Consider the following 51982-nt stretch of genomic DNA (forward strand, 5'->3'; position numbering starts at 1 on the left):
CTCCCCGCCCGCCACCGCCTCCGCCGCCTTCGGCACCGGCTTCGTCGAGGGCACCCCCGGCGCCACGGCACCCGGCCCCGCGGAGGAGTCGGCCACCGCGCGCAGCACTCGCACCTCCTCCGCCCGCCTCGCCACCGCCGCTCTCGGCTCCGCCCGCACGGCGCAGACCGGCTCGAAGGTCACCCGCCGCGTCGGCACCACCTCGACCCGACTGCGCGGCCCGAGGCTCGGCGCCGGGCTCACCACCGTCCCGTCCCGCCCGGCCGCCGACCCGATGGCCGCCCTGATGACCGAGGCGGTCCTCCCCGAGCGCAAGCGCTTCTGCTCGCACTGCGGCACCGCCGTCGGCCGCGGGCGCGACGGTCGGCCCGGCCGCACCGAGGGGTTCTGCCCCAACTGCCGCACGCCGTTCTCGTTCACCCCGCAGCTGGTGAAGGGCGATGTCGTCGGCGGCCAGTACGAGGTCGTCGGCTGCCTGGCCTACGGCGGCCTCGGCTGGATCTACCTCGCGCGCGACCGGAACGTCTCGGGGCGCTGGGTGGTGCTCAAGGGCCTGCTCAACTCCGGCGACCCCGACGCGTACGCCGCGGCCGTCACCGAGCGCCGGTTCCTGGCCGAGGTCGAGCACCCGCTGATCGTCGAGATCTACAACTTCGTCCTGCACGACGGCGCCGGCTACATCGTGATGGAGTACGTCGGCGGGCCGAGCCTCAAGCAGATCCTGAAGGAGCGGCTGGACGCCAACGGCGGCGCCGCGGATCCGCTGCCGGTGGACCAGGCGCTCGCCTTCGTGCTCGAGGTCATGCCCGCCTTCGCCTACCTGCACGACCACGGCCTGCTCTACTGCGACTTCAAGCCGGACAACATGATCCAGGTGGGCGACCAGGTCAAGCTGATCGACCTCGGCGGAGTGCGCCGGATCGACGACGAGGACTCCGCCATCTACGGCACCGTCGGGTACCAGGCTCCGGAGGTCGCCGACCTCGGTCCCTCGGTCGCCTCCGACGTCTACACGATCGGCCGAACGCTGGCCTCGCTGGTGCTCGACTTCCGCGGCAACCAGACGACCTTCGTCGCCTCGCTGCCGCCGGTGTCCGAGACACCGCTGTTCCAGCGGTACGACTCCTTCTACCGCCTGATCGCGAAGGCATGCGCTCCCGACCCGCAGGACCGCTTCGCCACGGTGGACGAGATGCGCGGCCAGCTGCTCGGAGTGCTGCGCGAGGTCGTCGCGACCGACCGCGGTCCCGGACACCCCGCGCTGCACTCGACGGAGTCGGCCCTGTTCGAGGCGCCCGTGGCCGACGTGGTCGACCGCGTCCCGCCGTGGGACGCGCTGCCGGCGCTCCGCCGCGACGAGTCCGATCCCGCCCGGTCGTGGCTCGCGGGCGTGAACGTCGCCGACCCGATCGTGCGCCTGCGCGCTCTCGCGCTCGCGCCCACCGTGACGGTCGAGGTGCGGCTCGCCCGCGCCCGGGCGGCGATCGAGGCGCAGCGCTGGGAGGAGGCGGCCCGCGCGACGGGCGAGATACTCACGGAGGACCCGTGGGAGTGGCGGGCGGTCTGGATGAGCGGCCTCGCCCAGCTCGCGCGCGGCGACGACATCGGGGCCCGCGCCTCCTTCAACACCGTCTACGGTCAGGTCCCCGGCGAGCTCGCCCCGAAGCTCGCGCTCGCCGCGGCGTGCGAGGCGAGCGGTGAGCCCGAGGTCGCCGAGTCCCTCTACGTGATCTGCGCCCGCGCCGACGCGAACTACACGGCACCCGCCGCCTTCGGTCTCGCCCGGGTGCGGCAGCTGCGCTCCGACCTCGACGGGGCGCTCGACGCGCTCGACATCGTCGCGCCCACGCGCTCCTCCTACTCCGACGCGCGCCGCCGCCGGGCGGAGCTGCTGGCGGAGTCGGGCCGCGGGCTGCCCGCGCTCTCGGCCGCCCTCGCGAGCGTCGACTCCGTGTCGATCGACCAGCGGACCCGCCTCGAGCTCACGACCCAGGTCCTCGCCTCCGCCCTCGAGCTGGTGCGGCGCGACGGCCCGGCCGAGGGAGCGACCCTCGGCGGAGTCGAGGCGAACGAGGCCGCCATCCGCGACGGCCTCGAGGCCTCCTACCGCGCGCTCGCCGCCTCCACTCGCGAGCGCGACGAGCGCCTGCGCCTCGTCGACCGGGCCAACGAGGTCCGACGCTGGACGCTGACATGAGCGGCGCGCTGTCGACTCCCTGCCCGAACTGCGGCGAGCCGGTCACGACGGGCGACGCGTTCTGCGAGGCCTGCGGGACGCCGCTGATCGTCGCGGCCACCTCCTCCGCTCCGCCCGTCGCCGTCGGAGGATCCGCCGCCTGCGTCTACTGCGGGGGAGCGGTCGCCGAGGACGGCTACTGCGAGCAGTGCGGACGCCCCGCTCCGACCGAGCGCGAGCACTGGGCCGAAGCGCCGCACCCGCTGGTCGGCGGCGTCTGCGACCGCGGGCTCCGGCACCCGGCCAACGAGGACGCGATGGCGCTCGGGGCGACCACCGGCGCCGACGGCTCTCTGAGGGCGGCGCTGCTCGTGGTCTGCGACGGGGTCTCCTCGACCCCCGACTCCGACAAGGCGTCGCTCGCCGCGGCCCGTGCAGCACTCAGCGCACTGCAGGCCGAGGTCGGCGGGGAGAGCGCGGGAGCGGACCGCTGGCGCGCGCTGCTGCAGATGGCCACCGCGCGCGCCTCCGGAGCGATCGACGCGGCCGTGCCCGAGAAGCGGTCGAATCCGCCCTCGTGCACCTTCACCGCGGCGGTGCTGGACGGCGCGCTGCTCGTCACGGGCAACGTGGGCGACAGCCGCAGCTACTGGATGCCGGACGCGGGCGAGCCGCGGCAGCTCACGGTCGACGATTCGTGGGCGCAGGAGCAGATCGCCTCGGGAGTGCCGCGGGAGCAGGCCGAGACGGCGCCCGACGCTCACGCCATCACCCGCTGGCTCGGCGCCGACGCGCACGACGAGGAGCCGCGGGTCGCCTCCGAGGAGCTGACCGAGCCGGGCTGGGTTCTGGTCTGCTCCGACGGGCTGTGGAACTACGCGTCCGCCGCCGAGGACCTGGCGCGCGTGCTGCGCGAGTCGCAGGAGCGGGTGGGCGCGGATCCGGTCACGCTCGCGGAGGCGCTGGTCGCCTGGGCGAACGAGCGCGGCGGGCACGACAACATCACGGCGGCGCTGGCGCGGTTCGACCCGGCGGGTGCGGCGGAGGCAGCGGCTGAAGCGTCCGCTGCCGAGGTGCACGGTGAGGAGATCGGCACAGCCGAGCAGGATGCTGCCGACTCCGGTGCCGATCCCGATGGTGCGGAGCCGGACGCTGCCGAGCCGGACGCTGCCGGCGCCGCCGACCTCGGCGCTGCGGGCCCGAGCGCGGCCGACCCCGATGCTGCGGACCCGCGCGCGGCCGACCCCGCCGCCTCGAGCCCCGATTCGGCGACGCCCTCGCCCGACGCCTCCCGTCCCACCGACTGAGCGCGCCGATCCGTCCAGACCACCCCTCCACCGCTGGACGGATCGGCACCCCCGCGGCCGTGGTCACGCCCCTACAGTCGTCGCCATGAGCATCGCCGAGCCCGCCACCGCCCTGTCCGTCGTCGGCCACTGGATCGACGGGGCTCCCTCGGCCTCCTCGTCCGGCCGCACCGCTCCCGTCTACGACCCGGCGCTGGGAGTCGCGACCAAGGAGGTCGCGCTCGCCGACTCCGCCGAGGTGGACGCCGCCGTCGCCTCCGCGAAGGCCGCCTTCCCCGCCTGGCGCGACACGTCGCTCGCGAAGCGGCAGCAGATCGTCTTCCGCTTCCGCGAGCTCCTCGAGGCGAAGAAGCAGGAGCTCGCCGAGCTGATCACGTCGGAGCACGGCAAGGTCGTCTCGGACGCGCTCGGCGAGATCACTCGCGGCCAGGAGGTCGTGGAGTTCGCGACCGGGCTCGCGCACCACCTCAAGGGCGAGTACTCGGAGCAGGTCTCCACGGGCGTCGACGTCTACTCGACCAAGCAGCCGCTGGGCGTGGTCGGGATCATCTCCCCCTTCAACTTCCCGGCGATGGTGCCGATGTGGTTCTTCCCCATCGCCATCGCCGCCGGCAACACCGTCGTGGTGAAGCCCTCCGAGAAGGACCCGTCCCCGGCGATCTGGCTCGGCGCCCTCTGGAAAGAGGCCGGCCTCCCCGACGGCGTCTACACGGTGCTCAACGGCGACAAGCAGGCCGTCGATGGGCTGCTCGAGCACCCCGACGTCCGCTCGATCTCGTTCGTCGGGTCGACCCCGATCGCGCAGTACGTCTACGAGACGGGCACGAAGCACGGCAAGCGCGTCCAGGCCCTCGGTGGGGCGAAGAACCACATGCTGGTGCTCCCCGACGCGGACCTCGACCTCGTCGCCGATTCCGCGATCAACGCCGGCTTCGGCTCGGCGGGGGAGCGGTGCATGGCGATCTCGGTCGTCGTCGCGGTCGAGCCCGTCGCCGACGAGCTCATCACCAAGATCCAGGACAGGGCCGCGACCCTGCGCACCGGCGACGGACGTCGTGGCTGCGACATGGGCCCGCTGATCACCGAGGCGCACCGCGACAAGGTCGCCTCCTACATCGCGATCGCGGAGGAGGACGGCGCCGAGGTCGTCATCGACGGGCGCGAGATCGAGGTGGACGGCGACGCGAACGGCTTCTGGCTCGGCCCGACCCTGCTCGACAAGGTCCCCACCACCTCCCGCGCCTACACGGAGGAGATCTTCGGCCCGGTGCTCTCCATCGTCCGCGTCGCCTCCTACGAGGAGGGCGTCGCACTCATCAACAACGGCGCCTTCGGCAACGGCACCGCGATCTTCACCAACGACGGAGGAGCGGCACGCCGCTTCCAGAACGAGGTCGAGGTCGGCATGATCGGCATCAACGTCCCCATCCCCGTCCCCGTCGCCACGTTCTCCTTCGGCGGCTGGAAGGCGTCCCTCTTCGGCGACACCAAGGCTCACGGAGCAGAAGGCGTCCGCTTCTTCACCCAGCAGAAGGCCATCACCAGCCGCTGGCTCGACCCCTCCCACGGCGGCATCAACCTCGGGTTCCCGCAGCATTCCTAGGCTCTCTCCTCCTTCGTCGTCGATCGCCCGCAGTCGGCCTGGGAGGGTGGTCGCGTCTCGCAGAGCGTCCTGCGTTCCGCGCACGTCGATCCGCTGAGACGCGGATCACCGGTTGCGCTCCGCGGTGCTCGTGAGGCTCTCTCCTCCTGGCGTCGTCGATCGCCCGCAGTCGCGGTACGCGACCCGCTCTTCCCCGCGCGACCACCCTCCCCAGCCGACCGCGGCCGATCGACGACGCAGGAGGAGAGAGGCTCTTGAGCACCGCGCAACCGGCGATCCGCGTGGGAGCGGATCGTCGTGCGCGGTACGCGACCCGCTCTTCCCATCGTTCCCGCGTTCTGAGGCCGACCGCGGCCGATCGACGACGAAGGAGGAGAGAGGCTTTCCAGCACCGCGCAACCGGCGATCCGCGTGGGAGCGGATCGTCGTGCGCGGTACGCGACCCGCTCTTCCCAGCGGGACCACCCTCCCCGGCCGACCGCGGCCGATCGACGACGCAGGAGGAGAGAGGCTTTCCAGCACCGCGCAACCGGCGATCCGCGTGGGAGCGGATCGTCGTGCGCGGTACGCGACCCGCTCTTCCCAGCGGGACCACCCTCCCCGGCCGACCGCGGCCGATCGACGACGAAGGAGGAGAGAAGCTCTTGAGCACCGCGCAACCGGCGATCCGCGTGGGAGCGGATCGTCGTGCGCGGTACGCGACCCGCTCTTCCCAGCGCGACCACCCTCCCCGGCCGACCGCGGCCGATCGACGACGCAGGAGGAGATCGGCTATGAGTGCAGCCGCAGCGCCGTCCAGAGCTCGGTGCGGGCGGAGACGTCGTCGAGGTCGAGGCCGAGGGCGCGCTCGACGGCGGTGATGCGGTTGCGGAGGGTGTGACGGTGCACGCCGAGGTCGCGGGCGGCGGGCTCCCAGGCGCCGTTGCGGCGGAGCCAGACGCGGGCGCTCTCGAGCAGCACGGCTCCCTCGGGGGTCAGCAGCGGTGCGAGCATCCGGCGGGCGAGCGGTGCTGCTCCGGCGGCGGCGAGGAGCCCGATCATCCCCTCGGCGGTGACGTCCTCGAACCGGACCACCGGCCCGTCTCCTGTCCGCTCGGCGGCGCGCCGCGCCTCCTCGAGGCCCCGGTCCAGGTCCGACCAGCCGATCGGGGCGGAGGCGCCGGCGCTCGCGCCGTGCCGCTCCAGCACGGCGGTCAGCGGCTCGAGTCCGTCGGCGGCGGCCACGGCGACGAGCGAGCCGTCCCTCTCGGCGAAGAACAGGCATGCGCCGTCCTCCTCCGCCACGACCTCCAGCTCGTCGAGGAGCGAGTCGCCGTGCACGGGCGCGCTCAGCACGACCACCCGCACGGGCTCGGCGGGCAGCGGGCTCCCCAGGCGCCGTGCGGTGCTCTCGGCGACGTCGAAGGCTCCCGCCGCCAGCAGCTCGAGCAGTCCGGAGCGCAGCTGCCGGCGGGAGGAGTCCAGCGCGCGCCGCTGCTCCAGCGCGATGCTCGCCAGGGCTATGACGCTCGCGACGAGGTCGCTGCCCGCCGGGTCCAGGGGCGTGCCCGTGCCCACGGCGAGCACCCCGCGCAGGTGGTCGCGGCGCCCGATCGTCTGCAGCGTCACACCGCCGCCGTCGTCGAGCCTGAGTCCTGCTCGGCTACCGCGGGTCAGCGCGTGCCTCGCGGCCGCGGCGACCGCCTCCTCCGCCGGCACGTCGAGCCGGGTGGGCAGGTGCACCCTCTGCCCGGCCGCGTCGTAGAGGGCGACCCAGCAGTCCAGCTGCCGCTCCAGCTCGGTGAGGATCGCCGCGAGCCCGTCCGGCCGCAGCGCCGCGCGGGCGACCCGCCGCTGCGCCTCGAGCGACCACTCCAGCCGCTCACGCTGCTCCCGCGAGATCACGTCGGCGACGAAGCGGATGATCCCCATGAACGGAGTCAGGTCCGCCACCTCCAGCAGCGGCAGGCCCTGGCGCTCGCACGCCGTGACGAGAGCGGCGGGCACCTCGTCGTGCACGATGCGGGTGGCGAAGCCGAGCGCGCGGATGCCGCGGCCGCGCAGCCGGGCGACGTACTCCTCCGAGAACTCGGCGCTGTCGTGCCCGGTGAAGTGGACGCCGTCGGTCAGCAGCAGCTGCCCCGACTCGAGCCAGGGCGTCGGATCGACGAGGTCCGAGGAGTGCGCCCACACCAGAGGGGCGTCGAGGTCGGCCTCGTCGTGGACGCCGGCGAGCACGCGCAGGCGGAAGGCCGGTTCGGCCAGCAGATCGCGGACGGTCGCGGGCATGCGCGGCTCCCTTCGACGTTCCGTCCATCGTAGGGTCCGCGGATCGACGGATCCGCACGCCCGCTTCCGAGGCGCGCGCGGCACGATGGGGAGCATGACGTCCTCGACCGCCCCCACCGTCCGCGACAACGCCTCGGTCACCGCCGCCGACCGGTCCCGCGTGTTCCACTCCTGGTCGGCGCAGGGCGCGCTGAACCCGCTGCCGATCGCAGGCGGTCTCGGCGCCGAGGTCTGGGACGTCGACGGCACCCGCTACCTCGACTTCTCGAGCCAGCTCGTCAACGTCACCATCGGCTACCAGCACCCGAAGGTCGTCGCCGCCATCCAGGAGCAGGCGGGCGTCCTCACCACCGTCGGCCCCGCCTACGCGAACGAGACCCGCGCCGAGGCGGCCCGCCTGATCACCGAGCGGGCGCCCGAGGGCATGGAGAAGGTCTTCTTCACCAACGGCGGCGCGGACGCGAACGAGAACGCGATCCGCATGGCGCGGCTGTTCACCGGCCGCGACAAGGTCGTCTCGCTGTACCGCTCGTACCACGGCAACACGGGAGCGGCGATCGTCTCGACCGGCGACTGGCGCCGCATCCCCAACGAGTACTCCCGCGGGCACTTGCACGCCTTCGGGCCCTACCTGTACCGCAGCGAGTTCTGGGCCGAGACCCTCGAGCAGGAGTGCGAGCGCGCCCTCCACCACCTCGAGCGCGTCGTGCAGGCGGAGGGGCCGGAGTCGATCGCCGCGTTCCTCCTCGAGACCATCCCCGGCACCGCCGGCGTGCTCACCCCGCCGCCCGGCTACCTCGCGGGTGTCCGCGAGATCGCCGACCGGTACGGCATCCAGCTGATCCTCGACGAGGTCATGGCGGGCTTCGGCCGCACGGGGGAGTGGTTCGCCTTCGACGCCTTCGACGTGCGCCCCGACCTGATCACCTTCGCGAAGGGCGTGAACTCCGGCTACGTCCCGATCGGCGGCGTCGTCATCTCGGATCCGATCGCCCACCACTTCGACGAGCGCGTCTTCCCCGGCGGACTCACCTACTCAGGCCACCCGCTCGCCGCGGCCAGCGTCGTCGCGACGCTCGAGGCGATGGAGGAGGAGGGGATCGTCGACAACGCGCGCACCATCGGCTCGGAGCACCTGGCCCCCGGCCTGGCGGCGCTCGAGGCGAAGCACGACCTGATCGGCGAGGTCCGGGGCTCCGGAGTGTTCTGGGCCCTGGAGCTGGTCACCGACCGGTCCGCGCGTACCCCGCTGCCGGCGGCCTCCGTCGCCCGCCTCAAGACCGACCTGCTGTCCCGCGGTCTCCTGCCCTTCACCGCCGACAACCGGATCCACGTGGTCCCGCCGGCCGTCATCACCCCCGCCGAGGTCGCCCGCGGCCTCGGCATCCTCGACGACGCCCTCACCGCCTTCAACGGCTGACCGCACTCCGTTCCGCGGGGAGCGGCGTCCTCGCGGGGCGTATCCGGGGATCCGCGTTCCAGCGGATCCGCGTCGCCGTGCGCGACCCGCTCCTCGGGACCCGGCCCCGCGCTGGAGCCGACTGCAGGATGCCGCGAAGGCAGCGGCGCCGTCGCGACGCGTATCCGGGGATCCGCGTTCCAGCGGATCCGCGTCGCCGTGCGCGACCCGCTCCTCGGGACCCGGCCATGCGCTGGAGCCGACTGCGGGACGCCGCGCGGGGAGCGGCGCCGTCGCGAGGCGTATCCGGGGATCCGCGTTCCAGCGGATCCGCGTCGCCGTGCGCATCCCGCTCCTCGGGACCCGGCCATGCGCTCGAGCCGACTGCGGGACGCCGCGCGGGGAGCGGCGTCCTAACCAGCACTGTGCAAGGCGAACGCCGTCACGAACCCGAGGACCGCGTACAGCCCGGTGAGCACGTCGTCGCGGTCGAACGCCTCGGGGATCATCGTGTTCGAGATCATGGCGAGGATCGCGCCGGCGGCGACGGTCGTCACGAAGGCCACGACCGCGCCCGGTGCGGCGGCGAAGACCAGGAAGCCGACCAGCGCTGCGGCGGCCGAGATCGCGGCGATCCCGCCCCAGACGGTGAAGACGTAGCGGGCGGAGCGGCCGTCGGCCTTCATGCCGACGGTCGAGGACAGGCCCTCGGGGAGGTTCGAGATCGCGACCGCGGCGACGATGGGCACGCTGATCGCCGCTCCCGCTCCGCCCTGGGCGACTGAGAGGCCGAGCACGATCGATTCGGGGACCCCGTCGATCAGGGCGCCGGCCGCGATGGCCGCGCCTCCTCCTCCGCCCGACCCCTTCGCGCTCTTGCGGTTCCCCGCGCCGGCGCGGGTGAGCAGCGCGTCCGCGCCGACGAAGACGACGGCTCCCGCGAGCGTGCCGAGGATCGTCGGGAGCAGTCCTCCGTCGTCCGCCGCCTCCTGCACGAGCTCGTAGGCGAGCGCCGAGATCAGCACCCCTGCTCCGAACGCGGAGATCGCGGCGGTGAGCTTCGGGGGCACGCGCACGAACCAGGCGAGCGCGGCGCCGATCAGGAGGGTGGCGCCGCCGATGGCGCCGCTGGCGAGGGCGAGGGTCCAGGGAGGCACGGCTCCACCCTGGCACCGGCGGTGTCCGGCCGCGGCGGGCTTGACGGGGGCGCTCCGGCGGCGCTCGACCCGCCTCCGCCCGCCCCGACAGCTGTCGTGCAGGCGTCGGGCCGCGATGCCCGGCCGATCCTCGGCGATGGAGGGCCGCTCGGGCCGGGCGTCCCCGTAAACTGCCGGAATGGCGGAGTTCAGCGCGAGTGTTTTCCAGAACGAGTTCCTCTCGGACGGCGCCACCGACGTGCACGCCATCGTCACGGTGACCGCGTCCGGCACGGGGGTCGCCGGGTCCGACGGGGCCGCGGCCGAGATCATCATCGTCGACTGCTCCGGATCGATGACCGGCGAGAACATGACGGCCGCGAAGCGCGCCGCCGCCGTGGCCGTCGACCAGATCCTGGACGGCACCTTCTTCGCCGTCGTGGCCGGATCCGAGCGCGCCGACCGCGCCTTCCCGTACCCCAACGCCACCGTCTCGATGGTGCGGATGGAGCCGGGGGCGCGGGCCGCGGCGAAGGAGGCGATCGGCTACCTCCAGGCCGACGGCGGCACCGCGATGGGCACCTGGCTGACCCTCGCCCGCCAGCTGTTCGCGACCGTGCCGGAGGCGACGCAGAGGCACGCGATCCTCCTCACCGACGGCAAGAACGAGCACGAGTCGCGGATGCAGCTGGACGCGGCGATCCGCGCGGCGTCGGGCGACTTCCAGTGCGACGTGCGCGGCGTCGGCTCCCGCTGGATCGTCGAGGAGGCGCGCACCATCGCGAGCGCCCTGCTGGGCACCGTGGGCCTGATCGCGAACCCGGCCGACATGGCTGCCGACTTCGAGTCGCTGATGCGGGCGTCGATGGGCCGGGGAGTCGCCAACGGCGAGCTCCGCGTCTGGACTCCGCAGGGCGCGCAGCTGCTCTTCGTCCGCCAGGTCGCTCCGAACCTCGAGGACCTCAGCTCCCGGCGGAACGCCGTGAACCCGCTCACCGGCGCCTACCCGACCGGCGCCTGGGGCGACGAGTCGCGGGAGTACCACGTGGCGGTCCGGGTCGCGTCGAAGCCGGTCGGCTCGGAGCAGCTCGCCGCGCGGGTGCAGCTCAGCGTGCGCGACGAGGTGGTCGCCTCCGCCCTGGTGAAGGCGCGCTGGACGGACGACTCCGCCCTGACCGCCCGCATCGACCCCGCCGTCGCCCACTACACCGGCCAGACCGAGCTCGCCTCCGCGATCCAGGATGGGCTCGCGGCCAAGGCGCGGGGCGACGAGGCGACCGCCACGGTCAAGCTCGGGCGGGCGGTGCAGCTCGCCTCCGTCACCGGGAACGACGAGGCGACCGCGAAGCTGCGGAAGGTCGTCGAGATCGACAACCCGAACGAGGGCACCGTGCGGCTCAAGCGCGGCGTGGACCGCCTCGACGAGATGGCGCTGGACACCGCGTCGACCAAGACCACGCGGGTGCGCAAGTGAGCTTCCGCTGCCCCGAGGGGCACACCTCGCAGTCCGGGGACTACTGCGACGTCTGCGGGGCGCCCATCGGTGCCGCTGCGGCCCCGTCGCCCGCTCCCGCCGCGCCGACCACCGCGATCCCGACCGGCCCCTCGGTCTGCCCGCACTGCTCGTTCCCGAACGAGCCCGGCGCCCTGTTCTGCGAGAACTGCGGCTACGACTTCACGACCGGCTCCCTCCCCGAGGCCGATCCGTTCACCTCCTCCGGCGCCGTCCGCGCTCCGGGCGAGGTCGGCGGCTCCGCGACGCCGTCGGGGGACCCGGCCCAGCACCTGGGCGAGGCGCCCGCGCCGCAGGCCGATCCCGCGGCTCCGACCGAGCTGGTCCCGGAGCAGGAGGCCGGCTTCGACACCCCCGTCGCGACCGCGCCGCCCGCCGCTCCGCCGACCGAGGTGATCCCGGAGGCCCCTGCACCCGAGGCCGCAGCCCCCGACCCGGCACCCGGGGCCTCAGCGTCGGAGGAGGAGGCTGCGTCCGCGCCGGCCACCGGCTCCGCCCGCCCCGCCGCCGCCTCCGCGGACCCGGACCGCCCGTGGATCGCCGAGCTCTGGGTCGACCCGGAGTGGTACGCCGAGCAGCGCGCCGACGACCCCATGCCCTCGCCCGGCCCGCCCGCGACCGTCGTCCTCCGCGAGCGCACCCTGCTCGTCGGCCGCCCGTCCGTCTCCCGCGGCATCTCGCCGCAGGTGGACTGCGGCTCCGACTCCGGTGTCTCGCGGCGCCACTGCCAGCTGAGCACCGACGGCTACCGCTGGTGGGTCGAGGATCTGCAGTCGGCGAACGGCACGTACCTCGCCCCGGCCGGGGCGCCGCTCCCGCAGTCGCCGATCGCCGCCGGGCAGCGCCGCGAGGTCGAGGAGGGCGACCGGATCTACGTGGGCGCCTGGACGCGGATCGTGCTCCGTCCCGCGTTCCCCGGCGAGGCCTAGGGCCCCGCGCCCGGTCGGTCAGCGACCGGCGAGCGCTCCGAGCATCCACGACAGCGCCGCGATCGCGCCGACGCCGACCACGCTCGAGCCGATGATCACGGAGCGCCGGATCCGTGCCGCGCGCGAGTCCGAGGCGGTCGGCGGGCCCGAAGCCGAGCCCGTCGTCATCCCGCCGCGGAGCCGGTGCGCGACCTCGTCGGCGGTCGGCCGCTTCTCCGGGTCCCTCTGTGTCATCGAGGTCAGCAGCGCCCGCCACTCCGCCGGCAGGGTGTCGGGCACGGAGGGGCTGCGGTGGAGGCGGGCGATCGCCGCCTCGAGGACGGTGCCCGAGTACTCCCGGTGTCCGGTGATCGCCTCGAGGAGGACCAGGCCGAGGGAGAAGACGTCGCTCGCTCCGCTGATCGGCTCGCCCGCGACCTGCTCCGGGCTGACGAAGCTCGCGGTGCCGATCACGACGCCGTCGCTGGTGAGGCGGGAGCCGTCCATGAAGTGGGCCACGCCGAAGTCGGTGAGCTTGGCGGTGCGGGCGTAGCCGCTGGAGGCGACCTCGCTGACCAGGATGTTCGCGGGCTTCACGTCGCGGTGCACGACGCCGCGCTCGTGCAGGTAGGCCAGGGCCTCGGCGAGCTGCGTGCCGATCGCCGCGACCTCCGCCGCCGGGAGGGGGCCGGACTCGAGCCGCGCCTCCATCGTGGGGTCGGCGACGAGCTCCATCACGACGTAGCGGCGGACCTCGCCGCCGAAGTTGTGCAGCCCCGCGTCGAAGAGGTTGACGATGCCGGGGTGGGCGAAGGAGCTCAGCATCCGCACCTCGCGCTCCTGGCGGGCCACGTCCTCGGGGTTCGAGGCCTCCGCGCGGAACACCTTCACGGCGACCTCGCGCTGCACGGTCTCGTCGCGGGCCCGGTAGACCGAGCCCATCCCGCCGGAGCCGATGCGCTCGATCAGGTAGTAGCGGCCGGCCACCTTCTGCTGGGCGGCGTTCGCGGCGACGGTACTCATGGCGATCCCGCCTTCCGCTCGAACGGTGCGCTCCGGAGCGCACGAGGTGGGCGCCTGCGACGACGGTACCGCGGGGCGGCGCCGGCCGGGTCGGCGGAACGGGGGGATTGACACTCCCGGCCCCGGACGGGGGGACGAATGGCCGCTCAGCGCACCGATCCGCACCCCCGGCCGCGGGGTCAGCGGAGGCCGCTGCGCGCGAAGCCCTGCACGAAGTAGCGCTGGAACACCAGGAACAGCACCACCATCGGCACGACGTTCACCAGGGCGAACGCCATGGTCGCTCCGTAGTCGCTGCCGAACTGCCCCTGGAGGAAGAGCAGCCCGATCGGGAGCGTGAACAGCGCGTTCTCCTTCAGGGCGATGAGCGGCCAGGCGAAGTCGTTCCAGGAGCCGAGCAGCGACATGAAGAAGAGCACGGCGATGAGCGGCTTCGAGAGGGGGAGGACGATGGCCGTGAACACGCGGAAGTGCCCGGCGCCGTCGATCCGGGCCGCCTCGATCAGGTCCCGCGGGATCGCGAGGATGAACTGCCGCGCCAGGAACAGCCCGAACGCCGAGGCCGCCGTCGGCAGGATCACCGCCCAGTAGCTCCCGTAGAGGCCGAGGTCGGTGACGAGCCGGAACAGCGCCACCATGATCACCTGCACGGGCAGGGTGAGCGTCGACAGGGCCAGGAGGAAGAGCACTCCGGATCCGCGGAACCGCAGCTGCGCGAAGGCGTAGCCGCCGAGCAGGTTGATCGTCACGGTGATCAGCGCGGTGACCAGGCTGATCGCGAGGGAGTTGCCGAACCAGGTCGCCACGGGGAACGACGAGAACACCCGCTCGAAGTTCACCAGCGTCAGCTCGCGCGGCCAGAGGCGGAGGGTGCCGCCGAGCAGCTCGGACCGCGAGGAGAACGCGACGACGACCATCCAGTACAGCGGGAAGACGATGACCACCGAGACGGCGAGGGCGAGGGCGAGGCGGAGCAGGCGCGAGGTGCGCGACGTGCGGATCATTCGACGAGGTCCCTCGAGCGGTTGGTGCGCCACTGCACCGCGGTGAAGATCATGGTCAGGATCAGCAGCACGATGCCGATGGCCGCGGCGTAGCCCTGGTCGCGGGTGACGAAACCGGTGTCGTAGGCGTAGGTCACGAGCACCGAGGTCGCGTTCTGCGGTCCGCCGCCGGTGAGCACGAAGACGATGTCGAACACCTGGAACGAGTAGATGACGTTGAGGATGAGCAGGAAGAACGACGACGGGCCGACCAGCGGCAGCGTCACGTGGCGGAACTGCTGCCACGCGTTCGCTCCGTCGAGCCGGGCCGCCTCGTAGAGCGCCGGGTTCACCCCCTGCAGCCCCGCCAGGTAGATCAGCATGTTGAAGCCGGTGCGCCACCACAGGGTGACGAGCACCACGGAGGCGAAGGCCGCCGCTCCGCCCGACTGCCAGGCGATGCGGGGGAGGCCGATCGTCTGGAGCATGCCGTCGAGCACGCCGCTGTTCTCGTCGAAGATCAGCACGCCCATCAGCGCCGTCGCCACTCCGGAGACCGCCATCGGCAGGATGAGGATGCTGCGGAACACCGGCCGCGCGGGCAGCACCGAGTTCATCAGCACCGCCGCGCCGAGGCCCAGCGCCATCGAGAGCGGGGTCACGATCAGGGTGAACAGCGCCGTGTTCAACGTCGAGCGCCAGAAGAGGCCGTCGCCGAGCAGCCGCGCGTAGTTGTCGAGTCCGACGAAGACGCCGTCGCCGAAGCCGTTCGTGCGCTGGAAGCCGATCAGGAACGCGCCGCCCAGGGGGACGAACACGAACAGGCCGAGCATCAGCAGGTTCGGCGCGAGGAACGCGTAGGCGGCCGCCGTCTCGCGGGCGGGGGCGCGGGAGGTGCGCCGGAGGCGGTGACCGCCCGCCTCCGGCGCGAGGACCGACCGGCTCACTTCGTCGCGGCCGCGATGCCGGAGGTGAGACCGGCGATGGTGTCCTCGGTGCTGCGCCCGCCGACGAAGGCCTGCTCCAGCTGCTCCTTGAGCACCGTGATGATCGCGGCCATGTCGGGCGAGGCGACCTGCGCCGAGTCGGACGCCTGGACGGTGCCCGCCTGGCCGAGGAACACCTCGGCGAGCTCGGGGCGCACGGCGAACTCGATGCCCGACTCCGTGAGGTCGCGACGGGTGGGGAGGAGGGAGGCGCCGGCGCAGAAGTCGCGCATCGCCTCCTCCTCCGTCACGAACGCGAGGAAGGAGGCGGCCAGCTCCGGGTTCTTCGCGGCCTTGGTCGCGACGAGGGCGTTGCCGCCGAAGTCGCCGCCTCCGCGCACGTTGCGCGGGGAGTAGGTGGCGCCCCACTCGAAGTCGAGGGTGGAGTCGGCGTCGGGGATGAGGAACGCGCCGGCGAAGGTCATCGCGGTGGTCTGCGAGTACCAGAGGTCGCTGGCGTAGGTGGTCGCCTGCACAGAGCTGCTTGGCGGCACGAGGCCGTCGGTGAAGAAGCTGCGGCTGAAGTCGATCGCGGCGCGGCCGGCGGCGGAGTCGATCGCGGGCCCGGACAGGTCCTCGGTGAGGAAACGGCCGTCGGCCTGGAAGAGCAGGCTGAGCCAGCGCGTGACGCCGTTGCCCTGCCAGTTGTAGGCGAAGGGGTAGCGCTCGGCGGGGAGCGAGGCGCGCAGCTTCCGCCCGACCTCGGTGAACTCCTCCCAGGTCCACGCCTCCTCGGGCGAGGCGGGGAAGGAGGTGACGCCCGCGTCGGCCAGCACCTGCGTGTTGTAGAGGATCAGCGAGGTGTCGGTGTGGTGGGGGACGCCGAAGGGGCTCCCGCCGCTCTGCACTGCGGCCCAGGCCGGATCGGTGAACCGCTCGGCGACGTCGGAGTCGAGGAAGCCCGACAGGTCCAGGAGCTGGTCGCGGCCGGCGTAGCTGCCGAACGTGTAGTACGGGACCCGGAAGACGTCCGGCGGGTTCCCCGCCTGCAGCTGCGCGTCGATGTTGGTGAACATCTGCTCGTACGGGACCGCGTTGAGGCTCACGGTGGCGCCGGCGTTCGCCGTCTGGAACGCGTCGATCGCGCGCTGGAAGCCGGCCAGCTCGGCGTCGGTGCCCCAGGTGGTGAAGGTGAGGGTGTCGCTGCCGGCGCTCGCCGCGGGGCCCGCGGGGGCGAAGCCGCAGCCGGAGAGGACCGGGACGGAGGCGGCGACGCCGAGCGCTCCGAGGAAGCGGCGGCGGTCGAGGACCGCGCGTCCGAGCTGCGAGAGGTCGAGAGCCCCCGCGGGGAGCCCCTTGCTGGTCAGGCCCATGACGGCCTCCTTCCGGGGGCCAGCGGCAGGCTCCCGGGGGCAGGCTATTCCGGCAGGGCCGCGGGAATCGCGGCTGGACGGATCGGCCGATCCATGAGAGGAGCGGCCGATCCGCGCGGCGGGCGTTCAGCCGCGGCGGCCGAGCATCCCCTCGAACGAGCCGTCGAGCGCCCACGGGTCGGGCGTGGAGCCCGAGCGGGAGGAGCGGGCGGCTTGATCGGCCAGCTCGCGTCCGGCGCGCTCGATGCGCGAGGGCAGCGCCCGTCCGTCCTCGGTCGCGCCGCCCCAGTCGTCCGTCGCCGCGAACACGGTGGTCGCGAGGGGCGCCGCGTGCAGGTAGGTGAAGAGCGGGCGCATCGCGTAGTCGACGGCCAGGGAGTGGCGGGGGGACCCGCCCGTGGCCGCCAGCAGCACGGGCAGACCGCGCAGCGCCTCGGTGTCGAGTACGTCGACGAACGACTTGAAGAGCCCGCTGTAGCTGGTGGTGAAGATCGGCGTCACGGCGATCAGGCCGTCGGCGCCGGCGACCGCGTCGAGCGCGGTCTGCAGTGCGGGGCTCGCGAAGCCGGTGAGGAGGTTGTTCGTGACGTCGTGCGCGAGGTCGCGCAGCTCCACGACGCTCCGCTCGACGGCGAAGCCCTGCTCGGTGAGGGAGGACTCGGCGGCGTCGGCCAGGCGGTCGGCGAGCAGCCGGGTCGAGGACGGCTGGCTGAGGCCGGCCGAGAGGACGGTGATCCTGCGGGTGTCCATGGAGAGCTCCTGACTAGACGGTGACGGGCTCGGCCGCGGGCTGCGCGTCGCGCGCGGCCACGAGGGAGGCGTGGGTGGGGGCGTCGGGCACGTGCGAGGGGCGGCCCTCGGCGAAGCCGGCGCGGAGGGCGGGGAGGATCTCGCCGAGCATGTCCATCTGCTCCAGGACGGTCTTCAGCGGGAGTCCCGCGTGGTCCATCAGGAAGAGCTGGCGCTGGTAGTCGCCGACGTACTCGCGGAAGCCGAGGGTGCGGTCGATGATCTGCTGCGGGGAGCCGACGGTGAGCGGGGTCTGCTCCGTGAAGTCCTCGAGCGAGGGGCCGTGGCCGTAGACGGGGGCGTTGTCGAAGTAGGGGCGGAACTGCGAGACCGCGTCCTGCGAGTTCTTCGCCAGGAAGATCTGCCCGCCGAGGCCGACGATCGCCTGGTCGGCGGTCCCGTGGCCGTAGTGCTCGAAGCGCTGGCGGTAGAGCTGCACCATCTTCTGGGTGTGCGAGGCGGGCCAGAAGATGTGGTTCGCGAAGAAGCCGTCGCCGTAGTAGGCGGCCTGCTCGGCGATCTGCGGGGAGCGGATCGATCCGTGCCACACGAACGGCGCGACACCGTCGAGGGGGCGCGGGGTCGACTGGAAGCCCTGGAGGGGGGTGCGGAACTGGCCCTCCCAGTCGACGAAGTCCTCGGTCCACAGGCGGTGCAGCAGGTCGTAGTTCTCGATCGTCAGCTCGATGCCGCGGCGGATGTCCTTGCCGAACCACGGGTAGACGGGGCCGGTGTTGCCGCGGCCGAGCATCAGGTCGACGCGGCCGCCGGCGAGGTGCTGGAGCATCGCGTAGTCCTCGGCGAGCTTCACGGGGTCGTTCGTGGTGATGAGGGCCATCGCGGTGGAGAGCGTGATCCTCTCGGTCTTCGCCGCGAGGTAGCCGAGCGTGGTGGTGGGGGAGGAGGACCAGAACGGCGGATTGTGGTGCTCGCCCAGGGCGAAGACGTCGAGGCCGATCTCCTCCGCCTTCAGCGCGATCGCGAGGGTCGCCTGGATCTTCTCGGACTCGGACGGGGTCCGTCCGGTCGTGGGGTCGGTCGTGATGTCGCTGACCGTGAAGATGCCGAACTGCATCAGGCGCTCCTTCTGTCCTCCGGCCCGGTGGGGCCTGGTCCATGCGTTTGCATGTACATCCTCATTCAACCACGTGCGGCCGGATCTATTCCCGTGGATCCCCGGGCCTCCGCCGGCCTGTCGGAGGACGGCGCCGGTGCCGTGCCCGGACGTCGCCGACCCGCCCCGCTCGCCCCGCGGCCGCCCGAAACATCCCCGCAATACGCCCCGCACTAGAGTCGTGCCATGGGTGACCTCTTCGACGGATACGGGTCCCAGAAGGTCGAGCGGCCCGACACGGGCGCCACCCCCTGGGACGAGATGTTCGCCGACGTGGCGTCGACTGGAGGCCCCGACGGGGTCCGCGGCGCCTACCGCGACATCTACTCCTCGCTCGCGCGGATGACCCAGGAGGAGCTGCGCGGCCGCACCGACGCGCTCGCCTCCTCCTACCTAGCGCAGGGCGTCACCTTCGACTTCGCGGGGGAGGAGCGGCCGTTCCCCCTCGACGCCGTCCCCCGGGTGATCGAGCGCGCCGAGTGGAACGAGGTGCAGACCGGCATCAAGCAGCGGGTCCGTGCTCTCGAGGCGTTCCTCGCCGACGTCTACGGCCCGCAGAACGCCGTGGCCGACGGCGTCATCCCCGCCGGGCTGATCTCGAGCTCCAGCCACTTCCACCGGCAGGCCGCGGGCATCGTCCCCGCGAACGGCGTGCGGATCCAGGTGTCCGGGATCGACCTGATCCGCGACGAGAAGGGCGGCTGGCGGGTCCTCGAGGACAACGTCCGCGTGCCCTCCGGCGTCTCCTACGTCATCTCGAACCGCCGGGTGATGGCGCAGACGCTGCCCGAGCTGTTCGTCTCGATGCGGGTGCGCCCGGTCGGCGACTACCCGAACAAGCTGCTGCAGGCCCTCCGCGCCTCCGCCCCCGAGGGCGTCGACGACCCGACCGTGGTCGTGCTCACCCCGGGCGTCTACAACTCCGCCTACTTCGAGCACACCCTCCTCGCCCGCCTCATGGGCGTCGAGCTGGTCGAGGGCCGCGACCTGTTCTGCACGGGCGGCAAGGTGTTCATGCGCACCACCTCCGGCCCGACCCGGGTCGACGTGATCTACCGCCGCGTGGACGACGAGTTCCTCGATCCGCTGCAGTTCCGCGCCGACTCGATGCTCGGCTCGCCCGGGCTGATGCTCGCGGCCCGGCTCGGGAACGTCACGATCGCCAACGCGGTCGGCAACGGCGTCGCCGACGACAAGCTCGTCTACACGTACTTGCCCGACCTCATCCGCTACTACCTCTCGGAGGAGCCGGTGATCAAGAACGTCGACACGTGGCGGCTCGAGGATCCGGGAGCGCTCGAGGAGGTGCTCGACCGCCTCGACGAGCTCGTCGTGAAGCCGGTCGACGGCTCCGGCGGCAAGGGCCTGGTCGTCGGGCCGGCCGCCTCGGCGAAGGAGCTCGCGGAGCTGCGCTCCCGCCTCCAGGCCGACCCGCGCGGCTGGATCGCGCAGCCGGTCGTGCAGCTCTCCACCATCCCCACCCTCGTCGACGACGGGATGCGCCCCCGGCACGCCGACCTGCGGCCCTTCGCCGTGAACGACGGCACCGACGTCTGGGTGCTGCCCGGCGGCCTGACCCGCGTCGCGCTCCCCGAGGGGCAGCTCGTCGTCAACTCGTCGCAGGGCGGCGGATCGAAGGACACCTGGGTGGTCGGCCTCGAGGAGGCGCGCAGCGCCGATCCCGAGGCGCGCGACATCCAGGCGCTCGTCGCCGAGCAGGCCGCGGTCACCAGCTCCATCCCGATCGTCTACCCGCTCAACCACACGCCCGACCACTCGCCGCAGGACGCGCCGAACACCGACCAGGACCAGCAGCAGCAGCAGACGCTCGCGGCGGGGGAGGACGACTGATGCTCTCCCGGATCGCCGAGTCGCTGTTCTGGATCGGCCGCTACATCGAGCGGTCCGATGGCACCGCCCGCATCCTCGACGTCCACCTCCAGCTCCTGCTCGAGGACCCGTGGATCGACGAGGACACGGCCTGCCGCTCGCTCCTGTCGGTGATGGGCTCGACCCCGCCCGACGATATGCGCGAGATCACCCGCGCCGACGTGCTGGCGATCCTCGCGATCGACCGCACGAACCCCGCCTCGATCGCCTATTCGCTCGGCGCGGCCCGCGAGAACGCCCGCCGGGCGCGCGAGATCGTCTCGACCGAGCTCTGGGAGTGCCTCAACACCACGCGCACCCGGATGCCGCGCCGCGTCTCGGGCGAGCGGGTGTCGGAGTTCTTCAGCTGGGTGCGCGAGCGCTCCGCCCTCGCCGTCGGCATCATCGAGTCGGCGACCTCGCGCGACGAGGCCTGGCAGTTCTTCACCCTCGGCCGCTCGATCGAGCGCGCCGACATGACCGCCCGCCTGCTCGCCACCCGCTCGCTGACCGAGGCGAGCGGCCCCTCCTGGACCACGATCCTCCGCTCCTGCGGCGCCTACGAGGCGTACCTGCGCACCTACCGGGGCGTGCCGAGCGCGCGGAACGCGGCCGAGTTCCTCCTCCTGGACCGGCTGTTCCCGCGCTCGATCCTCTTCTCGGTCTCGCGGGCGGAGGCGTGCATGCGCGACATCGAGCCGCGCACCGGCCGCATCGGCCACTCCGGCGACGCGCAGCGCGTCCTCGGGCGGATCCGCAGCGAGCTGGAGTTCCGGCCGATCACCGACATCCTCGAGGACCTGCCGCGGCACATGGACAGCGTGCAGGAGGCGACCTCGGCCGCGTCCGAGGCGATCCGCCAGCGGTACTTCCCCACCAACGTCATGCCGAGCTGGATCGGGGAGGCGCTGTGAGCAGGCTGCGCATCAGGCACACCACGGGCTTCACCTACGCGGGGGACGTGGTCGCGTCCTACAACGAGGCGCGGATGCTCCCCGCCTCCTCGGACGGGCAGCTGGTGCTGTTCTCGAACCTCGACATCCGGCCGGTGACCTCGGTCCACGCCTACACCGACTACTGGGGCACCCGCGTCTCGTCGTTCGACGTGCTCGACGCCCACCGCGAGCTCTCGCTGACGGCGACCTCGCTCGTCGAGATCCGGCCGAAGCAGCACCCCGACCACCCGACCGGGTGGGATCAGCTGTCCGAGCAGGTCGAGACGCGCACCGAGTACGTGGAGCAGTCGAAGCAGACCCACCGCACCGCGCCGCCGGAGGACCTCGCGGCGATGGCGCGGTCGCTCGCGGACGAGGCGGCCGGCCCGTGCGAGGCCGCGCTCACGATCGCCGAGACGATCGGCCGGGCGATGACCTACCGGCAGGGCGTCACCGGCGTGCACTCCACCGCGACGGAGTCGTGGACCGCGCGCGAGGGCGTCTGCCAGGACATCACGCACATCGTCCTCGGGGCGCTGCGCTCGGTGGGCATCCCGGCGCGCTACGTCTCGGGCTACCTGCACCCCAAGCCGCACGCCGAGATCGGCGAGACCGTGGTGGGGGAGTCCCACGCGTGGGTCGAGTGGTTCTGCGGAGGAGCCTGGCGCGGCTACGACCCGACGAACCTGATCGACATCGGCGACCGCCACGTCATCGTCGGCCGCGGCCGCGACTACAACGACATCGCGCCGCTGCGCGGGGTGTTCGCCGGGCCCCGCTCGTCGAAGCTCTTCGTCCGCGTCGAGATCACCCGCGAGGCCTGAGGGCGGGCGGCGGTCGCGCCCCGCGTCGGGGGAGACCCGTCGAGTGGGCGGTCCGCGGATCCGCCCGGCGTGCGGACCGGCCGACGGAGCCTAGGCGCGCGGGCGCAGCAGGGGGACTCCGCCGGTGGCGGGCAGAGCCTCCGGCCCGGGGGCCGCGAGCCGGGCGGCGCGGCGCAGGCGGAGGTGGAAGGCGAGTCCGATGGCGGCCGCCGCGATCCCGGAGGCGGCACCGACCAGCATCGCCTGGCGCGGACCGTAGGCGTTCGCGACCCAGCCGATCAGCGGTGCGCCGATCGGGGTGCCGCCGACGAAGATGGCCATGTACAGCGCCATGACCCGGCCCCGCATCTCGGGGGCGGTCGAGAGCTGCACGTAGCCGTTGGCCGAGGTCATCAGCGTCTGCGCCGCGATGCCGACGAAGGGGAGCAGGATCGCGAACGCCCAGACCGTCGGCATGACGCCGGCCAGCGCGAGCGCGACGCCGAACGCGGCGGAGGCGCCGACGATGAGCCGGAGCCTCGGGCGATCGCGGCGAGCCGAGAGGAGCGCCCCCAGCACCGAGCCGACGGCGATCGCGGAGGAGAGGAGGCCGAACTCGCTCGCCCGCATGTCGAACTCGACCGTCGCCATCGTCGAGGCGAAGATCGGGAAGTTCAGGCCGAAGGTGCCGATCAGGAACACGATCGCGAGCACCACGAGGATGTCCGGCCGCTTCGAGACGTAGCGGAACCCCTCCAGCAGCGCACCCGGGCCGCGGGTGGTTCGCGGGGCGCTGCGGAGCTGGTCGCGGTGCAGCGCGCGCAGCGAGAGCAGGACGGCGAGGAAGCTCGCGGCGTTGAGGAGGAAGACCCAGCCGGAGCCGACCGCGGCGATGAGCACGCCCGCGAGGGCCGGTCCGATCATCCGCGCCGAGTTGAAGGAGGCCGAGTTCAGCGAGACGGCGTTGGTGAGGTCGCGCTCCTCGACCAGCGCCGAGACGAACGTCTGGCGCACGGGCGCGTCGATCGCCGCGGCGAAGCCGAGCAGCAGGGCGAAGAGGTAGACCATCCAGAGCTGGACGACCCCGGTCACGACGATGAGTCCCAGGCCGAGCCCGAGCGCGCCCATCGCGCCCTGGGTGGCCATCAGGAGCTTCCGCCGGTCGAAGCGGTCGGCGATGAAGCCGGAGAAGGGGACCATCACGAGCTGCGGTCCGAACTGCAGTGCCATGGTCACGCCGAGCGCCGTCGCGTCGTGGTCGGTCAGGTCGTTGATCACGATCCAGTCCTGGGCCGTCCGCTGCATCCAGGTGCCGACGTTCGAGACCATCGCGCCCGCGAACCAGATGCGGTAGTTCGGCACGGCGAGGGAGCGGAACATCGCGCTCATCGGTCGGCCACCGCGCGCAGGACCGCCGCCGCGTCGTGGAGCAGGCGCAGGTCCTCGGGAGGGAGCTCCTCGAGGCGCGCCACGAGCCACGCGTCGCGGCTGCGGCGCACGTCGAGCACCAGTGCGGTGCCGGCCCCGGTGGGGCGGATGCGGGTGACGCGGCCGTCGGCGGGGTCGGCGAGGCGCTCCGCGAGTCCTTCGTCGACCAGGCAGCCGACCGTGCGGGTCATCGAGGGCGGGCGGACCCGCTCCGCCTCGGCCAGCTCGCCGAGGGTCTTGGCGCCCTCGCGGTGCAGGAGTGCGAGCACGCTGAACTGCGGATCGCTGAGCTCGTGCTGGGCCTTCTCCTGCCGGAGCCGCCGTCCGAGCCGGCCGACCGCTGCCCGCACCTCGCCCGCGAGGGAGGTCAGCGGGAGATCGGTCTGCAGGGTCTCGGTCGATGGCACATAGTTAGCCTAACAAAAGAACTGCCGCTCAGGCGGAGGTCCGCGCGGTCCGCACCGCTCCGATGCTCGCGGCGACCACGAGCGCGATCCCGACGGCCTCGACGGCGCTGAGGCGCTGACCGAGCACGAGGAAGCCCGAGAGCGCGGCCGCCCCGGGGGAGAGCGACATCAGGATCGAGAATGTGGAGGAGCGCAGGCGCCGCAGCGCCAGCAGCTCCAGCGCATAGGGCACCGCGGAGGAGAGCACCGCGACGGCGAGCCCGAGGAGCAGCACCGGCGGCACCACCAGGGCGGGTCCGGCGGAGGCGATGCCGAACGGCAGCGACACGATCGCGCCGGCCGCCAGCGCCAGCGCGAGCCCGTCGATCCCCTGGAACCGCCCGCCGGTGCGGCCGGCGAAGACGATGTACGCGGCCCAGAGCACAGCGGCCCCCAGCGCGAAGCCGACGCCGACCGGGTCCAGCGCCGAGAACCCGCCCTGCGACAGGGTCACCACTCCGGCCAGCGCGAGCACCGCCCAGACCAGGCTCAGCACGCTCCTCCCGGCGATCACCGAGAGCGTCAGCGGCCCGAGCACCTCGAGGGTGACGGCGGCGCCCTGCGGGATCCGGGCGATGGCCTCGTAGTAGCAGGCGTTCATCCCGCCGAGGGCGAGACCGTAGGCGGCGACGGTGGCCCAGTCGCTCCGGCTGTGGCCGCGCAGCCGCGGACGGCAGACCAGGAGCAGAACGACGGCCGAGAACACCAGCCGGAGCGTGACGGTGCCGATCGGCCCCGCGGCGGGGAAGAGCAGCACGGCGAAGGAGGCGCCCAGCTGCACGCTCGCGACCGACCCGAGCACCAGGCCGATCGAGCCCGCGCTCGCCGGGCGCCGCTCCGGAGCGGCCGCTGCGCTCAGCTGGAGCGCCGCTGCGTCTGGACGGGCGGGACGTTGTAGCCGAGCAGGCCGACGCCGGTCGCGTCCCAGCGCAGTGTGGTCAGCGAGACGTTGTCGACCACCGGGAAGGTGTGCCGGTAGGTCTCGGGGTTGATGCCGAGGTAGGCGCACAGCAGGAGGCGGATGAGCGTGCCGTGCGCGACGACGAGCACGCGGCCGTCGGGGTGCTCGCGGTGGATGCGGGCGAGCGAGGTGTTCGCGCGGGCGACGGCGTCGAGGCCGGACTCGCCGCCGGGCATCGGCTGGATGGCCGGAGCGGCGACCCACGCGTGGTACTCGTCCGGGAAGCGCTTCTCCATCTCGTCGGTGGTCAGCCCCTCGCCGCGGCCGAAGTCGACCTCGACCAGCGCCGGGTCGGGCTGCAGCTCGAGGTGGGCCGCCCGCGCGGCGGGCACGGCGGTGCGCACGGCCCGGACCAGGGTGGAGGAGTACACCGCCTCGAGGTCGGCGTCGACGGCCCAGGCGGCCAGAGTCGCCGCCTGGTCCTGGCCCCGGGGGGTCAGCGCGATGTCGGAGGAGCCCGCGAAGCGGTTCTCGGAGTGCCAGACAGTCTCTCCGTGCCGGGCGAGGATCAGGGTCGTCACCCCCTGAGCCTACCGACCGTGCGGGCCAGTGGGCCCCGCGCTCAGGCGGCGGGGACGCCGTAGTGCGCGTCGACCATCACCGGGAGGTGGTCCGAGACGCCCTGGGGCAGCGTGGAGACCCGCTCGATCCGCACGGAGTCGCTGATCGCGAAGTCGAAGTGGCCGCTGAAGTAGCGGTAGCGCGCGTAGGTGGGGGAGTCGCTCCGCGAGACCAGGTAGCCGTTCCGGGTCATCCGGCGGTCGAGTCCGCGGAAGAACCACGGGTAGTTGTAGTCGCCGACCATCAGGGAGGGGGTGTCCGGCGCGTACTCGCGCAGCCGGTTCAGCGCCTCGTCGATCTGCTTGCGGCGCAGGGCGTTGCCTGCCGACAGCGGAGCGGCGTGGAAGGAGGAGACCGCGATCGATCCGCCGTCGCGGTCGTCGAGGCGGACGGCCAGCAGGCGCTCGTGAGCGGGGGACATCACGCGGTCGTGCATGGACTTGCTGAGCTCGAACGCGGCGCTGCCGGAGAGCTCGAAGCGGTCCTGCGAGTAGTAGACGGCCAGGCCCAGGCGGTTGCGGGCCGTGACGGACGCGAGCCGGAGCGAGCCCACCTCCTGCGGCAGCTTCGTGGTGTCGCACTCCTGCAGGCACAGGACGTCGATGTCGTGGCGGGCGGCGAGGGGGGCGATCTCGGCGTGCGCTCGGTGCTCCCGGAGGTTGTAGGAGATCACGCGGAGGGCGCGTTCGGTCGGCTGCATTTCGCCAGTGTAGGGCGCGGCGCCCGAGCGCCGGCCGACCCTCCGGCGAACACGGAGGGACCTCCTCGGAACGCGGTCGGAACGTTCGCCGACCGGCCGGGGAGGTCCCTCGCGGAGCCGTGTCAGTGCTGCTCGGTGCCCGAGGCGTCGGTCTCGGCGTCGGTGCCGTGGACGCCGTCGGTGGGGCCCCAGTCGGGCAGCGGGGGGTTCTGCTCCTCGCCGTCGGCGCCGACGCCGTCGGCCAGGGGGGAGGCCGCGCCGCCGACCTCGTCGAGGCCCGCGGAGGTGCCGGTCTCGGTGGCGGGGTCGGGCGTGCGGGCGCCGTCGGTCGTGTCGGTGCCGTCGGTCGTGTCGGCGGGGGTGGGCTCGATGTCGTAGTCGGAGCTGCTCATGCCCCGACGCTACGACTCCGCCGCCCGCGGGGGCACCCCCTTGCGCTCCCGCGAACGACGGAGGCCCCCCGCACCGGGAAGGTGCGAGGGGCCTCCGAAGGGGGAGTGCTCAGCGTCCGTAGGCGGAGGCGGCGGGGCAGTCGAACGGGTCGCCGCCGGCCGACAGGCCGACCTTGTTGAGGTAGCGGACGACGATCGCGTACGACTCCATCAACGAGGTCTCGGTGTAGGGGATCTGGTGGGTGGTGCAGTACTCCTTGGCGATGACCTGCGCGCGGCGCAGCGCCGGGCGGGGCATGTTCGGGAAGAGGTGGTGCTCCACCTGGTAGTTGAGTCCGCCCATGTAGAGGTCGGTGAACCAGGTGCTGCGGATGCTGCGCGAGGTGAGGACCTGGCGGCGGAGGAAGTCGACGCGCGCCTCCTTCGGCAGCAGCGGCATGCCCTTGTGGTTCGGCGCGAACGAGGCGCCCATGTACAGGCCGAAGACGCCCAGCTGCACGCCGACGAAGGCGAACGCCATGCCGAGGGGGAGGGCCCAGAAGACGACGGCGAGGTAGAGGCCGACGCGGGTGACGAGCATGGTGATCTCGACCCAGCGCTTGTCGACCTTGCCCTTGCCGAACACGGTGCGGAAGCCGTGCAGGTGCAGGTTGAGGCCCTCGAGCAGCAGGAGCGGGAAGAACGCGTAGCCCTGGCGGCGGGTGAGCCAGGCGTAGAGGCCGCGCGAGCGGGCCGCGTCCTCGGCGGTGAAGGAGACGACGTCGCGCTCGATGTCCGGGTCCTTGCCCAGCACGTTCGGGTTCGCGTGGTGGCGGCTGTGCTTGGTCATCCACCAGGAGTAGCTGATGCCGACGAAGAGGTTCGCGAGGGTGCGGCCGGCGACGTCGTTGGCCTTGCCGGACTCGAACACCTGGCGGTGCGAGGCCTCATGGGCGAGGAAGGCGAACTGCGTCAGCACGATGCCGAGGGCGGCGGCGAGCAGGAGCTGGAACCAGGAGTCGCCCAGCAGGACGAAGCCGGTGACGATGCCGCCGAGCGCGAGGACCAGCGCGCCGAACATCGTGTAGTAGAAGCCGGTGCGGCGGCGGAGGAGCCCCGCGTCGCGGACCGTGCTGAGGAGACCGGAGTACTCGGTCGTCGGGTTGACGCGGCCGTCGGCGCGCGGACGGGTGCGGACGACGCGGGGGGCGCCTCCGGTGACGGACGTGGTGGTGGGGGTGCTCATCGGCGCCTCGCTCTTCGTGGTGACCGTCGGCGTCGACGGTCTCTCGGTGAGCGATCCCGACGGGGGCGGTCCGCTCATGGTTCACCGCGTCGGTAGGGGCCGGACGCGGCATCAGGGCGACCGGGGTCAAGGGCAACCTGGTGTGAACACTACGGGGACGGCGGCGGCACCGCACCATGGCGATTGCCAGCCTTCGCCCCGCGCGTGTCGGGAAGGGTGGGTTGCGCCTCCGGCGGGACCGCCGCCGGAGGCGCACGGGCTCAGGAGCCGATCGAGTCCTGCGGGCGGCCGGACTTGAGCGCGGCGAGGCGCGCCTCCACCTCGGTCATCTCGCCGAGGTCCTCGAGCGACTCGAACTGCGCGTCCAGGCTCGAGGAGGCGAGCTCCTCCGCGCCGCGGACGCGCGCCTCCTCGCGGCGGATCTTCTGCTCGAAGCGGCTCACCTCGCTCGTCGGGTCCATCAGGTCGATGCTCTTCACGGCGTCCTGGACCTGGCTCTGCGCCTCGACGGTCTTCGAGCGCGCGATCAGCTCGTCGCGCTTGCTCGAGAGCTGCTGCAGCTTCTCGCGCATCTGGTTCAGGCCCGACTTGAGCTTGTCGACGACCTCGGTCTGCGAGGCGATGGTCGGCTCGGCGTCCTTCGCCTCCTTCTCGGACTGGATCTGGCGCTGCAGAGCGACCTTGGCCAGCGCGTCGAACTTGTCGGCGTCGCCGGCGCTCCCGCCGGTGCGCAGCTCGTCGGCCTTGCGGCTCGCGGCGAGGGCCTTGCCGCCCCACTCCTGGGCGTTCTGCACGTCCTCGCGGTAGTCGTCCTCGAGCAGGCGCAGGTTGCCGATCGTGGTGGCGATCGCCGCCTCGGCGTCGCGGATGCTGTCGGTGTAGTCGCGGACCATCTGGTCGAGCATCTTCTGCGGGTCCTCGGCCTGGTCGAGGAGTGCGTTGATGTTGGCCTTCGCGAGCTGCGCGATGCGGCCGAAGATCGACTGTCTCTGAGCCATGGGTGTCTCTCCTTGCGTCGTGGGTGGTGCCGGATGTCGGAGGTGGTGCCGGAGTCGTGGGGGAGGTGGTGGTCGTCGGTCGTGCGCGGATGCCCGGGGGCGCTCAGAAGCGCCCGCCGCCTCCACGGCGTCCGCCTCCGCCGCTGCTGCGCCCGCCGCCGAAGCCGCCGCCGCCGGAGCGCCGGGACGAGCCGCCGCCGCCGAAGCCGCCACTGAACCCGCCTCCGCCGAAGCCGCCCGAGCGGTAGCCGCTGCGGCGTCCGCCTCCCAGGAGCGACTCGACCAGGATCCCGCCGAGGAACGCGCCGGTCGTGTCGCCTCCGTAGGGGCTGCCGACGGCGTTCGGGGCGGAGTAGGAGCCGGCGTCGGCCCGCGCCCGCTCGAGCGCCTGCTGGGCGAGCTGCGAAGCGCGCTGGGCGGAGGCGAGAGCCTCGCGGGGGTCGGTGGCGGCGATGCGCTCGGCGTACTCGGCCGAGCGGGCGGCCTCGGCGACGCGGGTGCGCGCCTCCGAGCCGACCGCGCCGCGGCGGGCCGCGATGAAGTCCTCGGCGGCGGAGACGCGGCTGCGGGCGGAGGTGAGCTCGGCGCCGAGGGCGGCCCGCTCGCGCTCGCGCTGGGCCTGCGCGTCGCGGAACCCGCCGACGGCGGCATCGATCGTGGCGTCGGCGGCGGTGAGCGCCTCGAGCAGGGCGAGCGGGTCGTTCGGCCGCACGGAGGCGGCGCGCTCGACGTCGTCGAGGGCGGCCTCGGTCGAGGCGACCGCCGCGGCGACGTTCTGCGCCTGGGCAGCGGACTCCGCGTCCTGGGAGGCGGCGAGCGCTCGTCCCTGCGCCACGTCGGCGCGGATCTCGGCGATGCGGCCGGCGAGCGACGCCTCCGCCTTCTGCAGCTCGTCACCCCTCGTCGCCACCGCGTCGACGAGTCCGGAGGCCTGCTCGGCGGCCTGCTGCCCGGCGCGCAGCAGCACGGCGGCGCGGCCGGAGTCGCCGGCCTGTATCGCCTGCTGGGCGCCGGCGAGCTGGTCGCGGGTGAAGCGGAGGCGGTCCTCGGCCTGGTCGGCGTCGTCGCCCACGTCGTCGATCGCGGTCGGCGCGTAGCGGGAGGCGAGCTCGGCGAGGCGGGCGCGGGCCGAGGGGAGGCGGTCGCCGACCTCGGCGGCGCGGACCGTGAGCGCGGCGGCGACCTGCGGCGCGTTCTTCTCGAGGTCGCGCAGCTCCTCGAACGCACTCGCGCGCTCGTCGAGCGTCTGCTCGGCGTCGGCGCAGAGCTGGAGGATGCTCTGGTAGCCGTCGCGGCGCTCCTGATCGGTCTCCGGCTCGGCGTCGTCGAGACGCTGCTGCAGGCTGAAGGCCTCGCCGAGCAGGCGCTTCGCGGTGACGAGCGCCTCGCGGAACGCGCCGGTCGCGTCGGCGCCGAACTGCGCCTCCGCGAAGCCGACCTCCTGCTCGCTGGTGCGGACGGCGTCGTCGGCGTGGACGAGGGCCGACCCGGCACGGGTGGCGAGCTCGTCGATCGAGGCCTCCACCGCCTCCTGGGCGCGGCGCTTCCGCGCGCGGCGGACGAGCAGCAGCACCACGAGGCCGATGACGACGAGGGCCGCGAGCACGCCGAGCGCGATCAGCAGCCCCGAGCCGAGGGACTCGCCGGCGCTGGGCGCGTCGAGGCGCTGCCCGATCCCGTCGGCGGCGGCCACCGCGGCTCCGGCCCAGTCGCCGTCGGCGAGCCTCGGCTCGATGTCGTCGGACTGGAGCGAGGAGACCTGCGCGTCGTCGAGGGCGAAGCCCTGCGCGACCGACACCTGGTACTGACGGGCGTCGACCGCGACGGCCAGGAGGACGTCGTCGGTGCCCAGTCCGTTGCGGGTCGCGGTCTCGTCCGCCCACGCGGCGCGGTCGGACGGATCCGTGAAGGAGTCGACGAAGGCGACGAACAGCTGCACGCGGTGCTGGTCGTAGAGGGCCCGCGAGGCCTGCTCGATCTCGGCGGTCTCTCCGGAGCTCAGCACCCCGACCGAGTCGAGGACGGTGGAGGAGGAGAAGGAGACGGGCGATTCGGCCGTCGCCGCGGTCGCGGGGACCAGCGCGAGGACCGCGGCGATCAGGAGGGCCCCGAGCGCCGGCAGCAGCCGGGAGCTCACGGGGTGGTGGGGTCTCGCCGGCATCGCGCACACTCCTTCGTCGTCGCCTCCCGAGTGTAGACAGCCCGGGTGTCCGAGCAGGAGTCGGGAGGCGGCAGGCCGTCGACCGCGTGCCCGGGGCGCGGGGGATGGGAGAACGCCGGGAGGAGGAATGACCGTGCTCCGCTCGCGGTTGTCGCCCGGAGTGCGCCGCAGGTGCACGTGCCTCCCCCCTCAGGGCAGCCCCTGAGACAGCTCCGTAGAAAGGCGATCCCGTGGATCCGTTCTCCCCCCTCACCGCCGGCGACCTCGACCTCCCCAACCGCATCGTCCTGGCACCGATGACGCGACTGCGCTCCGACGAGCAGGGCGTGCCCGGCGCGATCGTCGCCGAGTACTACGCCCAGCGCGCGAGCATGGGCCTGCTGATCAGCGAGGGCGTCTTCCCCAGCGCCGAGTCCAAGGGCTACGCCGGGCAGCCCGGCATCGAGACCGACGCGCAGGCCGCGGGCTGGCGCGCCGTCGCCGACGCCGTGCACGCCGCGGGCGGACGCATCGTCATGCAGCTGATGAACGCGGGCCGCGTCTCGCACACCGAGATCACCGGCACCGACCGCATCGTCGCCCCGAGCGCCGTCGCCATCGACGGAGAGGTGCACACCCCCTCCGGCAAGAAGCCCTTCCCGGTGCCGCACGCGCTGACCACCGAGGAGCTGGCGACCGTCCGCGACGAGTTCGTCGCCGCCGCCCGCCGCGCGATCGACGCCGGCTTCGACGGAGTCGAGGTGCACGGCGCCAACGGCTACCTGCTGCACGAGTTCCTCTCGCCCGTCTCCAACGTGCGCACCGACCAGTACGGCGGGACCCCGGCCGAGCGCGCCGCGTTCCCGCTCGAGGTCACCCGCGCGATCGTCGACGAGGTCGGAGCGGGCCGCGTCGGCATCCGCCTCTCGCCGGCCCACAACATCCAGGACGTCGTCGAGACCGACGGCGACGACGTGCGCGCCACCTACGAGGCCGTCGTCGACGGGCTCGCCCCGCTCGGCCTGGCCTACCTCAGCGTCCTGCACGCCGAGCCCGCCGGCGAGCTGGTCCAGGACCTCCGCTCGCGCTTCGACGGCGTCTTCATCGCCAACAGCGGCTTCGGCTCGCCGACCAGCCGCGAGGAGGCGACCGAGCTGATCAGCGAGGGCCACGCCGACGCCGTGGCCGTCGGCCGCCCGGCGATCGCCAACCCCGACCTGGTCGAGCGCTGGCAGGGCGGGCACCCCGAGAACGAGGTCGTCCAGGAGACGGTCTACGGCGGAGGAGCCGAGGGCTACACCGACTACGAGCCCCTCTCGGCGTAGTCGCGACTCACGCGGAAGGCCCGCTCCCTCGAGGGGGAGCGGGCCTTCCGCGTACCGGGGGGATCAGCTCTCGCTGCCCCGGCTCTTCAGCTCGGACTCGATGCGGGCGTCCTGCTCGGGCGAGAGCTCGTGGTCCTCGTCCTCCGGGCCGGCCGTCTCGCCGACGCGGCCCTCGCCGAGGGCGTGGATCGAGGTGATCTCGTCCTGGAGCGCGGCGTCGCGGTCGTGCTCGCTCACGAGCCGGTCTCGATCTCCCCGGCGGAGACGGCCTCGGCGTACTTGCGGAGGTCCGGGCCGGGCTCGAAGTCGATGAAGCGGTCCTTGAGGCGCGCGTTCAGCTCGGCGAACACGTCCTCCCAGGGCTCGCCCTTCTTGCTCGTCGCGAGGTCGAGCACCGCCTCGCGGAGGACCCTGTCCGAGTCCTCGAGGATCTTGTCGCGGGCTTCGTCGTTCCAGCGGATGTCCTGTGCGTCCATGCTCCGACCGTAGGCGCGGGGCCGGGACGCCCCAAGGACTTGCGGGCGGGGGGCGGGAGGCGTAGGAGCCCCCGCCGCTCCACGCTCAGGAGAGCGCCGGCAGCACCTCGCGCTCGAACAGCTCGATGCCGGACCGGTCGTAGGCGGCGTCCGGGAAGTAGAGGATGCCGTAGTCCATCCCGCGCGACTGCATGCCGGCGAGGCGGTCGACGATCTGCGCGGGAGTGCCGACCGCGAGCGCGTCGGGGCTGCGGTACTCGGCGACGAAGGACGCCGCTCCCTCCGCGCCGAGGTACGGGACCACGCGCTCCTCGAGACGCTGCAGCGCCGCCTCGACCTCCGCCTCCGTCTCGCCGATCACGACGTTGTAGTTCGAGCTCCGGGTGATCGCCGAGAAGTCGGTGCCCAGGCGCTCGCAGTGCCCGCGGAGGACCGAGCTCTTGTGGTCGAACGCCTCCGGGGTCCCGGCGAAGTTCGTGTACTGCGCGTACTGGGCCGCGATCCGCAGCGTGACCTTCTCGCCGCCGCCGGCGACCCACAGCGGGATGCCGCCCTCCTGCAGGGGCAGCGGCCGGTTCTGCGCGCCGTCCATCTGGTAGTAGCGGCCGTCGAGGGTCGCGGACCCGGTCGTCCAGGCCTGCTGCAGGATCTGCACTCCCTCGTCGAGCCGGCCCAGCCGCTCGGCGATCGGCGGGAAGCCGTAGCCGTACGCGCGCCACTCGTGCTCGTACCAGCCGCCGCCGATGCCCATCTCGACCCGCCCGCCCGAGACGATGTCGACGGTCGTCGCGACCTTGGCGAGGTAGGCGGGGTTCCGGTAGCCCATGCAGGTGCACATCTGGCCCAGCCGCACGCGCGACGTGGTGGCGCCGAACGCGCTCATCAGCGACCACGCCTCGTGCGTCGCCTCCTCCGTCACCTGCGGGACGGTGTGGAAGTGGTCGTAGACCCAGATCGACTCCCAGGCGCCGTCGTCGGCGTGCCGGGCGAGGTCGCTCATGGTGCGCCACTGGTCGGCGGCCGGGACGCCGACGAGGTCGTGGCGCCAGCCCTGGGGGATGAAGAGTCCGAATCGCATGCCGCCGACCCTAGGGCGGCCCGGCCCCCGAGGTCGAGGGGGTCGCGGTGCTCGCGTACGCTTCCGACCGATGCTGACCTTCACAGAGGATCTCGGACTCCCCGTCCTCGCGCTGATGATCCTCGCCGCCTTCGCGGCCGGCTGGATCGACGCGGTCGTGGGCGGCGGCGGACTCCTCCAGCTCCCCGCCCTGCTCCTCGTACCGGGGATCTCGCCCGTGCAGGCGCTCGCCACGAACAAGCTGGCCTCGATCTTCGGCACGACCACCAGCGCGATCACCTACTACCGGCGTGCGAAGCCCGATCTGCGCACCGCACTGCCGATGGCGGCAGTCGCCCTCGCGGGCAGCTACGGAGGCGCGACACTCGCCGGCCTCCTCCCGGCCGCGGTGTTCAAGCCGATCATCGTCGTCGCGCTGATCGTGGTCGCCGTCGTGACGATCGCCCGCCCGGCACTGGGCAGCGTCACGGTGCTCAAGCACGCGGGCCGGCGCCACCTCGTCACCGCGGCCGTGCTGGGACTCCTGATCGGCTTCTACGACGGCCTGATCGGACCGGGCACCGGCACCTTCCTGATCATCGCCCTGATCACCGCGCTGGGCTACGACTTCCTGCTCGCCAGCGCCAAGGCGAAGATCGTCAACGTCGCGACCAACCTCGGCGCCCTGCTCTACTTCGTGCCGGGCGGGCACGTGATCTGGCTGCTGGGCCTCCTGATGGGCGCCGCCAACGTGGCGGGCGCGTACCTCGGCTCGCGGATGGCCGTCGCTCGTGGCAGCCGCTTCATCCGGGTCGCGTTCCTCGTCGTGGTCGGCGCCCTCATCCTCAAGGTCGGCTCCGACGTCTGGACCGAGAACCTGGCGCCGCTGCTGCGCTAGCGCGGGCTGCGGGACCGAGCCGCGGAACGAGGACGGGACCCCCGCCGCAGCAGAAGGTCCCGTCCTCGTTCCGATCGCTCGGCGCTCCGCTCCGCCGACCTCAGCCGAAGGGGATCGAGCCGACCAGCACGCCGACGGCGAGCATGACCAGCGAGACGACGACCGCTCGCCACAGCACCTTGCGGTGGTGGTCGCCGAGGTTCACCGCGGCGAGGGAGACGAGCAGGAGGATCGCCGGGACCAGCGGGCTCTGGAGGTGCACCGGCTGCCCGGTGATGGAGGCGCGCGCCATCTCGACCGGCGAGATGCCGTAGTTCGCCGCGCTCTCGGAGAGCACGGGGAGGATGCCGTAGTAGAACGCGTCGTTCGACATGAAGAAGGTCATCGGGATGCTGAGCACGCCGGTGATCACGGCGAGGAACGGTCCGAGCGCCGGCGGGATCACCGCGACGACCCACTCCGCCATGGCGTCGACCATGCCGGTGCCGTTGAGGACGCCGATCAGCACACCGGCCGCCAGCACCATCGACACGACGCCCACGATGCTCGGCGCGTGCTTGACGATCTCGGCCGCCTGGTCCTTCATCTTCGGGAAGTTGATCAGGAGGGCGACCGCGGAGCCGACCATGAACACGTAGGGCAACGGCAGGATGTCGGCGACCAGCAGCGTCATCACCGCGAGGGTCAGGACCAGGTTCACCCAGATCAGCTTCGGGCGCAGCGTCTCGCGCTCGGGGTCGAGCATCGTGTCGGCCATCGCGGTGTCGGCGTCGTCGGCCTGCACGCGGGCGGCGACGGCCACCTGGGCTCCGCGCAGGGCCTGAGGGCCGCGGAGGAAGGAGAAGCGCTCCCGGGCGACGGTGCGGATGCCCCCGGTCAGCGCCGCGAGGCCGCCGGTGCGGGCGCCGCCCGGGCGGTAGGAGGAGCCGCGGCCGGCGCCGACGAGCTCCTGCTCGAGCATCGGCTCGGCCAGCGCGAGCGAGCCGAGGCGGCGGCGCTCGCCGAGCCCGAGGAACCAGGCGAAGACGAGCGTGACGACCAGGCCCACCGCGAGCGAGGGGAGCATCGGCACGAAGATCTCGCTCGGCGAGACCTGGAGGGCCGCGGCGGCGCGCACCGTCGGTCCGCCCCAGGGGACGATGTTGAGCGTGCCGTTGGCCAGGCCCGCGACGCAGGTCAGCACGACCGGGTTCATCCCCAGGCGCAGGTAGATCGGGAGCATCGCGGCGGTGGTGACGATGAAGGTGGTCGAGCCGTCGCCGTCGAGCGAGACCGCGCCGGCGAGCAGCGCCGTGCCGAGCACGACCTTCGCCGGGTCGTCGCCGAGCGCGCGGACGATGAAGCGGATCAGCGGGTCGAAAAGCCCGACGTCGATCATGATCCCGAAGTACATGATCGCGAACATCAGCAGCGCGGCCGTGGGCGCGAGGCTGCCGATCGCCTCGAGGACCATGTCGCCGATGCCGAGGCCGGCGCCCGCGAAGAGGCCGAAGATCGTCGGCACGACGATCAGGGCGACCATCGGCGTCAGCCGCTTGGTCATGATCAGGGCCATGAAGGCCAGGATCATGGTGAAACCGAGTACTACCAACACAGCTGACTCCTTCGTCCAGTGCCTCCGCCCGCGCTCGGCGGGAGAGCCGGCCGGGAGATGCTGGAAACCCTAGGCAGCCCCGCGTCCGGCGCCGGGGTATCGCTCATTACGGCGACATCTGCGCATAGTGTGGCTTCTGCGCATTCTGCGCACGACGACGGCGAGGAGGCCCCGATGCGCTTCGCGACCCACGTCCTGGTCCTGCAGCTCGCCACGGTGTCGGCCGCCGTGCTGGTCTGCGCGGGGCTCGTCACCGCGCTCAGCGTCCAGCAGCTGCGCGGCGAGGCGGAGGGCACGGCGCTCGCCATCGCCCGCACCGTCGCCGAGGATCCCGACGTGCGCGACGCGGTCGCCGCGTCCTCCGCCGTGCCCGGCGCGCCCGCCGCCTCGGAGCTGCGCGGCGGACCGCTCGAGGACGTCGCCGCCGCCGTCGAGCAGCGCACCGGCGCGCTCTTCGTCGTGATCACCGACGATCAGGGCATCCGCCTCGCCCACCCCGACGAGGACCGCCTCGGCGAGCGGGTCTCGACCAGCCCCGACGAGGCGCTCGCCGGGCGCGAGAGCGTCTCGTGGGGCACCGGCACGCTCGGCGAGTCGGCACGGGCGAAGGTCCCGGTCTTCGCCGAGGGGGAGCAGCGGGTCGTCGGCGAGGTCAGCATCGGCTTCGCGCGCTCCAGCGTCTTCACCGACCTGCCGACCGCGCTGCTCGGCGTCCTCGCCGCGGCGCTCGCCGGCCTGGTGCTCGCCGCCGTCGCCTCCGTCTTCATCCGCCGCCGCCTACTGCGCCTGACGCTCGGCCTCGCCCCGGAGGAGCTCACCTCGCTCGTGCAGGACCAGGCCGCCGTGCTCGACGGGGTCGACGAGGGCGTGCTCGCGCTCGACCGCGACGGGCGCGTCGGCGTCTGCAATGCGCGGGCCGCCGCGATCCTCGGCTCCGACGACCCGACCGGGCGGGCGCTGCACGGGCGGCCGCTCGCGGAGCTCGACCTGCCCGTTCCGCTGGCCGACGCGATCGGCGCCGCGCTGCACTCCGTCGAGCCGCCCCGCCCCGGAGGCGAGGAGGGCTTCGTCGTCCGCTCCCGCATCGTCTACGTCGACATCCGCCGGGTGACCCGCGGCGACCGCGACCTGGGCGTGGTGGTGGTGCTGCGCGACCGCACCGACCTCGCCGCGCTGAGCCGGCGCCTCGACGCGGTCGGCGCGATGACCAACGCGCTCCGGGTGCAGCGGCACGAGTTCGCCAACCGCCTGCACGTGGTCGCGGGCCTGCTGGATGCGGGGCGGACCGCGTCGGCGCGCGACTACCTCGACGAGGTGCTGACCCGCGGCCCGCTCAAGTACCCGGTGCAGCACGCCGACCGGCTGCAGGAGCCGTACCTCCAGGCGCTCGTCGGGGCGAAGGGGATCGAGGCGGCCGAGCGCGGCGTGCTGCTGACGCTCGGTGAGGAGACGCTGGTGCGCGGCACCGTCGTCGAGCCGGAGGACGTCGCCACGGTGGTCGGGAACCTGGTGGACAACGCGGTGCGCGCGGCGGTCGAGGGGCGGCGCGACGTGCGCTTCGTCGAGGTCGAGCTGCTCGACGACGGCGACGCTCTCTTCGTGACGGTCGCCGACTCCGGCGACGGAGTGCTCGATCCGGACTCGCTGTTCGACCGGGCCGGCGCGGGCGACCCCGTCGAGGACGACGGCCGCGTGCACGGCCGGGGCTTCGGCCTGCCGCTGTGCCGTGAGGTGGCCGCACGGCGCGGCGGCGAGGTCTGGCTGGCGGACGCCGGCGGAGCGGAGTCGGGGGCCGTGCTGTGCGCGCGCCTCCCCGGAGCGGTGCTGCCGCCGGAGCAGGACGGGGACGGGTCATGAGCGCGGACACGGCGCGGGAGCGCACGGTGCTGGTGGTGGACGACGACTTCCGGGTCGCGCAGCTGCATGCGGACCTGGTCGAGGCGCGGCAGGGGCTGACGGCCCTTCCTCCGGTGCACACGGCGCGCGCGGCGCGGGCGGCCGTCGCCGAGCACGCGCCCGATCTGCTCCTGCTCGACGTGCACCTGCCGGACCAGAGCGGGATCGCGCTGCTCCGCGAGCTCGACACCGACGCGTTCGTCGTGAGCGCCGCCTCCGACGGGGCGACGGTGCGGCGCGCCCTGCACGCGGGGGCGCTCGGGTACCTCATCAAGCCGTTCGAGGCGCGCCTGCTCGGCGAGCGCCTCGACGCGTACGTGCGGTTCCGGAACGTGCTGCGGGAGGACCGCGCGGCCGATCAGGAGGCGGTGGAGCGGGCGCTGCGCATCCTGCACTCGGGCGACGCGACCGCCGCGCAGCCCTCGCGCTCGGCGACCGAGCAGCTCGTCCTGGCGCGCCTGGCCGAGTCGGGCGCCGAGCTGTCGGCCCTCGAGGTGGCCGAGCGCGCCGGTATCTCGCGTGCCACCGCCCAGCGCTACCTCTCGGGTCTCGCGGGCCGCGGCCTCGTCGAGATGACCCTCAGCTACGGCACCACCGGCCGCCCGGAGCACCGCTTCCGCGCCCGCTGACCCTCCGCGAGCGGAGTCCGCGCTCGAACCGGCGGGACGTTCTCGGCGGTCAAGACCCGCTCTCGGGGACCTGAGCGCCTAGGGGAGCTGACTGCGGAGCACCGGCGTGCGGTGCTCGGTCGAGCCGAACGGGGGATCCGCGTGTCAGCGGATCCTCCTAGGCGGTCGGGACCCGCTCTCGGGAACCCGACCGCCCGTGGGAGCCGACTGCGGTGCGCCGCCCTGCGGCGCACGAGACGGCCCGTCGAACGAGCGATCCGCGTGTCAGCGGATCGTTCTAGGCGGTCGGGACCCGCTCTCGGGAAACCGACCGCCTAGGAGAGCCGACTGCGGTGCGCCGCTTCGCGGCGCACGAGTCGACTCAGTGCGTCGCGTCGACGTCCGCGCCCGCGGCCACGCGGCGGCGCTCGGCGGCCTCGGCGGCCATGCGGCGGCCCTTGGGGCTGACGAGGGAGGCGATCACCGTGATCACGAGGACGCCGATGATGACCGAGAGCGACAGTCCGGTGCCGATCTCGAAGACCTCCACGTGCTCGCCGTTGTTGATGAACGGCAGGTTGTTCTCGTGGAGCGCGTGCAGGATCAGCTTCACGCCGATGAAGGCGAGGATCGCGGCGAGGCCGATGCTGAGGTAGACGAGGCGGTCGAGCAGGCCGTCGATGAGGAAGTACAGCTGGCGCAGGCCCAGCAGCGAGAACGCGGTCGCCGTGAAGACGAGGTACACGTCGCTGGTGAGGCCGAAGATCGCCGGCACGCTGTCGAGGGCGAACAGGATGTCCGTTCCGCCGATCGCCGCCATGACGAGGATCATCGGCGTGAGGACCTTCTTGCCGTCGATGTGCGTGTAGAACTTGTCGCCGTCGTACTGGTCGCTCGTCTTGAAGATCCGCTTGGCCAGGCGCACCATCACGTTGTCGCTGGAGTGGTCGTCTCCCGGCTTGACCAGGTTGAACGCGGTCAGCAGCAGGATCAGGCCGAAGATGTAGAAGACCCAGGCGAACGAGTTGATCAGTGCGGCGCCGAGGAAGATGAAGCCGGTGCGGGCGATCAGTGCGAAGACGATTCCGAAGAGGAGCACCTTCTGCTGGTCGGCGCGGGGCACCTTGAAGCTCGCCATGATGATGAGGAAGACGAACAGGTTGTCGACCGAGAGGGCCTTCTCGGTGATGTACCCCGCGAAGTACTCCGATCCGGGCGTCGCTCCGCCGAAGACGAGGACGCCGAGCCCGAAGAGCACGGCGATGCCGACGTAGAGCGCCGACCAGATCGACGACTCCTTCAGCGTGGGCTCGTGGGCCTTCCGGACGTGGAAGAAGAAGTCGAAGAGCAGGAGCAGGACGATGAAGGCGATCGTCAGGGTCCAGATCAGGGGCGATACGGTCATGAAGGGGCTGGCCTCGCTCGTGAAGGGGGGTCGGGGGACGGTCGCGGGGGTCGCTCGTCAAGGGAAAAGGTAGCGAGGCACCGTGGCGAGCAGGGCGCCCGCCGCTGGATCGTGAGTATCTTCTCAGTTCTCAGCGCGTCCCTCGCGCCCAGCGGCCGGAGCGCCACACTGGTCACCATGACCGGCGCCGCTGTCGACAGGACCTTCCAGGACGCCTCCGGCGTCGTCATCCACTACCGCTGGTGGCCGCACCCCTCGCCCCGCGCGATCGTGCAGCTGGCCCACGGGGTCGGCGAGCACTCGGGGCGCTACGTCGAGCTGGCGGAGGCGCTGGTCGCCGCCGGGTACGCGGTCGCGGCGGACGACCACCGCGGGCACGGCCGGACCGGCCTCGAGCAGCACGGCGGCGACTCCTCCCGGCTCGGACTGCTGGGGCCGGGCGGCCTGCGCGCGACCGAGGCGGCGATCCTCCGGCTGACGGAGCTGCTCGCGGAGGAGAGCCCCGGCGTGCCGATCGTGCTGCTCGGCCACTCCTGGGGGTCGCTCATGGCGCAGCGGATCGTCGACCACCACTCCGGCGCCTATGCCGCGCTCGTGCTGAGCGGCACGGCCTACCGCCTCCCCGGGCACATGAACGCGGGCGACCTGGCGAAGCGGCACCGCGTCGCCGGCGGCCTCGGCCTCGAGTGGCTCTCCCGCGACCCGGAGGTCTGGCAGCGGTTCCACGACGACCCCCTCACCTTCACCACGCCGCTCGCGAAGCGGATCGGGCTGGTCGAGACCCTGCGGCTGGTCGGCCGCCCGAAGCGCGGGCCCGAGCATCCGCTGCCCCTGCTGCTGGTCGTGGGCGCCGACGACACCCTCGGCGGCGAGCGGTCGGTGCGCGCGCTCGCCCAGGCCTACCGGCGGCGGGCCGGGTACACGGACGTCTCGGTGCGGGTGTACCCGGAGGCGCGGCACGAGCTGTTCCAGGAGCTCAACCGGGCCGAGGTCACGGCCGATCTCGTGGAGTGGCTGGGCGAGCGCTTCCCCGCCCCGGCTCGCGCCTAGGCTGGCGTCATGCATGGCGAGTACAAGGTCCCCGGCGGAAAGCTCGTGGTCGTCGACCTCGACGTGGTCGACGGGAGGTTCGCCGGGTTCCGCCTGGCGGGCGACTTCTTCCTCGAGCCCGACACGGCCCTCGACGACATCGATCGCGCGGTCGTGGGCCTCCCGGCCGAGACGGACGCGAAGTCCATCGCCGCCGCCATCCGGCAGGCGCTCCCGGCCGACGCGGTCCTGCTCGGCTTCACGCCCGAGGCCGTCGCGGTCGCGATCCGCCGCTCGCTGCAGAAGGCGACCAGCTGGCGCGACTACGACTGGCGCATCGTGCACGACCGGGCCGTCCCTCCCGCGACCCACCTGGCGCTCGACGAGGTGCTGACCGCCGCGGTCGGCGAGGGCCGCCGGGAGCCGACGCTGCGGATCTGGGAGTGGGACCAGCCCGCCGTCGTCATCGGCAGCTTCCAGTCGCTCCGCAACGAGGTCGACCTCGACAACGCGGCGAAGTACGGCGTCGACGTGGTCCGCCGCATCTCGGGCGGCGGCGCGATGTTCATGGAGGCGGGCAGCGTCGTCACGTACTCGCTCTACGTCCCCGGCGACCTCGTCCAGGGGCTGACCTTCGCCGACTCCTACGCCTTCCTCGACGAGTGGGCCGTCAGCGCGCTGCAGTCGCTCGGGATCGACGCGGTCTACCAGCCGCTCAACGACATCACCTCGCCCTCGGGCAAGATCGGCGGTGCCGCGCAGAAGCGCCTGGGCTCCGGCGCCGTCCTCCACCACGTGACCATGAGCTACGACATCGACGCCGAGAAGATGGTGCAGGTGCTGCGGATCGGCCGCGAGAAGCTCTCGGACAAGGGCATCGCCTCCGCCGTGAAGCGCGTCGACCCGCTGCGCAGCCAGACCGGGCTCAGCCGCGCCGAGATCATCGAGCGCATGAAGGCGACCTTCGTGCAGCTGCACGGCGGCGAGGCGGGGACGCTGACCGAGGAGGAGTACGCGGCGGCGGAGGAGCTGGTGCGGACGAAGTACTCGACTCCGGAGTGGCTGCGGCGCGTCCCCTGACCGGCGGGCCCGGGGCGGCGGTCGTCGGCGTGTGGCCCCGGAGCGGAACGCGGCGGACCGGTCCGGCGGGCGCCCCTCAGCTCGCGAGGAGCTCCTGGTAGTCCGGGTGCTCGGCGATGAACTCGGCGACGAACGGGCAGGCCGGGACGATGCGCCCGCCGAAGCGCTCGTGCGCGTCGTCGAGGGCCGCCTCGACGAGGGTCTCGCCGAGGCCCTCGTGGCGGTGCTCGGGCGCGATCTCGGTGTGGAGGAAGACCACGTCGCGGCCGCGGACGGCGTAGTCCGCGACTCCGACGGTCTCGCCGTCGAGCCAGAGCGTGTAGCGGGACGAGTCCTCGTCGTGGCGCACCTCGGAGATCATCGCGCCACTCTACGCCGGAGCCTCCCGGCACCCGTCGAGCGCGGGCGCGAGGCGCGGAGCGTGTCGCCGGGCTCGCGCGCACTGGCACAATTGCCGGGTGCCCAGGACGATCCAGATCGCGGACGGCGTCCCGGAGTCGCGGAGCGCGGTGTTCCACGCCGACAATCTCGAGGTCCTGCCGCAGCTGGCCGACGGGGCCTTCACCGTCGTCTACCTCGACCCGCCGTTCAACACGGGCCGGGCGCAGGTGCGGACCTCGACCACCTCGGTGCGCTCCACCACCGGCACGATCGCCGGCTTCAAGGGGCGCAGCTACGAGCGGATCCGCGGCGACCTGCTCCGCTACGACGACCGCTTCGACGACTACTGGTCGTTCCTCGAGCCGCGTCTGGCCGAGGCGTGGCGGCTCCTCGCCGACGACGGCACCCTCTACCTCCACCTCGACTACCGCGAGGCGCACTACGCGAAGGTGCTGCTCGACGCGCTCTTCGGCCGCGAGTGCTTCCTCAACGAGATCATCTGGGCCTACGACTACGGAGCGAAGGCCACGCGCCGCTGGCCGACCAAGCACGACACGATCCTCGTCTACGTGAAGGACCCGCGCGGCTACCACTTCGACTCCGCCGCCGTGGACCGCGAGCCGTACATGGCCCCGGGCCTGGTGACCCCCGAGAAGGCCGAGCGCGGCAAGCGGCCGACCGACGTGTGGTGGCACACGATCGTCTCGCCGACCGGCCGCGAGAAGACCGGGTACCCGACGCAGAAGCCGGAGGGGATCCTCCGCCGCATCGTGCAGGCGTCCAGCCGCGAGGGCGACGCCGTCCTCGACTTCTTCGCCGGCTCCGGCACGACCGGTGCCGTCGCGCATGCTCTCGGCCGCCGCTTCGTCCTCGTCGACGAGCACGCCGACGCGGTCGCCGTCATGCGCCGCCGCTTCGCCGCCCTCGACCCGGCGCCGCTCTTCCTCTGACGCGGGCCCTCTCGACTCCTCAGACGTGTCGAGGTCGGTCGCTCCCACTGTCCAGAAGGTGTCGCACTCGACATCGATCGCTCCGACTGTCCAGGAGTTGTCGCACTCGACGCCGACTGCGACAACTCCTGGACAGTCGTGGTGGGAGGCGCGCCTCCCCAGGTGCGGGATCAGGGGTTCGTCCACAGAATGCGGATCGCGGGAGTCGGACGAGGATCACGGACCGCCAGAATCGCGGCATGTCCAGCACCGACCTCGGAGCCTTCACCCGGCGAGCGGCACTCCGCGCAGGGGTGACGGACGCCCGACTGCGCACTCCCGCCCTGGCCAGCCCCTTCCACGGAGTGCGCACCCGGGTGGCGCCCGTGACGCACCTGGAACGAGCCGCCGCCTACCTGCCGCGGCTGCGGCCCTGGCAGCTCTTCTCCCACCTGACCGCGGCCGAAGCCTGGGGAGTGCCGCTCCCGGCGCGACCCGGCGAGGACGATCCGATCCACGTGGCGGCGACGACGCCGCACCGGCCCCCAGGACCCGGGGTGTGATCGGCCACACCCTCACGGAGACGGACAGGGTCGAGCGGCACGGCCTGCCGGTGACGGGAGCGGTGTCGACGTGGATCGCGCTCGCCCCACTGCTGTCCGCCCGCGATCTCCTCGCGGCGACGGACCACCTCCTGTTCGAGCCGCGCTACCCGCGCCGGGACGATCCGCGTCCCCATGTCCGGCTTCACGAGCTGCAGGACCGCCTGGCCTCCCATCGGGGCCGGGGCCGACGCGGCCTGGCTGAGGCTCTGCGGCTGGCATCGACCGGAGCCGCCTCGCGGAGGGAGACCTGGCTCCGCGCTCTCGTCGAGGAGGCGGGACTGCCCGCGCCCGACGTGAACGCCGAGATCAGGATCGGCGGCCGACTGCTCGCGGTCGGCGATCTGGTCTTCGAACGGTGGAAGGTGGTGGCGGAGTACGACGGCGGCCAGCACCGGACGGACGACGCGCAGTTCTCACGCGATCGTGAACGGCTCCTGGCCCTGCACCTCGCGGGCTGGATCGTCGTGGTCGTCCGCGCGGAGGGTCTGACCCGGGGCAGGGCGCGCACGATCGCCGAGCTCCGTGCCGCTCTCGTGGCCCACGGCTGGCGACCGTGACGCACCCCGTCGACGGATCGACCCGCTCGTCCATCCCCGCCCCGCCGCCCGCGTCCGCCTCACCGTCCGGATCCGTTCGCCCGTCCGCATCCGATCGAGCACGCGGAGTTCTCCGACTGTCCAGGAGTCGTCGCACTCGGCGTCGACTGCGACGACTACTGCGTACTCGCGGGCCGGCGTCAGCTGCTGGCGCGGATGACCAGCGACGTCGGCATCAGCGTGCGGTGCTCCACGGGGAGCCCCTCGATGCGGGCGGTCAGCAGCTCCACCATGCGGGCGCCGAGCTCGTCGGGGAGCTGGCGCACCGTGGTCAGCGCGGGGACGGCGTTCCGCGCGAAGAGATCGTCGTCGAAGCCCACGACGGACACGTCCTCGGGGATCCGGCGGCCGGCCTCGCGGAGGGCGGCGTAGGCGCCGACCGCCATCTGGTCGTTCGCGGCGAAGACGCCGTCCAGGTCGGGGTCGCGGGCGAGGAGGCGGCGCATCGCCTCGGTGCCGCTGGCCGGCGAGAAGTCTCCCCACTCGACGAGGTCGTCGGCGAGGCCGGCGTCGGTGAGTGCGCCGCGCCAGCCGATCAGGCGGTCGACGCCCGGCGGCATGTCGGCGGGGCCCGCGATGGTGGCGATCCGGCGCCGGCCGCGCTCGATCAGGTGCGCGGTGGCGACGGCCGCCCCCTCCGTGTTGTCCACGTCGACGAAGTAGGAGCCGCGCTCGTCCGGCGAGAGCGGCCGGCCGCCGAAGACGATCGGCAGCGTGCCCGAGAGCGCCGCGTAGGAGTGGTCGCCGGAGTGGTGCGAGACCACGAGCGCGCCGTCGACATTGCCGCCGAGCAGGTACCGCCGCGTCTTCTCGCCGTCCGTCTCGGACGCGATCAGCATCGAGAGCGTGTAGTCCGTGTCGGCCAGGCGCATCGCGGCGCCCTGCACGATCGAGGCGAAGAACGGGTCCGCGAAGACGCGCGCGGTCGACTCCGGCACGATCAGCGCGATCGACTGCGTGCGCCGCGAGGCGAGCATCCGCGCCGCGTGATTGGGCACGTAGTCGAGCTCGCCGATCGCCTTCTCCACGGCGGCCACGATCTCGGCCGCCACCTGCGGGGCGCCGTTGACCACCCGCGAGACCGTCGCGCGCGAGACTCCGGCCCGCGCCGCGACCATCTCGAGGGTGGGGGAGCGGCCCCCGCCGCGGACGCCCGTCGGCTCGCTCACGGGTCAGTCCAGGATCGCCGCGGCGCTGCCGCCGAGCAGTCGGGAGTAGACCAGGCCCGAGTCCTTCACGATCCGCTCCTGCGTGTCGTAGTCGACGCGCACGATGCCGAAGCGCTTCTCGTAGCCCCAGGCCCACTCGTAGTTGTCGAGGAGGGACCAGACGAAGTAGCCGCGGACGTCGGCGCCCTGGTCGATCGCGTCGGCGACCTTCTCGACGTGGTCGAGCACGTACTGCGTGCGGTCCGCGTCGTGCACGCGGCCGTCCTCGACGACGTCGTCGTAGGCGGCGCCGTTCTCGGTCACGTAGAGCGGAGGGAGGTTCTCGTACTCCAGGCCCAGGCGGGTCAGCAGGTAGCGCAGCCCGTCGGGGTTCACCTCCCAGTCCATCGCGGTGCGCGGCAGACCGCGCGACGGGAAGGTGATGAACTCGGAGCCGACCCAGGGGGAGCCGACCTCGCGGTCGGTCGCCTGGGCGAAGTCGTCGGCTCCGGCCGGCAGCGGATGCGCCGAGACGTTGTCGTCGTGGTAGTGGTTCACGCCGAGGAAGTCGAGCGGGAGCGAGATGAGGTCGAGGTCGCCGTCGACGATCAGCTCGTCGAGCCCGAGCCCTTCGACGTCCTCGAGCAGGTCCTCGGGGTACTCGCCGCGCAGCAGCGGGTCGAGGAAGATCCGGTTCTGGAGCGCGTCGAAGCGGCGTGCGGCGTCGAGGTCGGCCTCGTCCTCGGGGTCGTCGGGGACGGCGTTCGAGAGGTTGAGCGTGATGCCCAGGTTCTGCGCTCCGAGCTGCCGGAGCGTCGAGACGGCCAGCCCGTGGGCTAGGTGCGTGTGGTGCACGGCGGCGAGGGCCTTCTGCTGCGAGATCACGCCGGGGGCGTGCACGCCCGCGCCGTAGGAGAGCAGGGTCGAGCAGAACGGCTCGTTGAACGTCGTCCAGTGCTGCACCCGGTCGCCGAGGCTCTCGTAGACGGCCTCGGCGTAGTCCCGGAAGCGCTCGGCGGTGTCGCGGTTCGCCCAGCCGCCGGTCTCCTCGACGGCCTGCGGGAGGTCCCAGTGGTAGAGGGTGAGCCACGGCAGCACGCCGGCGCCGAGCAGCTCGTCGACCAGGCGGGAGTAGAAGTCGAGGCCCTCGGGGTTCACCGCGCGGTCGCCCGGCTTGACGCGCGCCCAGCTGACCGAGAAGCGGTAGGAGCCGAGCCCCAGCTCCTTCATCAGCCGCACGTCCGCGGGCATCCGGTGGTAGTGGTCCACCGCGACCTCGGGGGTGTCGCCCTTCGCGACCGCTCCGGGGACGCGGGAGAACGCGTCCCAGATGCTGTCCTCCTTGCCGCCCTCGTGGCCGGCGCCCTCGATCTGGGCGGCGGCGGTCGCGGATCCCCAGAGGAAGCCGGCGGGCCAGTCGCGGACGGCGAGCCGGTCGACGCGGGCGATCTGCTCCGAGAGGCTCGGGGTCGCGGGGGAGGGGGTGGGGGCGGCGCTCATTGCGGACTCCTTCGGCAGCGGTCCGACCATCCTAGAGCCCCGGTGGAGCGCTCTCTCGCCCCGGAACGCGGGACACCGCGCCCCGGACGACCGCGAGGCGCCGCCTCCCCGGCCGGACACCGCGGTGAGGGCGGTGTCCGGGCGGCGGAGGCGGCGCCTCGGAGGAGAGGAGCGGAGCGCAGGACGCGGGCCGGTCGGCGCTTCCCGATCAGGCCCGGTGGGCGCCGTGCCCGTCGCGGGGAGGAGCGGTGCGGATCGAGTCCGTCCGGACTTCCGGCTCGATGCTGCCCGCGGCCAGGTCGGCCCCGGCGCGCGCGGCCAGCTGCGGGACCGTGCGGCGCAGCTCCTCCGCGCTGTTCTCGGCCGCGAGGTCGTGCGCCTCCTGCATGGCCGACTTCGCGCGCAGCGGCGGGGTCCTGAGGAACCACGAGAGCACGAAGGCCAGCAGGACCACGCCCAGCGCGACCTGGAACACGGTCACGGTCGCGTCGTTGAACCCGGTCAGGAACGGGGCCGACAGGGCGCGGTCCGCGGTGTTCAGGAACGACGTGTCCCCGTCGAGCGCCGAGCCGATCGCGGCGGTGTCCTGCGACTGCAGCAGCTTCAGGATCCCGGCGTTGGCCGGGTCCGCGGCGACGGCCGGATCGGTGACGGCCCGCTGCAGATCCGCCGCGAGCGCCGGGTTCTTGAAGGCCGCGGCGATGGTGTCGGGGATCCGGCTGAACAGCACCGAGAAGATCACGGCGGTGCCCAGGGTGCCGCCGATCTGGCGGAAGAACGTGGAGGCGCTGGTCGCGACTCCCATGTTCGCCACGTCGACCGAGTTCTGCGAGGCCAGGGTGAGGGTCTGCATCATCTGCCCGAGCCCGAGGCCCAGCATCAGCATCCCGCCCATCATGAAGATCACCGGCTTGTCGATCGTCACGAAGGTGAAATAGAAGAACGCGGCCGACATCAGGAACGTGCCGACGATCGGGAAGGCGCGGTAGCGGCCCGTGCGCGAGATGATCTGACCCGAGACGATCGAGGCGATCATCAGGCCGAGGATCATCGGCAGCATCAGGAAGCCGGACTCGGTCGGCGTGGCGCCGTTCACCAGCTGCAGGTACAGCGGGATCGCCATCATGCCGCCGAACATGCCGAAGCCGACGAGGACGCCCAGCACGGTCGCCATCGAGAAGGTCGGCGAGCGGAAGAGCTTGAGGGGGATGAGCGCGTCGTCGCCCATCATCCGCTCGGCCGCGATGAAGCCGATGACGCCCAGCGCGCCGACGATGTAGCAGACCCACGCGATCGGCGAGCCCCAGCCCCACTCGCGGCCCTGCTCGGCGATCAGCAGCAGCGGTCCCGCGGCGATGACGACGAGGGAGGCGCCCCACCAGTCGATCCGCACCGAGCGCTTGCCGGCGGGCTTGGGCAGGTGGAGGAACCGCACGACGATGAAGAGCGCGACGGCGCCGATCGGGAGGTTGATCAGGAAGACCCAGCGCCAGCCGGTGATGAAGAGGATCTCGGGGGTGCCGGCGAGCAGGCCGCCGATGAGCGGTCCGACGACGCTGGAGATCCCGAAGACGGCCAGGAAGTAGCCCTGGTACTTGGCGCGCTCGCGCGGGGGCAGGATGTCGCCCATCACCGTGAGCGCGAGCGACATGAGTCCGCCGGCGCCCAGGCCCTGCACGGCGCGGAAGCCCGCGAGGCCGAGCATCGAGGTCGAGAAGCCGGCGAGCGTCGAGCCGATCAGGAACAGCACGATCGCGATCAGGTAGAGCGGGCGGCGTCCGAAGATGTCGGAGAGCTTGCCGTAGATCGGCGTCGCGATCGTCGAGACGATCAGGTAGGCGGTGGTCACCCACGCCTGCTGCGAGAGGCCGTCGAGGTCGTCCGCGATGGTGCGCATCGAGGTGCCGACGATGGTCTGGTCGAGCGAGGAGAGGAACATCCCCGCCATCAGGCCGAAGATGACGAACAGGATCTGCCGGTGCGACATCACGGCGCCGGACGGCGTCGAGGTCGGAGCGGATGGAGTGGAGGCGGAGTCGGCCACGGTGGTCCCCTTGTCTGGCGGACGCGTCCAGGCACGGCGATCCGCCGCAAACGTTGCGTGCTGCGCAAAGTTACACCGCGTGCGGAGAGCGCGACAGAGCGTCCGGCGAGCCTGAACGGGATCTCAGGGCCGCCGTGCCGGGGCCGTGCGTCAGGCCGGAGCGGGGACCGCCTCGTCCGCCCAGCCGGCCTCGCGGAGCGCTGCGCGGGCCTCGGCTCGGGCCGAGTACGGCGTGCGCACGCCGAGGATGTCGCGGTAGTTCTGGTGCCCGGGGCCGGCCCAGAGGATGGCGTCGCCCTCGTGCGCCAGGGACACGGCGACGCGGATGGCGCGCTTGGGGTCGTCGACCTCGTGGATCTCGGCGTCCGGACGTGCGGCGCGGGCGGCCTCCACGAGGGTGCGCCGGATCGAGGCCGGGTCCTCGAAGCGCGGGTGGTGGTCGGTCACGACCAGCACGTCGCTGCCCAGGACGGCGGCTTCGGCCATGGCCGGGCGCTTGAGCGCGTCCCGGTCGCCGTCGGCGCCGAACACCATGACCACGCGGCCGGGAGTGACCTCGCGGACGGCCTCCAGGGTGCGGGCGAAGGCGTCGGCGCTGTGTCCGAAGTCGACGTACACCGTGGGGCCGCGGTCGCCGGAGACGCGCTCGGTGCGGCCGGGGAGGGAGGCGTCCACTCCGCCGTCGCGGTGCAGCGCGGCGCGGATCTCGCCGATCGGCCGACCGGACTCGATCAGCATCACGATCGCCAGTCCGGCGTTGGCGGCCATGTGGGTGCCGATGATCGGGACGGAGGTCGTGATGGCACGGCCCTCGCGGTTGCCGATCCGGAAGCGGGTGCGGCCGAACTCCTGCTCGAGCACCGTCATGGTCCAGTCGGCGTCGACGCCCGGGAGGGAGGTGATCGTGGTGACCGGCACGCCGGCGACCTCGACGAGGCGCGCGCCCGCGGGGGAGTCGAGCGAGACGACGGCCCGGCGCGCGCGATCGGGCTGGAACAGCTGGGCCTTCTCGCCGAAGTAGGTGTCCATGTCGCCGTAGTCGTCGAGGTGGTCGTGGCTGAGGTTCGTGAAGCCGGCGACGTCGAAGACCACGCCGTCGACGCGGTGGCGGGTGAGCGCCTGGGCGCTGACCTCGATCGCGGCCGCGCCGACGCCCTCCTCCTCCATGCGGGCGACGAGCGCGTGCAGCTCCGTCGCCTCCGGGGTGGTCAGGCCGCTGGTCACCGAGGTGTCGCCGATGTGGCGCTCCGCGGTCGAGCTGAGGCCGGGCACGACGCCGAGCTGGCGGAGGATCCCCTCGAGCATGTGGACGGTCGACGTCTTGCCGTTGGTGCCGGTCACGCCGAGCAGCACGGGGGAGCGCTCGGCCGTCCCGTAGACGGCGGCGGCGACGGCGCCCAGGCGGGAGCGGGGGTCGTCGACCACGAGGACGGGCAGACCGGTCGCGCGCGCGGCGTCGGCGCCCGCGGCGTTGGTCAGCACGGCGGAGGCGCCGCGGGCCACGGCCTGCTCGACGAACTCGGCCCCGTGGCGGTTGACCCCGGGCAGGGCGACGAAGAGGTCACCGGGCTCGACGTCGGAGGCGATCAGCGTCACTCCGCTGATCTCGGCCGTCAGGCCGCCCTCGTCGCCGATCTCGAGCGTCCGAGCGAGGGCGGCGAGAGGGACGGAGGGTGCGGTGAGGGGTCGGAGCATGGGGTCCTTCCATCGACGGCTCCGTGGGGGGCCGTGCAGCCGAGGGGGCGGTCGCACGCGGAGTCGTGGCTGTCACTCAAGCTAGGGGGTCTGCTTATGTGAATCCTTAGAGGATATGCGCGACCCGCGTGGAGGGGCACGGGTGGACAGAACCGATCGCCGGTGCTTCAGCAGATGCGCAGGAACGGGTCTGTCTAGGCTCGGAGGATGACGTCGAACGAGAACGAGCCGACCGATGGGCGCCCCGTCGGCCGCCGAGCCCTGGTCATCGGGGGTGTGGCCGCCGCGGCGGGCCTGACCGCGCTGGGGGTCGGAGCCGCCATCGGGAACGGAGCGCCGGCGCCCTCGCCGACCCCCTCGACGGCGCCGCCCGCTCCGTCGCCCTCCGCGGCCGCGACCACCTCGACGCCCACGGCGGTGCCGACCGCCACTCCCACTCCCACTCCCACCGCCTCCGGGATCGACCTCACCGCGCAGTCCGTCGACGACCCGGCGAGCACCTGGGTCGTCGTCAACAAGCTGCGGACGCTCGCGCCGGTCGACTACGTCCCCGCCGACCTGACCTTCCCCGACGTGCCCTACGTCAACCGGCAGCTGATGCGCCAGGCGACCGCGGACGCCCTCGTCCCGCTCTTCGCCGCCGCCCGCTCCGAGGCCGGCCTCTCGCTGGCGGTGCAGAGCGCCTACCGCTCCTACGACACCCAGGTCAGCGTCTACGCGGGCTGGGTGTCCTCGCGCGG

At 72.8% G+C, this 51982-nt stretch carries 45 protein-coding genes and 1 pseudogene; 19 read left to right on the top strand and 27 right to left on the bottom strand.

Going from position 1 to position 51982, the window contains the following annotated elements; translation table 11 throughout:
* The 3 genes from C5C69_RS13380 to C5C69_RS13390 all read left to right on the top strand — a co-directional run.
* Positions 1–2197 (top strand): serine/threonine-protein kinase (locus C5C69_RS13380; RefSeq protein ID WP_104258099.1); only part of this gene is annotated, 2197 nt, incomplete at its 5' end.
* Positions 2194–3483 (top strand): PP2C family serine/threonine-protein phosphatase, encoded by a 1290-nt coding sequence (locus C5C69_RS13385; RefSeq protein ID WP_181067774.1) that lies wholly within the window; start codon positions 2194–2196, stop codon positions 3481–3483. The genes C5C69_RS13380 and C5C69_RS13385, both read left to right, overlap by 4 nt.
* An 85-nt stretch (positions 3484–3568) precedes the next feature.
* Entirely contained in the window at positions 3569–5086 is a 1518-nt protein-coding gene (locus C5C69_RS13390) for a CoA-acylating methylmalonate-semialdehyde dehydrogenase (protein WP_104233138.1), read from the top strand.
* Between the two features lie 771 nt (positions 5087–5857).
* Here the strand turns inward: C5C69_RS13390 and C5C69_RS13395 are convergent.
* Positions 5858–7354 carry a PucR family transcriptional regulator gene (locus C5C69_RS13395; RefSeq protein ID WP_181067775.1) on the bottom strand — a complete coding sequence of 499 codons (1497 nt, stop codon included), beginning with the start codon at positions 7352–7354 and terminating at the stop codon, positions 5858–5860.
* Between the two features lie 94 nt (positions 7355–7448).
* Here C5C69_RS13395 and C5C69_RS13400 point away from each other — a divergent pair, with 94 nt between their 5' ends.
* Positions 7449–8774 carry an aspartate aminotransferase family protein gene (locus C5C69_RS13400; RefSeq protein WP_104233140.1) on the top strand — a complete coding sequence of 442 codons (1326 nt, stop codon included), beginning with the start codon at positions 7449–7451 and terminating at the stop codon, positions 8772–8774.
* Positions 8775–9166: 392 nt separating this feature from the next.
* Here C5C69_RS13400 and C5C69_RS13405 read toward each other — a convergent pair whose 3' ends face one another.
* The gene (locus tag C5C69_RS13405; RefSeq protein ID WP_104233141.1) at positions 9167–9910 is read right to left on the bottom strand and encodes a ZIP family metal transporter; all 744 of its coding nucleotides are present in this window, start codon (positions 9908–9910) and stop codon (positions 9167–9169) included.
* A gap of 178 nt (positions 9911–10088) precedes the next feature.
* On the opposite strand from C5C69_RS13405, the gene C5C69_RS13410 reads away from it, so the two are divergent.
* Together C5C69_RS13410 and C5C69_RS13415 are read left to right on the top strand one after the other, a co-directional pair.
* The gene (locus tag C5C69_RS13410; protein WP_104238603.1) at positions 10089–11363 is read left to right on the top strand and encodes a VWA domain-containing protein; all 1275 of its coding nucleotides are present in this window, start codon (positions 10089–10091) and stop codon (positions 11361–11363) included.
* Positions 11360–12331 carry an FHA domain-containing protein gene (locus C5C69_RS13415; protein ID WP_104258100.1) on the top strand — a complete coding sequence of 324 codons (972 nt, stop codon included), beginning with the start codon at positions 11360–11362 and terminating at the stop codon, positions 12329–12331. The genes C5C69_RS13410 and C5C69_RS13415 overlap by 4 nt, the downstream gene beginning before the upstream one ends.
* Before the next feature lie 18 nt (positions 12332–12349).
* On the opposite strand, the gene C5C69_RS13420 is transcribed toward C5C69_RS13415, so the two are convergent.
* From C5C69_RS13420 to C5C69_RS13445, 6 genes are all read right to left on the bottom strand, one after another.
* Positions 12350–13333 carry a serine/threonine-protein kinase gene (locus C5C69_RS13420; RefSeq protein ID WP_104258101.1) on the bottom strand — a complete coding sequence of 328 codons (984 nt, stop codon included), beginning with the start codon at positions 13331–13333 and terminating at the stop codon, positions 12350–12352.
* Positions 13334–13512: 179 nt separating this feature from the next.
* A complete protein-coding gene (locus C5C69_RS13425) occupies positions 13513–14337 on the bottom strand; it encodes a carbohydrate ABC transporter permease (RefSeq protein ID WP_104233145.1) in 825 nt (274 codons plus the stop codon).
* Positions 14334–15263: a carbohydrate ABC transporter permease gene (locus C5C69_RS13430; protein WP_258067535.1), complete on the bottom strand. Its 930-nt coding sequence runs from the start codon at positions 15261–15263 to the stop codon at positions 14334–14336. The genes C5C69_RS13425 and C5C69_RS13430 overlap by 4 nt, the downstream gene beginning before the upstream one ends.
* The gene (locus C5C69_RS13435) at positions 15260–16615 is read right to left on the bottom strand and encodes a sugar ABC transporter substrate-binding protein (RefSeq protein ID WP_104258102.1); all 1356 of its coding nucleotides are present in this window, start codon (positions 16613–16615) and stop codon (positions 15260–15262) included. Before C5C69_RS13435 ends, C5C69_RS13430 begins: the two co-directional genes overlap by 4 nt.
* A gap of 126 nt (positions 16616–16741) precedes the next feature.
* The gene (locus C5C69_RS13440) at positions 16742–17365 is read right to left on the bottom strand and encodes an FMN reductase (protein ID WP_104249848.1); all 624 of its coding nucleotides are present in this window, start codon (positions 17363–17365) and stop codon (positions 16742–16744) included.
* Positions 17366–17378: 13 nt separating this feature from the next.
* Positions 17379–18479: an LLM class flavin-dependent oxidoreductase gene (locus C5C69_RS13445; RefSeq protein WP_104223849.1), complete on the bottom strand. Its 1101-nt coding sequence runs from the start codon at positions 18477–18479 to the stop codon at positions 17379–17381.
* Between the two features lie 225 nt (positions 18480–18704).
* Between C5C69_RS13445 and C5C69_RS13450 the strand changes: the two genes are divergently transcribed.
* From C5C69_RS13450 to C5C69_RS13460, 3 genes are read left to right on the top strand one after another with little or no spacing between them, the layout of a single operon-like run.
* The gene (locus tag C5C69_RS13450; protein ID WP_104258103.1) at positions 18705–20369 is read left to right on the top strand and encodes a circularly permuted type 2 ATP-grasp protein; all 1665 of its coding nucleotides are present in this window, start codon (positions 18705–18707) and stop codon (positions 20367–20369) included.
* Positions 20369–21301, top strand: a complete 933-nt coding sequence (locus C5C69_RS13455) for an alpha-E domain-containing protein (protein ID WP_104223851.1) — start codon at positions 20369–20371, stop codon at positions 21299–21301. Before C5C69_RS13450 ends, C5C69_RS13455 begins: the two co-directional genes overlap by 1 nt.
* Positions 21298–22146, top strand: a complete 849-nt coding sequence (locus C5C69_RS13460) for a transglutaminase family protein (protein ID WP_104223852.1) — start codon at positions 21298–21300, stop codon at positions 22144–22146. The genes C5C69_RS13455 and C5C69_RS13460 overlap by 4 nt, the downstream gene beginning before the upstream one ends.
* 90 nt (positions 22147–22236) lie before the next feature.
* Here C5C69_RS13460 and C5C69_RS13465 read toward each other — a convergent pair whose 3' ends face one another.
* The 9 genes from C5C69_RS13465 to C5C69_RS13505 all read right to left on the bottom strand — a co-directional run bounded on the left by C5C69_RS13465 (position 22237) and on the right by C5C69_RS13505 (position 30997).
* On the bottom strand, positions 22237–23514 hold the full coding sequence (locus C5C69_RS13465) for an MFS transporter (protein ID WP_104258104.1): 1278 nt from the start codon (positions 23512–23514) through the stop codon (positions 22237–22239).
* Positions 23511–23960, bottom strand: a complete 450-nt coding sequence (locus C5C69_RS13470) for a MarR family winged helix-turn-helix transcriptional regulator (protein WP_258063346.1) — start codon at positions 23958–23960, stop codon at positions 23511–23513. The genes C5C69_RS13465 and C5C69_RS13470 overlap by 4 nt, the downstream gene beginning before the upstream one ends.
* 28 nt (positions 23961–23988) lie before the next feature.
* Complete coding sequence (locus C5C69_RS13475) at positions 23989–24801, bottom strand: DMT family transporter (protein WP_244230592.1); 813 nt, start codon at positions 24799–24801, stop codon at positions 23989–23991.
* A 53-nt stretch (positions 24802–24854) separates the two neighbouring features.
* Positions 24855–25481: a histidine phosphatase family protein gene (locus tag C5C69_RS13480; RefSeq protein ID WP_104223854.1), complete on the bottom strand. Its 627-nt coding sequence runs from the start codon at positions 25479–25481 to the stop codon at positions 24855–24857.
* 41 nt (positions 25482–25522) lie between these two features.
* Positions 25523–26221 carry an endonuclease/exonuclease/phosphatase family protein gene (locus C5C69_RS13485; RefSeq protein ID WP_104223855.1) on the bottom strand — a complete coding sequence of 233 codons (699 nt, stop codon included), beginning with the start codon at positions 26219–26221 and terminating at the stop codon, positions 25523–25525.
* A 122-nt stretch (positions 26222–26343) separates the two neighbouring features.
* A complete protein-coding gene (locus tag C5C69_RS13490) occupies positions 26344–26613 on the bottom strand; it encodes a hypothetical protein (RefSeq protein ID WP_104258105.1) in 270 nt (89 codons plus the stop codon).
* Between the two features lie 109 nt (positions 26614–26722).
* A complete protein-coding gene (locus tag C5C69_RS13495) occupies positions 26723–27838 on the bottom strand; it encodes an acyl-CoA desaturase (RefSeq protein ID WP_104226226.1) in 1116 nt (371 codons plus the stop codon).
* Positions 27839–28098: 260 nt separating this feature from the next.
* Positions 28099–28836 carry a PspA/IM30 family protein gene (locus tag C5C69_RS13500; protein ID WP_104223858.1) on the bottom strand — a complete coding sequence of 246 codons (738 nt, stop codon included), beginning with the start codon at positions 28834–28836 and terminating at the stop codon, positions 28099–28101.
* A 103-nt stretch (positions 28837–28939) separates the two neighbouring features.
* Entirely contained in the window at positions 28940–30997 is a 2058-nt protein-coding gene (locus C5C69_RS13505; RefSeq protein ID WP_104258106.1) for a TPM domain-containing protein, read from the bottom strand.
* A gap of 230 nt (positions 30998–31227) precedes the next feature.
* On the opposite strand from C5C69_RS13505, the gene C5C69_RS13510 reads away from it, so the two are divergent.
* Positions 31228–32301, top strand: a complete 1074-nt coding sequence (locus tag C5C69_RS13510; protein WP_104223860.1) for an alkene reductase — start codon at positions 31228–31230, stop codon at positions 32299–32301.
* 63 nt (positions 32302–32364) lie between these two features.
* On the opposite strand, the gene C5C69_RS17045 is transcribed toward C5C69_RS13510, so the two are convergent.
* From C5C69_RS17045 to C5C69_RS13520, 3 genes are all read right to left on the bottom strand, one after another.
* Positions 32365–32538, bottom strand: a complete 174-nt coding sequence (locus C5C69_RS17045; protein WP_181127066.1) for a hypothetical protein — start codon at positions 32536–32538, stop codon at positions 32365–32367.
* Positions 32535–32777: a hypothetical protein gene (locus C5C69_RS13515; protein ID WP_068251275.1), complete on the bottom strand. Its 243-nt coding sequence runs from the start codon at positions 32775–32777 to the stop codon at positions 32535–32537. Before C5C69_RS13515 ends, C5C69_RS17045 begins: the two co-directional genes overlap by 4 nt.
* 85 nt (positions 32778–32862) lie before the next feature.
* On the bottom strand, positions 32863–33855 hold the full coding sequence (locus tag C5C69_RS13520; protein WP_104258107.1) for an LLM class F420-dependent oxidoreductase: 993 nt from the start codon (positions 33853–33855) through the stop codon (positions 32863–32865).
* A 70-nt stretch (positions 33856–33925) separates the two neighbouring features.
* Here C5C69_RS13520 and C5C69_RS13525 point away from each other — a divergent pair, with 70 nt between their 5' ends.
* Positions 33926–34732: a TSUP family transporter gene (locus C5C69_RS13525; RefSeq protein WP_104223862.1), complete on the top strand. Its 807-nt coding sequence runs from the start codon at positions 33926–33928 to the stop codon at positions 34730–34732.
* Between the two features lie 100 nt (positions 34733–34832).
* On the opposite strand, the gene C5C69_RS13530 is transcribed toward C5C69_RS13525, so the two are convergent.
* Positions 34833–36302 (bottom strand): CitMHS family transporter, encoded by a 1470-nt coding sequence (locus tag C5C69_RS13530; RefSeq protein ID WP_104258108.1) that lies wholly within the window; start codon positions 36300–36302, stop codon positions 34833–34835.
* A 198-nt stretch (positions 36303–36500) separates the two neighbouring features.
* Between C5C69_RS13530 and C5C69_RS13535 the strand changes: the two genes are divergently transcribed.
* Positions 36501–38183 carry a sensor histidine kinase gene (locus tag C5C69_RS13535; protein ID WP_104258109.1) on the top strand — a complete coding sequence of 561 codons (1683 nt, stop codon included), beginning with the start codon at positions 36501–36503 and terminating at the stop codon, positions 38181–38183.
* Entirely contained in the window at positions 38180–38851 is a 672-nt protein-coding gene (locus tag C5C69_RS13540; RefSeq protein ID WP_104233157.1) for a response regulator, read from the top strand. Before C5C69_RS13535 ends, C5C69_RS13540 begins: the two co-directional genes overlap by 4 nt.
* 361 nt (positions 38852–39212) lie before the next feature.
* Here C5C69_RS13540 and C5C69_RS13545 read toward each other — a convergent pair whose 3' ends face one another.
* On the bottom strand, positions 39213–40235 hold the full coding sequence (locus tag C5C69_RS13545; RefSeq protein ID WP_104233158.1) for a TerC family protein: 1023 nt from the start codon (positions 40233–40235) through the stop codon (positions 39213–39215).
* A 177-nt stretch (positions 40236–40412) separates the two neighbouring features.
* Between C5C69_RS13545 and C5C69_RS13550 the strand changes: the two genes are divergently transcribed.
* Both C5C69_RS13550 and C5C69_RS13555 read left to right on the top strand, forming a co-directional pair.
* Entirely contained in the window at positions 40413–41285 is an 873-nt protein-coding gene (locus C5C69_RS13550; protein WP_104233159.1) for an alpha/beta fold hydrolase, read from the top strand.
* A gap of 9 nt (positions 41286–41294) precedes the next feature.
* Positions 41295–42344: a biotin/lipoate A/B protein ligase family protein gene (locus tag C5C69_RS13555; RefSeq protein ID WP_104225162.1), complete on the top strand. Its 1050-nt coding sequence runs from the start codon at positions 41295–41297 to the stop codon at positions 42342–42344.
* 76 nt (positions 42345–42420) lie between these two features.
* Here the strand turns inward: C5C69_RS13555 and C5C69_RS13560 are convergent, their stop codons facing one another.
* A complete protein-coding gene (locus tag C5C69_RS13560; RefSeq protein ID WP_104233160.1) occupies positions 42421–42705 on the bottom strand; it encodes a GNAT family N-acetyltransferase in 285 nt (94 codons plus the stop codon).
* Positions 42706–42802: 97 nt separating this feature from the next.
* On the opposite strand from C5C69_RS13560, the gene C5C69_RS13565 reads away from it, so the two are divergent.
* From C5C69_RS13565 to C5C69_RS13575, 3 genes are all read left to right on the top strand, one after another.
* Entirely contained in the window at positions 42803–43675 is an 873-nt protein-coding gene (locus C5C69_RS13565; protein WP_104225160.1) for a site-specific DNA-methyltransferase, read from the top strand.
* A gap of 239 nt (positions 43676–43914) precedes the next feature.
* Positions 43915–44217: a hypothetical protein gene (locus C5C69_RS13570; RefSeq protein ID WP_104258110.1), complete on the top strand. Its 303-nt coding sequence runs from the start codon at positions 43915–43917 to the stop codon at positions 44215–44217.
* Positions 44214–44816, top strand: a complete 603-nt coding sequence (locus tag C5C69_RS13575) for a hypothetical protein (RefSeq protein WP_104258111.1) — start codon at positions 44214–44216, stop codon at positions 44814–44816. Before C5C69_RS13570 ends, C5C69_RS13575 begins: the two co-directional genes overlap by 4 nt.
* A 179-nt stretch (positions 44817–44995) precedes the next feature.
* Here the strand turns inward: C5C69_RS13575 and C5C69_RS13580 are convergent, their stop codons facing one another.
* The 4 genes from C5C69_RS13580 to C5C69_RS13595 form a co-directional block, all read right to left on the bottom strand.
* A complete protein-coding gene (locus tag C5C69_RS13580; RefSeq protein ID WP_104233173.1) occupies positions 44996–45973 on the bottom strand; it encodes a LacI family DNA-binding transcriptional regulator in 978 nt (325 codons plus the stop codon).
* A gap of 54 nt (positions 45974–46027) precedes the next feature.
* A complete protein-coding gene (locus C5C69_RS13585) occupies positions 46028–47503 on the bottom strand; it encodes a GH1 family beta-glucosidase (RefSeq protein ID WP_104258112.1) in 1476 nt (491 codons plus the stop codon).
* 208 nt (positions 47504–47711) lie between these two features.
* On the bottom strand, positions 47712–49490 hold the full coding sequence (locus tag C5C69_RS13590; protein ID WP_104258113.1) for an MDR family MFS transporter: 1779 nt from the start codon (positions 49488–49490) through the stop codon (positions 47712–47714).
* Positions 49491–49697: 207 nt separating this feature from the next.
* Positions 49698–51242: a Mur ligase family protein gene (locus C5C69_RS13595; RefSeq protein ID WP_104234622.1), complete on the bottom strand. Its 1545-nt coding sequence runs from the start codon at positions 51240–51242 to the stop codon at positions 49698–49700.
* Between the two features lie 207 nt (positions 51243–51449).
* On the opposite strand from C5C69_RS13595, the pseudogene C5C69_RS13600 reads away from it, so the two are divergent.
* Positions 51450–51982, top strand: a pseudogene (locus C5C69_RS13600) (D-alanyl-D-alanine carboxypeptidase family protein); the annotation flags it as partial.

The sequence above is a fragment of the Rathayibacter sp. AY1C7 genome, from assembly GCF_002931865.1.
In the GTDB taxonomy this organism is placed as follows: domain Bacteria; phylum Actinomycetota; class Actinomycetes; order Actinomycetales; family Microbacteriaceae; genus Rathayibacter.

Bases quoted from the DNA above. Each gene is read 5' to 3' on its own strand.
- C5C69_RS13485 (WP_104223855.1), bottom strand. From the start codon at position 26,221: ATGCAGCCGACCGAACGCGCCCTCCGCGTGATCTCCTACAACCTCCGG.
- C5C69_RS13495 (WP_104226226.1), bottom strand. From the start codon at position 27,838: ATGAGCACCCCCACCACCACGTCCGTCACCGGAGGCGCCCCCCGCGTC.
- C5C69_RS13390 (WP_104233138.1), top strand. From the start codon at position 3,569: ATGAGCATCGCCGAGCCCGCCACCGCCCTGTCCGTCGTCGGCCACTGG.
- C5C69_RS13515 (WP_068251275.1), bottom strand. From the start codon at position 32,777: ATGGACGCACAGGACATCCGCTGGAACGACGAAGCCCGCGACAAGATC.
- C5C69_RS13550 (WP_104233159.1), top strand. From the start codon at position 40,413: ATGACCGGCGCCGCTGTCGACAGGACCTTCCAGGACGCCTCCGGCGTC.
- C5C69_RS13560 (WP_104233160.1), bottom strand. From the start codon at position 42,705: ATGATCTCCGAGGTGCGCCACGACGAGGACTCGTCCCGCTACACGCTC.
- C5C69_RS13440 (WP_104249848.1), bottom strand. From the start codon at position 17,365: ATGGACACCCGCAGGATCACCGTCCTCTCGGCCGGCCTCAGCCAGCCG.
- C5C69_RS13395 (WP_181067775.1), bottom strand. From the start codon at position 7,354: ATGCCCGCGACCGTCCGCGATCTGCTGGCCGAACCGGCCTTCCGCCTG.
- C5C69_RS13435 (WP_104258102.1), bottom strand. From the start codon at position 16,615: ATGGGCCTGACCAGCAAGGGGCTCCCCGCGGGGGCTCTCGACCTCTCG.
- C5C69_RS13540 (WP_104233157.1), top strand. From the start codon at position 38,180: ATGAGCGCGGACACGGCGCGGGAGCGCACGGTGCTGGTGGTGGACGAC.
- C5C69_RS13570 (WP_104258110.1), top strand. From the start codon at position 43,915: ATGTCCAGCACCGACCTCGGAGCCTTCACCCGGCGAGCGGCACTCCGC.
- C5C69_RS13500 (WP_104223858.1), bottom strand. From the start codon at position 28,836: ATGGCTCAGAGACAGTCGATCTTCGGCCGCATCGCGCAGCTCGCGAAG.
- C5C69_RS13385 (WP_181067774.1), top strand. From the start codon at position 2,194: ATGAGCGGCGCGCTGTCGACTCCCTGCCCGAACTGCGGCGAGCCGGTC.
- C5C69_RS13465 (WP_104258104.1), bottom strand. From the start codon at position 23,514: ATGAGCGCGATGTTCCGCTCCCTCGCCGTGCCGAACTACCGCATCTGG.
- C5C69_RS13520 (WP_104258107.1), bottom strand. From the start codon at position 33,855: ATGCGATTCGGACTCTTCATCCCCCAGGGCTGGCGCCACGACCTCGTC.
- C5C69_RS13410 (WP_104238603.1), top strand. From the start codon at position 10,089: ATGGCGGAGTTCAGCGCGAGTGTTTTCCAGAACGAGTTCCTCTCGGAC.
- C5C69_RS13580 (WP_104233173.1), bottom strand. From the start codon at position 45,973: ATGGTCGCGGCGCGGGCCGGAGTCTCGCGCGCGACGGTCTCGCGGGTG.
- C5C69_RS13450 (WP_104258103.1), top strand. From the start codon at position 18,705: ATGGGTGACCTCTTCGACGGATACGGGTCCCAGAAGGTCGAGCGGCCC.
- C5C69_RS13535 (WP_104258109.1), top strand. From the start codon at position 36,501: ATGCGCTTCGCGACCCACGTCCTGGTCCTGCAGCTCGCCACGGTGTCG.
- C5C69_RS13555 (WP_104225162.1), top strand. From the start codon at position 41,295: ATGCATGGCGAGTACAAGGTCCCCGGCGGAAAGCTCGTGGTCGTCGAC.
- C5C69_RS13585 (WP_104258112.1), bottom strand. From the start codon at position 47,503: ATGAGCGCCGCCCCCACCCCCTCCCCCGCGACCCCGAGCCTCTCGGAG.
- C5C69_RS13400 (WP_104233140.1), top strand. From the start codon at position 7,449: ATGACGTCCTCGACCGCCCCCACCGTCCGCGACAACGCCTCGGTCACC.
- C5C69_RS13590 (WP_104258113.1), bottom strand. From the start codon at position 49,490: ATGTCGCACCGGCAGATCCTGTTCGTCATCTTCGGCCTGATGGCGGGG.
- C5C69_RS13545 (WP_104233158.1), bottom strand. From the start codon at position 40,235: ATGACCGTATCGCCCCTGATCTGGACCCTGACGATCGCCTTCATCGTC.
- C5C69_RS13595 (WP_104234622.1), bottom strand. From the start codon at position 51,242: ATGCTCCGACCCCTCACCGCACCCTCCGTCCCTCTCGCCGCCCTCGCT.
- C5C69_RS13530 (WP_104258108.1), bottom strand. From the start codon at position 36,302: ATGATCCTGGCCTTCATGGCCCTGATCATGACCAAGCGGCTGACGCCG.
- C5C69_RS13455 (WP_104223851.1), top strand. From the start codon at position 20,369: ATGCTCTCCCGGATCGCCGAGTCGCTGTTCTGGATCGGCCGCTACATC.
- C5C69_RS13425 (WP_104233145.1), bottom strand. From the start codon at position 14,337: ATGATCCGCACGTCGCGCACCTCGCGCCTGCTCCGCCTCGCCCTCGCC.
- C5C69_RS13525 (WP_104223862.1), top strand. From the start codon at position 33,926: ATGCTGACCTTCACAGAGGATCTCGGACTCCCCGTCCTCGCGCTGATG.
- C5C69_RS13420 (WP_104258101.1), bottom strand. From the start codon at position 13,333: ATGAGTACCGTCGCCGCGAACGCCGCCCAGCAGAAGGTGGCCGGCCGC.
- C5C69_RS13505 (WP_104258106.1), bottom strand. From the start codon at position 30,997: ATGCCGGCGAGACCCCACCACCCCGTGAGCTCCCGGCTGCTGCCGGCG.
- C5C69_RS13490 (WP_104258105.1), bottom strand. From the start codon at position 26,613: ATGAGCAGCTCCGACTACGACATCGAGCCCACCCCCGCCGACACGACC.
- C5C69_RS13445 (WP_104223849.1), bottom strand. From the start codon at position 18,479: ATGCAGTTCGGCATCTTCACGGTCAGCGACATCACGACCGACCCCACG.